We start from the raw sequence: 57,671 nt of genomic DNA on the forward strand, positions 1-57,671 counted from the left end.
TCCTGTCTCGACCCCATGTCCGACCCTGCTCCTGCAAGCTCCGAAAACTTCACCGATGCCTTGTTTGCGCAGGCATTGGAAGCTGATGACGCGAAAACCATCATCGACCATCATTCACCGGGCAGGATCTACGAGCAGCCCGGTCAGGTGATCGGCCGCTACACGTTGGTCGAAGTGCTCGGTGAAGGCGGCTTCGGTTCGGTGTGGCGCGCGGAGCAGTCGAAACCGGTGGCACGGCAGGTGGCGCTGAAAATCATCAAGCTCGGCATGGACACGCGCGAAGTCATCGCCCGCTTCGAGCAGGAGCGCCAGGCGCTGGCGATCATGGACCACCCGAACATCGCCCGCGTGTTCGATGCCGGGGTCACGGACGCCGGACGGCCCTACTTCGTCATGGAACTGGTGAAGGGTGAACCGCTGACCACCTACTGCGACCGCAACCGCCTGACCATCCGCCAGCGGCTGGAGCTGTTCATTCAAGTCTGTCAGGCCATTCAGCACGCGCACCAGAAAGGCGTGATTCATCGTGATCTGAAGCCCTCCAACATTCTTGTGAGCGAGCATGATGACGCGCCGGTGGTGCGCGTCATTGACTTCGGCGTGGCAAAGGCCACCGAGCGCAGTCTTACCGCTGAAACACTGCAAACCCTCGCCGGACAGGTCATCGGCACGCCCGGCTACATGAGTCCCGAGCAGGCGGACCCACTGCACCAGGACATCGACACCCGTTCGGATGTGTACAGCCTCGGTGCGGTGCTCTACGAACTGCTCACCGGCACCCTGCCACTGGATGATGCAGGATTTGTTCACGTCGCGCTGGAGGCCATCCTGCGCCGCATCAGGGAACAAGATCCGCCGCGTCCCTCGAACCGCATCACGTCACTGGCAGCGGACCAGCAAGCCACTGCTGCGCAACGGCGGGGAATGGAATCGACTCGTCTTCCCCATGCCGTGCGCGGTGATCTGGACTGGATCGTGATGAAGTGCCTGGAGAAGGACCGCCAGCGTCGCTACGAGACCGTGTCGGGCCTCGCGGCAGATGTGCAGCGGCACTTGAATGACGAACCCATTACCGCACGACCACCGAGCGCGGCCTATCGCATCCGCAAGACGGTGCGGCGCAACCGACTGGCCTTTGGAGCTGCTGCGGTGATCACGGTCTCGCTGATTGCAGGACTGGTGGGGACCAGCATGGGACTGGTTCGAGCCAGACGGGCGCAGGCGGCCGAAGCCGAGCGGGCGGATGGCGAGCGACGTGCCAAGGAACAACTGGCCTCTGAGAAAGCGCGGCAAGACGAGCTTCTGTGGAAAGCGAGCCGCAGTGATCACGAAGCTGCCGTGCGTGCTTTTTATGAGCACCGCAATGGCGAGGGGCTGGCTTACATTGACCGTGCTCTAGAGTATCGCCCAATGAATACCACCGCCTTGGCGGCAAGTGCGGCCAATGCCTTTGGGACCAGCGCCCCCATCTGGCGCACACGATCGGTCTCGGCTTTTGCGGGGGTGGTAAACTGCATCGCCTTCAGCCCCGATGGCCGCTACTTGGCAGCGGGAAGCGAGGACAATACCGTGCGTGTGATTGAGGCGGCTACCGGCAAGGAAATGAGCAAAGCGAAGTTTGGCGATCAAGTGTGGTCGGTGAGTTTCAGTCCCGAGGGCCGCTCCTTCGCGGCGGGCAGCGCGGACAAGACCGCGCGGGTGATTGAGGTGGCCACTGGCAAGGAAATGAGCAAAGCGGAATTTGGCGCTGCCGTGACCTCGGTGAGTTTCAGCCCCGACGGCCGCCACCTCGCGACGGGCAACTCTGACAAAACCGTGCGTGTGGTCGAGGTGGCCAGCGGCAAGGAGATCAGTAGAATGGTATTTCGCGGTTCAGTGAGTATCAGCAGGGCGGAGTTTGGTGGTTCCGTTACCTCGGTGAGTTTCAGCCCCGACGGCCGCCACCTCGCAGCGGGCTGTTCAGACAAGACCGCGCGGGTGATCGAGGCGGCCAGCGGCAAGGAGATCAGCAGGGCGGAGTTTGGCGGTTCCGTGACTTCGGTGAATTTCAGCCCCGACGGCCGCCACCTCGCAGCGGGCAGCGCGGACAAGACCGTGCGGGTGATCGAGGCGGCCAGCGGCAAGGAGATCAGCAGGGCGGAGTTTGGCGGTTCCGTGACTTCGGTGAATTTCAGCCCCGACGGTCGCCACCTCGCAGCGGGCAGCGCGGACAAGACCGCGCGGGTGATCGAGGCGGCCAGCGGCAAAGAGATCAGCAGGGCGGAGTTTGGCGGTTCCGTGACCTCGGTGAGTTTCAGCCCCGACGGCCGCTATCTCGCAGCGGGCTGTTCAGACAAGACCGCACGCGTGATCGAGGCGACGACCACCAAGGAGATTAGCAAGGCGGACTTTGGCGGTCTCGTGACCTCGGTGAGTTTCAGCCCCGACGGCCGCTACCTCGCGGCAGGCAGCTCGGACAAGACCGCACGCGTGATCGAGGTGGCCAGCGGCAAGGAGATATGCACGGTGGAGTTTGATGGCCCAGTGAAGTCGCTAAGTCTCAGTCCCAATGGCCGCTACCTCGCGGCGGGGTGCAGGGGCAATTCCGTGCTGGTGATCGAGGCGGTCAGCGGCAAGGAGATCAGCAGGGCGGAGTTTGGCGGTTCCGTGACCTCGGTGAGTTTCAGCCCCGCCGGCCGCCACCTCGCAGTGGGCTGCTCTGACTTTACCGCGCGGGTGACCGAGGTGGCCAGCGGCAAGGAGATCAGCAGGGCGGAGTTTGGCGGTTCCGTGACCTCGGTGAGTTTCAGCCCCGACGGCCGCTACCTCGCAGCGGGCAGCGCGGACAAGACCGTGCGGGTGATTGAGGCGGCCAGCGGCAAAGAGATCAGCAGGACGGAGTTTGGCGGTTCCGTGACTTCGGTGAATTTCAGCCCCGACGGCCGCCACTTCGCAGTGGGCTGCTCTGACTTTACCGCGCGGGTGATAGACTGCACGTGTCTCGGCGAGGTAGATGCAGCGATCTCGCAGGAATGGTCTGCTGCGCTAAGCCTAGCCTCTGGACTGCGATTCCAATCCAACGAGCAACTACACCCCGTTCCCGCAAATGAACTTGCTCATGCCCAAGACGTGGTTCATGCCTTCGTTGCCCGTCCGCCAAATGACGGTGAATACTGGCAGCACGCCATCCTTAAGTGGTCCCAAATGCTGCCGGAAGATCGTACTACATCACCTTGGACCGATGACCCCATTCGCACCGCCATTGGCCGCTGGCTGATACAGGCACGCATTTATACACCCACCATCACCGACTGCGCTGACCAAGCGCCATGGCATCCCTTGGTACCGGTGTCGTTGGCTCGCAAAGAGACGTTGGACATCCAGGACGCCGCACAGAGGAAGGTACGGACCACGTTTCTCGCTCGCCTCACCCTCAAGCGGCTGCGGGATGCGGACGTGAATATCTACAGTGCCGACGTGCTGACGGCTTATGCGGCCAAGGCTGCCGACTGGATGCTGGAGCTGGCTCTCCCCCAGGAAGCGGCGGAGGCACGGGCGCTGAAGTGGTAGTTCCTGCTTGAAGTTCCACACTCGACAGATCCTCATGGGTTCGCGTTTGGAGCACTGGTGCTGCTTTGCTGTTTGATCGCCGTCTCCGCTGCCTCACGCAAAGGCTGCCCCGTCGCGTCCGATGCAGCCATTCCGGCCAGCAGGGTGCCAAGCTCGGGATTCCTCAGCGCGGCGATCATCTGCGCAATAATCACACGCTGACCAGCACTGGTTTCGGGTTCCTGAAACATGCCGACGAGATCACGCAACACCGGCTCATCCCCCAGACGGCCCACGGTTTCGACCACTGGTGCCAGCAGCGCCGGATCATCGGTGATCAGTGCTGCGCTGGCGAGCAGGCCGGCGGCTTCCGGTGATTCAACACCCGCAGTGAGGCCGGAGATCAGCGCGTTGCGCGTGGCGGGGTCTGTTTCCGCGATTACGGCGTCCATCGCGGCCTGGATGCCGCCGTCGCTGCCGATCCTGCCGAGGATGTTGGCGATGCTGCCGCGCACACCTGCTGGCAGCGGCTCTTTGAGGGCGGCGATGAGGCCAGGCTCGGCCGCTTTGCCCTGGGCAGCAAGCTCCCCGCTGATTTGAATGGTTTCCTCGGGCGTGGCCTTGGCAAGTCGTATGCCGAGGGCAGTCACGTCCGCCGTTTTAACGGATGACGCCGAAGGCTGAACCTGCTCCGACAGCGGTGCGGCGGCGCTCGGCGGAGAGGTGCGGGACGTGCGCATCTGCGGCTGCAGGGGCTGCGCGAGCGGCGGCTTGGGTTCCTTGAACATAAAAAAGCCCGCCACGCTGGCAAGCCCCACCAAGGCAGCGCAGGCGGCGATCATCAGAGGGAAGGGAAAAGACGTTTTCATGAGCGGTGTTGCAGGGAAAGGCCCCGGTGAAGCAGAAGTTCTTCACCGGGGCGGGCTTGTCAGCAAGTGTCGTGGGTTCGGTCGCAGAGCGCGGTTTACTGGCTGCCTACAGAGTACCACGTCCCGCTCCACAGATACCACACATTGTTGGTGCCGGTCTGGTTCGCCAGCCAGACGCCGCTGCTGTAATAGCGGTAGGAGAAGGTGCTGTCCTGATGGGTGGTTCCTGTGAAGGTGCCCAGCCAGCTCGTGTTTTTCGCGGCATAGCGCTCCATGGCACTGGTGGTCGTGATGGTGGTGCTGCCGCCCTGGGCGGTGCCGGAGATGGTGAACGAGTAGGGGTTTTCGTTGGAGTCGTTGTTCGTCAGGTTCAACGTGCAGTTCTTGGTGCCGGCACTGGTGGGGCGGAACTTGATGGAAAACGAGGTCGTCTGGCCGGGGGCCACACTGGAGGCAGGGTAGGCATAGATGCTGAAGTCCGTCGTGTTGCTCAGATTCAGCGCTCCCACCGTCAGCGTGCCGGTGCCGGTGTTCGCAATGGTGTAGCGATTGTACTGCTCGGAGCCGACCGTGGTGCTGGTGAAGTTCGCCGCCGAGTTCTGGCTGCTATTGCAGGCAATCTGCGTGCCGGAGATGCTGATGCCAATCTCCGGGGCGGAGGTTACGGCGGGCTGGTTGTAGGGGAAGGAATTGCTAAACCGGTCGCCGCTGCTCAGCCACGCACTGTCAAAGGCCCGGACTCCTGCCGTGTAATATGAACCATTGAACAATCTGCCGCGCAGGTTTGCCGCCGGGATGACCACCCGGTGAGCTCCCAGGTTTGAATTGTTGGTGGTCGCAACATAAGTTCCAGTGATGGCAGTAGTGCCCAACCGCACCCAAACATCCGTCTGAGCAACACGATCGCCGGTGGTGTCGTTGACGTTGAAACTCACGATGACATTACCCAGGTAATCTGAGGAGGCTGAGAGGTTGGCAATGACCGGGGCGGTGTTGGGGGGGGTGCGAGAAATGAACCCGTTTACCCGCCATGAGGTGCTTCCGTATTTGATCGTGCCATTGACCACATTCCCATATTGAACTTTAACACTCGTCCAATTCCCGCCGGACAAGTCTTTCACATAGATGCCTGTGTAAACTTTTCCGTCCACAGCACCAAGCGGAGACCAATTTGCATGGTCGATTTTGATGACGTCTGATGAGACGATCTGGGACACATAAGCGACATGTCCGTAAGTGGCCATTCCTGTCTGGCGGGGCCAGACAAGCACCGAGCCAACACGAGGGGTGTTGCTGACGTGATAGTTGCCTCTGATGGCGGAGTCCCACCATGTCCAGGCATCTCCATAAATCGGGATGCCTGACCGTTCGCGTGCGTACTCAACACACTGCTTTGCCTGCACTTGCAGAGGAGCAAGCATCATTGCGGCAATGGTGAACAGAAGGATTTTGACCGTATTGTTTGTTTTTGTTTTCATAGGAGTGAAGTGATCTTCAAGTGCCTTTGCCGGACCGCCCGCCGCCTTGTGACAAACAAAGTGAATTTCTTTTCAGCCTGCCTGTGGCAGGATCGGGGCCGCCATGCCTGACGCCTCGCTGAACCCTGGAAACTCGCCCTTCTCCCCCACCCGCTGGAGCATGGTCGCCCAGGCCCGCGGATCGCGGGAGCGGCAGACGGCCATGCGGGCGCTGGGAGACTTTTACACGGCCTACTGGTATCCCCTGTATGCCTTTGCCCGGCGCAAGGGCTGGCGGGAGGAGGATGCCCGGGACCAGACGCAGATTTTTTTCCAGCGGCTGATGGAGAACGACCTTCTCGACAATGCCGATCCGGCACGCGGTCGGCTGCGGACGTTTCTACTGCTGTCGTTTCAAAGCCAGCTCTCCCATGCAGCGGAGGCCGCCGCTGCCCAAAAACGCGGCGGTGGGCGGGAAATCCTCTCGCTGGAGCTAGAGACGGCAGAGGGCCGCTACCAGGTGGATGCCATCGATTCCGCCGCGACGCCCGAGATGGTCTTCGATCAGGCGTGGGCCAGGATGATGATTCAAGCGGCGGTGGATCGTGTGGGTGAAGGTGCTGCCGCCACTGAGTTCAGCGTGCTGCGTCCGTTCCTCACCGGGGGTTCCCCAAAAGACCTGTCCTATGCCGATGCGGCTCAGGCGCTGAACATTACGGAGGACAATACACGCCAAAAGATTTCGCGGCTGGCCAGACGTCTACCACAAGCCCTGCGCGATGTGGTTCGGGAATCGCTGACAGATCCCGCCGACGAGCTGGTAAATCAAGAAATCACCAGCCTGCGAGCGGCCCTGCGCAACCAAGCCTGATTCACTCATGCCACGTCCGGGCGATGCGCTCGATGCTCAGCGCCTTGCCGGTGGCGGGATCGATGGTGATCAGGGCGCCATTGACGCGCACCGCGCCGCGACCAACGCCGAAGCGCGTGGGCATCATCGTGTGAAAACGTTCGAGCACAGGCTCGATCTGGCTGCCGATGACGGAATCCATCGGGCCGCACATGCCGGCATCGCTTTGAAACGCGGTGCCCTTTGGCAGCACACGTTCATCAGCGGTGGGCACATGCGTGTGCGTGCCGACGACAGCGGAGACCTTGCCGTCGAGATGCCAGCCCATGGCGACTTTTTCGCTCGTGGCCTCAGCGTGGAAATCGACGAAGATCACCGGCGTCTCCTCACGGAGTTTTTCGACACAGGCGGCGATGGCGGGAAAGGGATTGTCGAGCTGCTGGTTCATGAACGTGCGCCCCTGCAGGTTCACCACGGCCACTTTGCACTTTTTTGACTCCAGCACGATGAAGCCGCTGCCCGGCGTGCCTGCGGGATAGTTCATCGGCCGCAGCATGCGCGGCTCCTCGCCGAGATAGGACACGATCTCCTTCTGATCCCAGATGTGATCCCCGCTCGTCACCACCGCCGCACCGGCGCGCATCAGGCTGATGGCGATCTTCGGCGTGATGCCGCGGCCTCCGGCGGAGTTCTCGCCGTTCACGACGACGAAGTCGATTTTGAGCTCCTCTTTGAGCAAGGGCAGCAGCACGGCGACCGCCTTGCGCCCCGGTTCGCCCACCACATCGCCCAAAAAAAGCAGGCGGAACAGTCCGTCCGCAGGGTCAGCCGTGTTGTCGTTCATCGTGCCGCTACTTAGTAGATGATGAAGCCGGGGATCAAGTCTAGGATGCACTTTATGATGAAACGAATGATGCGCGCTTGTTCGCCGGCGGCGGTCATGTTCGCGTGCTTGATGGCGACGCCGGGCATGACCCAGACGATCGCGCCCGCTCCACCACCTGCTGTTCCCTCAGCTCCGGCACCCGCGCTCACGCCTTCACAAATCACACCAGGCGCGGCTCCTGTGACGACGCCTCTGGTCGCTTCGCCCATCACTCCGCCCGTTGCACGGCTGGATCGCCTGAGTGCTCTCGGCACCAAGCCGGACTGGGCCAAATTGCAGGCGTTTCATCAAACGCTGACGCGCGCCGAGTTTGAAGCCGTGATGCGGGATATTTATTCCGATCTTTCACCCCTGCCGCCGCCGTGGAAGCTGGAATCCGACGGTGTGGTGGTGAAAACCGGCGACCCTTCGAAGCCCGAAGCACGCATCGGCTTCGCCACCCGTGCGGAATCCCCCCTGCCCGGCACGCGCACCTGGCGGCGTGCCGCCGAAATGCCGCCGCTCAAGGGCCGCCCGCCGTTGAGCGATGTCCACATCGCCATCGACCCCGGCCACATCGGCGGCGGTTATGCGCAGATGGAGGAGCGCTATTTGAGCTTCGCACCCGGCGAGGCCATCCAGGAAGGCCAGCTCACCCTCATCACCGCCCAGATCCTCGCCGAACGGCTCAAGGCCCTCGGGGCCTACGTCTCCCTCGTGCGCGACCGTACGGAGCCTGTCACCGACCGGCGTCCTGCCGACTTGGCCGATCCCGCGCGTCAAATCCTCACCGAGGCGGGCTTTCCGCAGCCGCAGGAGAACTACAACAATCTCACTGGCGATGCGAAGATCCTCACCGTGCAATGGCAGAGCGAGAAGCTCTTCTACCGCGTCAGCGAGATCCAGGCGCGGGCCAAAAAGGTCAACGAGACCATCAAGCCCGACGTCGTGCTCTGCCTGCACTTCAACGCCGAGGCCTGGGGCGATGCCACCGCGCCGCAGTTCTCACCGATGAATCACATGCATATCCTCGTGAACGGCTGCTACTCACCAGTGGAACTGGAGCAGCAGGACGTGCGCTTTGAGATGTTCCATCGCCTGTTCTCACGCATTCACGAGGAGGAACTGCCGCTCGCAGAAGCCGTGGCCAATGGCATGCGGTCTGCGACGGAGCTGCCCGCCTATGTTTATACCACGCCCAACGCACGCCACGTCGGCTCGAACGCCTATATCTATGCGCGCAACCTCCTCGCCAACCGCCTGTATCAGTGCCCGGTCGTTTACCTCGAACCTTTCGTCATGAATCACGAGGAAACCTACCGCCGCCTGCTCAACGGCCACTACCTCGGCCGCACGCTCACCGCCGGACGGCTGCAGACCAGCGCCGTCGAGGACTACGTGCGCGGGATCGTGAGCGGCATCCTCGCTTATTATCAGAAACACCGTCCCTCATGAAGGTGCTCATCGCTGGTTGTGGTTTTGTTGGCGAACGTGCCGCCGATCTCCTTCACGCCGCCGGGCATGAGGTGATCGGTCTCACCCATTCGCCCGAATCCGCCGCACGTCTCGCCGCCAAACCCTGGCGCACCGAAGCCTGCGACATCTCGGATCGCGATTCCGTTGCCAAACTCAATGTCACCGGCATCGACGCCGTCATTCATTGCGCCAGTTCCAGCCGTGGCGGCGCCGAAATGTATCAAGCCGTCTATGTCGATGGCATGCGCCATCTGGTGACGGCGTTTCCGCAGGCTTTCGCGCTCTACAGCAGCAGCAGCAGCGTCTATCCGCAGGTGAGCGGCGAAATCGTCGATGAAAGCAGCCCCGCTGAGCCGGAGCGCGACACAGGACGCTTGCTGCGTGAAGCTGAGAACATCGCATTAAACGCGGGTGGAGCCGTCGCCCGCCTCGCGGGTATTTACGGGCCGGAACGGTCCTTCGTTTTGAAAAACCTGCTCGAGGGCAAGGCGGCCATCGAAGGCAACAACGGCCAGGGTCGCCTGCTGAATCAAATTCATGCCGACGATGCCGCTGCCGCGCTCGCCCATATCGTCACACAACGTCTGGGCGGCATCTTCAACGTTGTCGATGACGCCCAGATGACGCAGAAGCAATGCTCCGAACGCTTGTGTGCTATCTTTGGCCTCAAACTGCCTCCCGTGCGCGAGCCCGATCCCAATCGCAAACGCGGCTGGAGCCACAAGCGCGTCTCCAACACCAAACTTCACGCATCAGGATGGAAGCCGCGATATCCAAGTTACTTTGATGCCCTGCGAGACGACCCCGATCTCGTCCCGTCCATCTTCAGCCTCGTTCAGGGTGCCAGCGAAGTTCCCCTGCCCCGCCAGCCGAACATCCTGCTCATCGGCCTCATGGGATCGGGAAAAACCACCGTCGGTCGCATCGTCGCCCAGATGATCGGCTTCCAGCTCGTCGATACCGATCATCTCATCGTCGAAACCGCCGGAAAGAGCATCCCCGACATCTTTGCCAGTGAAGGAGAGGCCGGATTCCGCCTGCGTGAATCCACGGCGCTGCGCTCATTGCTCGGCAGACGTGGCTGCGTCATCGCCACCGGCGGCGGCATCGTCACACAGCCGCGCAATCTGCCGCTCTTGCGTCATCTCGGTTACACCGTCTGGCTGGATGCCGATCCCGAGCGCCTCGCACGCCGCACCGCGATGAACTCCAACCGTCCGCTGCTCAACGGCGAGGAAAATCCCAAGGCCAAGCTCGAACGGCTCCTCGCCGAGCGCAAACCACTCTACAAATCCCTCGCCGACCTGCGCATCCAGACCGCCGAACTCACGCCGCAGGAGACCGCTTATGGCGTCATGGAAAGCGCCCGCGTGTTCTTCGCCCGTCGGCAGAAACTCGAATCAGTGGGCTGAAAAACTCAACTCCAACTGATCCTCCGCGCCCAGCGCCCGCGCATCATGCCCGCGTGCGCGCAATTCCGCCGCAAACTCCCGCGTCGAGCCATGCACCAGGTAAATCCGGCGCGGCTGCACCCGTTCGACCGTCTCGTGCAGCTCGGGATGATCCGCGTGATCGCTCAGCGCAAACACCGCATCGACGCCATAGCGATACTTCGCGCTCGATTGCAACGCCCAGCCCGACAGCATCGCCGTGCGGATCTTGGGCAGCTCGATTTTCGCACCCGGCGGAAACACCAGCACATGCCATGCGGCCTCCTCCGCGTTGAAAAGCCGCCACTTCGGCAAAGCGCCCAGATGCGGAGCCAGCACCTCCGTGATCTGCGCCACACTCGGATGCACCATCACCGGCAGCTCCACAGCTCGCAACGCACACAGAATCTCCTGCGCCTTACCGAGTGAATAACCCAGCAGCACCGGAATGCCTCCGTCACTCAACGTTTCACGCACAAACGCCAGCATTTGCGCGATCACCTCCTCCGCAGGCGGAAAACGATACTTTGGCAGGCCAAACGTCGTCTCCATGATCAGCGTGTCCGCCTGCATCAGCTCACAACGTTCCGCGCTCAAGCCCTGCCGCAGCTTGTAGTCGCCCGTGTAGAGCAGCGTGGCTCCATCCGACTTCCGCGTCAGATGCAGCATCGCCGATCCTGTGATGTGCCCCGCCGGCAGCAGCCGCAGCTCCCAGCCTTCCCATTCAAGCACCCCACGCATCGGCAGCGCCTGCACCACGCCGGATTTCTTCACCACCTTCCTCACCGCCATGATTTGATGCGTGATTTCCGAACAAAACGTCAGATCATGCCGCGCCACATGATCGCTGTGCGCATGCGAAACAAACGCCCGCCTCACCCCAAAGTGTGGATCAAGCCACAAATCCGCCTCTGGGAGGTAAATCCCCTTCGGATGGGTGACTGTGATCAGCGGAGGCATGGGGAATCGCATTCTACGCGTTGCGCGAACGCTACGCTTCGCCAGTCTCCTCGGATGGCCTCTCTCGCCGATCAACTCGTTTCCCTCCTCGGTCCCGACCGCGTTTCCGTCACGCAGGCGGACCTCGCCACGCACAGCACGGACAAATGGTTCGCCTCCAACGCGCCCGACGTCGTCGTACATGCCCAAAGCACTGAAGATGTCTCCAAAACGCTGCGCTTCGCGAATGAGCACAAGATTCCTGTGACGCCGCAAGGTGCTCGCGTCGGCTATGTCGGCGGTGCGGTGCCGTTGAAGGGAGGCATCGCGCTTTCGGTGACCCGCATGAACAAGATCAAGGAGATCGCGCTGGAGGACGGCGTGGCTGTCGTCGAGCCGGGTGTGATCACGGGAGATTTGCAGGCTGCGGTACGCAAACTCGGTTGGTTTTATCCACCCGACCCGGCTTCGCTCAAAGAATGCAGCCTGGGCGGTAACATCGCCACCAACGCCGGTGGGCCCCGCTGCCTGAAATATGGCGTCACCCGGCACTATGTGCTCGGTTTGGAGGCGGTGCTCGCAGACGGTTCGATTGTGAAAGCGGGCGGGCGTTGTCACAAAAACAAGACCGGTTTCGATCTCGTCGGCCTCATGGTCGGCAGCGAGGGCATGCTCGGTGTCGTCACCGAGGCCACGCTGCGGCTGATTCCACATCCGCCGATGCGCGCAATGCTTTCCGCTGGTTTCAATTCGTTCGCCGAGGCCGCGAATGCCGTGCAGCGCATCCTCGGCAGCGGTTTCCTGCCCAGCGCCCTCGAAATCGCCGACAAGTTCACGCTGCGTGCCGCCCGCGAGTATCTCGGTGCTTCCGTCACGCCTGATGGCGATGCGCATCTACTCGTCGAGATCGACGGCCAGGCCGATTCGGTCAAAGGCGAGCTGCAACAGCTCGCGAAGCTCGTGCGCGAGCTCGGCTGCATCTGTTTGCAGGAAGCGATGGGCGAGGAAGCCTGCGAGGCGTTCTGGAAATTGCGCCGCGAGTTCAGTTATAGCCTGCGGAACACCGGTTTGATCAAACTGAACGAGGATATCGTTGTGCCACGCGGCAAACTCGTTGAACTCGTCGATTTCGCCGAGCAGTTGCAGGCCGAGTTCGGTTTCCCCGTCGCCAGCTTTGGACACGCGGGCGATGGAAACATTCACGTGAACATCATGGTGCCCACCATGGACGATGCCGCGATCCGCGAACGCGCCGAGGCCGCGCTCGACCGCCTGTTCCATCAAATCATCGCCTGGAACGGCGCGATCACTGGTGAACACGGCATCGGCATCGCCAAAAAACGCTGGTGGCGTGAGGCCGTCTCTCCTGCCGCGCATGAAACGCACCTGCGGCTGAAAGCGGCCCTCGATCCGAACGGGATTCTGAACCCTGGGAAGTTTCTCGATTGAATGAAGTTCGATCCCGGAGGGATCAAAGAAGGTAGCCGGTGGTCGAAGCCGCGAAGCGGCTGAACACCACCGGACAAGGCGAAAACACCTCGTCGCCCTCAAGGGCGCATCCCGGAGGGATGCAAGAAGCCGTCAAAGGCTCCTCGTTCACGTCAAATTCGCAACGCTTCTCGCATGCCTCCGGCATGCGTCCTTGGGAGTGTTCGCTGTCGCGACTTGATCCAGGGGTCTTTGACCCCTGGCTACCCTCTTTGATCCCCTGCGGGATCGTGAATGATTTTGCAAACAGTCGCTGCCTGCAAGATCATCCGCCTCCACGTTGTTCCCTGCCAACCACCATGACCAAACTGCTTATCTCCACCCTGTTGCTCGCGCTACCGCTGTGCGCCGCCGACCTGAAGTTCAAAAAGCTCACGCTCTCCAACGAGTTCTGGTGCGAAGGCGCGCACTTCGCGGATTTTGACCAAGACGGGAACAACGACATCTGCGCGGGGCCGTTTGTGTGGTGGGGGCCGGAATTCAAGGAGCGTTCCGCTTACAGCGCGCCGAAGGCTGAGCGCAACAAGCCGCTGACGGACGAGCAGTACGTTCCGAATCACGCGAAGTTCATCGAGTCCGCGCCTGAGTACAAAGGCAAGGCCGTCGATCCGCTCGGCTATTCCGATTACTTCCTCAGCTACACGCACGACTTCAACGCGGACGGCAAGATGGACATCCTCGTGTTCTCCTGGCCGGGCGACATCACGGCCTGGTATGAGAATCCCGGCAAGCGCACCACCGAAGCGTGGAAGCGTCACATCATTTTCGACGTGACGGACAATGAATCCCCGCAACTCGGCGACATGGACGGCGATGGCAAACCCGAGCTGATCTGCCACACGGGTGGCCGCCTTGGCTATGCATCCCTAGACTGGGCGAATCCCACGCAACGGGGAACCTATCACGCCATCGCCAAGCCGGACATCAAGCGCTACTTCCGCTACACGCATGGCTACGGCTTCGGCGACATCAATGGCGACAAGCGTCCTGACATCCTCGACAAGGACGGCTGGCGCGAGCAGCCGGGCACGGCTTCGGAAGAGTGGGCATTCCATGAAGTGCCTTTTGCCCCTGCCGGTGCCCGCGGTGGTTCGCAGATGCAGGTCTATGATGTGAATGGCGATGGCCGCAACGACGTGCTCACGAGCTGGGACGCGCATGGCTACGGCTTCGCTTGGTATGAGCAGAAGGCTGATGGAAGCTTCGCCACGCATCAGATTCTCGGTGAGAAGCCGGAGGACAGCCCGCACGGCGTGAAGTTCACCCAAACCCACGCCACCACGCTGGCGGATGTCGATGGCGACGGCGTGCTCGATCTCATCACCGGCAAGCGCTACTGGGCGCACGGCCCAAACAAGGACGCCGAACCCGCTGCGCCCGCCGTTTTGTATTGGTTCCAGATCAAACGCGATGGCAAAGGCAGCGCTGATTTGATTCCGCATCAAATCGACAACGACAGCGGTGTCGGCACCCAGGTTTCCGCCGGTGACGTGAACAAGGACGGCAAGACCGATGTGATCGTCGGCAACAAGAAGGGCGTGTTTGTCTTCTTGCAGGAATAATCCGGCCTACAACAACACATCGCCCGCTTGCAGCGGGTGCCCGCGCAAGAAGTCGGCGGCAGACAAACGTCTGCTGCCTTCGATTTGGACTTCGAGCAGGTTCAGCAGGCCGCTGCCGCAGCTCACGACGATGCCGTTGGCATCAGCACTGACAATCGTGCCGGGTGATGGGCAGACTTCGGCATCGGGGATGACTTGAGCACGATGGATCTTCATCTGTGCATCCTTGAGCACGCAGGAAGTGCCTGGCCACGGCGTGAACGCGCGAATGAGACGGTCGAGTTCGATGGCGGGACGATTCCAGTCGATGCGGCCGTCCTGGCGGGTGAGTTTGCGAACATGCGTGGCCTCGGCGTCGTTTTGCTTCTCACGCGGTGGGTTGCCCGAGGCGAGGAGATCGAGCGCTTCTTCGAGCGCGGCGGGGGCTTGAAGCGCAAGCTTGTCATGCAGGCTGCCGCCAGTGTCGTCAGCGGCGATGGGCAGGCGCTTCATCAGCAGGATGTCGCCGGTATCGAGGCCTTCATCCATGAACATGATGGTGACGCCGGTTTCTGTGTCGCCATCGCGAATCGCGGCCTGAATGGGAGCGGCACCGCGGTGACGGGGCAACAGCGAGGCATGGATGTTCAGGCAGCCGAATCTCGGCACGTCGAGCACAGCGCGGGACAAAATCTGGCCGTATGCCACGACGACGGCGACATCGGCGTTGAAAGCCTTCAACTCCTCGACGGCATGACGAATTTTAGGCGGTTGGATGACGTGAATGCCTGCGGCGAGCGCACACACTTTGATCTGTGGCGGGGTGAGCACCTGTTTGCGGCCCACGGGCTTGTCCGGCTGCGTGACGACGCCGACGACTTCGTGTTTGGTCGTGTTGAGCAGCCATTCCAACGAGGGAAGGCCGATGTCGCCGGTGCCGATGAAGAGGACGCGCATCGCAGCACTAGATCCGCAGCTTTTCCTGCTCGCGCCAGACTTCCAGGGTCATGACGCTGCCGAGGATGTCGTAGAGCACCTTGGCGGGTGACTGGCTGGCGTCGATATCGACGATGCGTTCGCCTGCGTAGTGATCGAGGATCGGCTTGGTTTCGGCTTCGTAGGTGGCAAAGCGGTTTTGAATCACGCTTTCGTTCGCATCATCGAAGCGGTTGTCCTTGAGCGCGCGTTTGCGCAGGCGGCGGGCCAGTTCGGTACGGTCGGGACAAGAGAGGTGGAAAACTTTGAGCACCTCGATGTCCTCTTCCATGTATTTGGCCTGCTCGACATTGCGCGGGATGCCGTCGAGCACGAGGAAGTCGATCTCGGGCTTGAACTGATGGGAATCCACTCGCTGAATGATGTTCGCGCGCCAGAGCTGCACGGTCACATCGTCAGGCACGAGCTCGCCACGGCTGGAGTATTCGACAAACTTCTGGCCGAGCGTCGTGCGGGTGTCGAGGGAGCGAAAAACGTCTCCACAAGCGAGGTGGTGAAAACGGGGGATGGAACCAAGCACCTTGCCCTGCGTGCCCTTGCCGCTGCCAGGAGCGCCGAGGATGAGGAAGGTGCGGAAACGTGCGGTTTTTTTGTCGTCGGACATGAGAGAGATGCTAACACGCTACGATTTTGACACAACTTGCGCAGCGGCCAATTTCACGCGCTCAAAGGGCAGCGAGGACAAATCATGGCTCTCCTCGCGCAAAATTTGCACCCATGGCTGGGGTGGTGCCCAGACGGCCGGATCGGTGGGGCCGAACATCAGTAACGAAGGCACGCCGCACGCGGCGGCGAGATGCGAGATGCCGCTGTCGTGACCGAGAAAGGCCGTGCAGGTGCTGAGGCGGGCGGAGAGTTCGGAGAGCGGCAGGGAATGCCAGTTCGTGTGCTGCGGGATCTTCACACCACGGGCTTCTTCGGCTTCACCGGTGATGAAAATGACCTCGTGATCGGAAAATTCGTCCGCAAGCCGCAGCCAGTGCTCCAGCGGCCAGTTTTTCTTCTCCGAACCGCTGCCGGGATGGATGGCGATGCGCGTTTTGTCATCAAGGCGGCGCTCGAAATGCGCTCGGTGCAGGTGATCGTCCTCCAGGAACATCGCGAGCTTTTCCAGGCCCTTCGCGAGCTGCTTCGATGCGTGTTCACCTTCGCTTTGCACGCGTGGTGAACATTCGATGAGCGTTTTGACGCCGACGCGTTCCATGCTGGCGCGGAAGAGGCCGTCGGGGTCGTAAAGGAAGCTGACGACGAGATTGAAGCTGCGCAGGTGCTCCGCAAGCGCTTCGTCGATGGGCGCGGTTTTGGCGAACAGCGGGGCCATCGTGCGGTGTTCGAGACTACGCACGGAATCCGCGAGACCGGCGGTGCGGGCGAGTTCGGCGATGGCGGGGTAGCCGATGACTTCAAGGTGACATCCAGCAATGGTTTCGCGCAGCAGCCGGATCGCGGGCAGCGTGAGGATGAAGTCGCCAATCGCGCCGCCACGAATGACGAGGACGCGGGGCTGTGGCTTCATCAGTAGAACAGAATCGCCGTCACAAGCAGCACCACGCCGTAGGCGATGCCGGAATACGTCGCGAGTTTCCAGCGCTGCGGTTTGGCGACGACCCAGTTGATCCAGTCACGCATGAGGAAGGGCATGCCGATGAAATACATGCCGACGATGATCCAGACGTAGGCCAGGATGGGCAGCAGCAGGCGGCTGGTCTGCGGCTGTAGAAAGGCGGCGGTGAGCACGGGGCCGGCGACCAGCAGCATGAGCGCGCCAAGAGCACGCACGGCGAGGAATTCCTTCACATAGATCAGCACCGCCACGAAACCGCCGGCGACGATCATGATGAAGGTGCGGCGCATGTGGAAGAACTCGCCCATGTCCATGTTTGCGAGGGCGAAAACGCTCCAGAGAAAATCAATCGTGAGAAGAATCACGCCCCACTTGAAAGTGCGGGGGAAGGTTTTGAGGAAAGCCTGGGTCTTGGCGGTGTTTTTCAGCGCCCAGCCATGCGTCGCGATGAGTGCGAGCGCCACGACGATGCCGGTTCCTTTCAGCGGAATGCCGCCGGCGGGAGCTTGGTGGTAGAGATAGTCGTAGAGGTCGGCAAACATGCGCTGCGGGCGGAGAAAAACGGGCGCATAGGTGGCGCAGACCGCCCAAATGCGCAAACGCGATGTTCCTGCGGGAGGATTGAGGTTGCCGTGGCAGTGTGAAGCGACAGTTTGAGGCCGTTCCCCCCTGCATGAAAGAAAAGAAAGAAAACACCCTGGCATGGTATGTCGTCCACACGCGCCCGAAGTGTGAACACATCGCCGCCTCGATGATGGCGGGGCTGGAAGGCGTGGAGACCTACTGCCCGCGCATCCGTTTTCAAAAGAGCACACGGCGGGGCAAGGTCTGGTTCGTCGAGGCGCTGTTTCCGAGCTATTTTTTCGCCCGGTTCATTCCCAGCGAGTCGATGCGGGCGGTGAAATACTCCCAGAGCGTGATCCGGGTGGTCGATTTCGGCGGAAGCCTCACTTCGGTGCCTGACAGGGCCATTGCGGAGCTGAAGAAGGAAATGCACGACGTGGAAATTTGCGAGGTGCTGGTGGACGTGAAGGTCGGAGATACTGTGGAACTGACCGAGGGGCCGATGCGCGGCCTGAAGGGCATCGTGAACGCGATGCTCAGCGGCGCGGACCGGGTGCGCGTCCTTTTGGAGTTCCTAGGCCGGGAAAATGCGGTGGAGGTGCCGCTGTCAAAAATCCTCACGGAGCACAAACCACGTGCAGTGGTGGCGCCACGGTGATACGCAGAGGCAATGCTAACGATCCGCGACGTCACCAAGACCTTCAATGCACGCACGCTTTTCAGCGCCGCGTCGATGACCATCAACTATGGCGAGCGCGTGGCGCTGGTGGGGCCGAACGGCGCGGGCAAATCGACCTTGTTCTCGCTGATCCTCAAAACGGACACGCCGGACGCCGGGGAAATCATCCGCGATGAGTGGACGACCGTCGGCTATCTGCCGCAGGAGAGCGAACCCGTCGGCGAGGAGACCGTGCTGGAGGTGGCGACGGGGAAGGCGGGCGAGATTGAGGCGCTGGAGAAGATTCTGCGTGAGTTTGAAGCCGCTGGCGATGTGGCCGGCCCGGAATACTTCGAGGCGCATGCCAAGCATGATGCTCTGGAGAACCCGCAGGCCGAGGCGAAGGCGAAACGCATCCTCAAGGGCCTGGGCTACAAGGAAGATGACTTCAACCGCAAGGCGCGCGAGTTCAGCGGCGGCTGGGTGATGCGTGCGCACATGGCGCGACTGCTGGTGATGGAGCCGGACCTGCTGCTGCTCGATGAACCGACGAACCACCTCGACCTGATCGCGCTCATGTGGTTCCGCAATTATTTGAAGAACTACCCCGGTGCGATCCTCATGATTTCGCATGACCGTGATTTCATGGATGAGCTGGTGCAGCAGGTCTATGAGATCGACGAAGGCCGCTTCATCGCCTACCAAGGCAACTACAGCGAGCATCTGGAACAGCGTGAGGCGAACTGGGAGCGCGCGAATCAGTCGTACAAGAACCAGCAGAAGGAGATCGAGCAGATCCAGGAGTTCATCGACCGCTTCCGCTCCGTGGCATCCAAGGCGTCGCAGGCGCAGAGCCGTGAGAAGCAGCTCGCGAAGATGGACAAGCTCGACAAGCCGCGGCCCCTGCGGAAACCCTTCCGCTTCAATTTCCCGCAGCCGCAGCGCAGCGGACAGCGCCTGATCGCGCTGACGGACATCCATCAGGCCTACGGCACGAAGCAGGTCTATCGCGGCCTTGACCTCGAAATCGAGCGTGGCGAGCGCACGGTGCTGGTGGGGCCGAATGGCTCGGGCAAATCGACACTGATCAAGATTCTGGCCGGCGAAGTGCCGTTTCAGAAGGGCGAGCGCAAACTGGGCACCAATGTGAAGCTCGGCTACTTCTCGCAGCATCGCGCGGACACGCTGGATCCCGATTGCAGCGTGCTGGAGGAGCTGAAACGCGTCGCGCCGGAAATCCGCGAGGATGAAGCGCGCAGCATTCTCGGCTCCTTCCTCTTCAAGCGTGAGGACGTGCATAAAAAATGCCGCGTGCTCAGCGGTGGCGAGAAGAGCCGCGTGAACCTGGTCAAATTCCTCGTCGATCCGCCGAACCTGCTGCTGATGGACGAACCGACGACGCATCTCGACATCTGGGCCATCGAAGGCCTGATCCTCGCGCTGCAAAAGTTCGAGGGCACACTCGTCTTCATCTCCCATGACGTGCATTTCATCCGCTCATTGGCGACGAAGGTCCTGCACATCACCGAAGGCAAGGTGACCACCTACTCAGGCGATTACGACTACTACCTGCAAAAAACCGGCGCGGAGGAGAATGCGCGCGCGGCGGTGATTGCGGGGTGACTCCCGAGTCTTGGAGGAAGGCGGAGACATTGATCTCTTGGCGGCGACGGTGCCGTATGGCCGACTGCGGAGTTTGAGCCGGTTTGGAAATTCCGCTTTTGGCGGTTTCTACTTGTTCAATCGTCGCTGAATCTCGCTCAGGATTTCCTTGGCTGAGGATGCAACCTCCTGCTGCGGGTCATTGCTCAATGCTCCCAGCAGTTCTTGAGTTTCCGCAGAGGGATGATTCAATAAAGCCCCGATGGCAGCCACTCGGGTGCGCACATTGGTGGCAAACTTGCTGTTGCCTCTTGCCGCTGTGTGCAGGCTTGGCTCAGCAACGGGATTTCGAATGCCCGCTATCTGCTCGGCGATGATGCCGCCAGCGGCATCGCTCTGCTCGGAGTTCAGCCGTTCGATCAGGGCATCCACAGCCGGTGCGGTGCCCATCTGCCGCAATGCCTGGGCGCTTGCGCGGATCATGCCGTCTGTTGTCGGCATCGTGGTGTCCATCACCACAAATTTGAGAGCCGGCAGCGCTTCCTCGTTGGAGATGGTGGCGACCGTTCTTTCCAGGCGGTCACGCAAGGCGGGGTCAGTCGAGTTATCATGCATGTCCAGGATGGACTGCATGGTTTCGGTAGTCGCTAGTTTGGAAAAAATCTCCTGGCACATGCGGATCACACCCGCGTCTGCGGAAGATTGGAGCAGTTTCAAGGCAGCAGGCACGGCGGCGGGGTTGCTGATGGCAGAGGCGAGACGAACAACTTGTTCACGAATGGCTCCTGGAGGGAGGCCCGCGATTAAAGCGGCGAGTTCGTGTAGCGCCTCTGGCGTGCCTTGGGCAGCCAGCCTTTGTGCAGCTTCCAGCGTGGTTGTTTCCTGGCCTGAACGCAATTGGAACCGCGCAGATGTAAACTCATCGCCAGTCTGTGCCATGGGCATGATGGGGTGCCGTCTTTCTTTGGTTGCCGGGCTGGCTTTTGAAGTCGAATTCACCCTGTCCAGGTGCGTTGTTAATTCGTGGTCGTTGGATGAGAATCCGAAAAGGTAGATGGCATAGACGCCCCCGAGGCTAAGCAAAGACGCAACCGTTGCGGTTGACCTAGCGGAAAATTTCTTTTCGCGATCCGTTGGCATCGACATAAACAAGAGATTGCAAACTGGAAAATCTACCTTTGGTGCTTCTCAACTTCTTTGAGCGCTCTCGCTCTCATTGGTCAACCAGGGGCCTGAGATTCTCGCTTCGCTGGGCGAGCCAAGTAGCGAGAGTGTTTGAAAGGGCGGCTCTGTTTTGAGGGTTCGCAAAACTATCTGTCTTGAGCAGCGCATCCACCAACTTTACTGATTGTTCGTCGCGCATTTGTGAAAACCATGTTTCAACGTGTGGAGTCAGATCATTTGCATTTGCTTGGACGTATTTCAATAAGACTGCGGTAGCTTGGGGATCTCCCATCTTCGCTAGACTATAACCGGCAGCAGAACTCGTGATGGAGTCTATGGCGCCAGCCCACAGCTCGCCCTCCATGTATGACGATGCGTCAGGGTTAGACACATGCTCCAAACTCGAGAAGGCCACCCATGCTCTTTCCCCCGCATTTTTCTCAAACTCGCTGACCGTCAATCCACCCTGTTCGATTTCGGCAAAAAGTAAGTCGAACGCCTTGTCTGATCCGACTGAGGCCAGGGCGAACCCCAAGGTGGGCAGGACGTCAGGCTGCGAGGTTTCCTGCCACGCTTTGGTGAGCAAATCCGTGAATTCCTCGTGAAAATGTCCTGACCAGTTGTTTTGCGATGCCTGCGCAATCTGATCCAAAAGCCAGCCCCTAGGTTCAGGTTGATTTGTGGACGCAAGCAAAGACAGAAGTGTCCCAACTGTTTCTCGGGTTGCTGCCTGTCCTAAAATCTGTGCAGCCTGCCAGCGAGCAAAAGGGATGTTGCTTGCGTCCATGAAGACCTCCCGAACCTGCTGGAGTACCGCGGTTAAATTGCCGGTGGGATCACGCAGCTTCATCGCAAGGGCGTTGGCGATGAAATCCAGTTTCAGCGGATCATCTGCGGCTTTGAAAGCCTCGCGCCACAAGGCCAGCAAATCATTCGCTGACTTAGCGTGCATATTAGCGGCGTATTCCATGCGGATTGCGACCGGTTGTTGCGCCAGAGCCCCGCTGTTCGGTGCAAAGGTGGCTGGAGGCGGCGGCGCAGAAGTATATTTGGGGATCTGCCGGTTAGGAGATGGTGCCGACTTTGACCGGGTATTTCGGGCGGCAATTTCAACTCCATTTAGTTTCTTCGTGGAAGCATCAACTGCCAGATGAACCCAAAGGCCCACGCCGAGAATGGCAGTTAATAAACAACTTCCAACGAGAACCCGATGTGTCCTAGCGCTCATTAATTCCACCAGTTGACCAAGCCTTTCATGGCAGTGCGGATGTCGATCTTCTGCTCCGGCTCTTTGGTGTGCAAGATCCCTTGGGTGTTGGCGAAAGGGGTGACAGAAATGCCACTGCCTGAAAACGTCTGGCTAGCGAAGGGAACGATACCATCTCCACGGTTGGCAGCGATTGACGTGCCGCTGACGATGTAATTTCGTGCTGCGTCTGTCAATGCGCTAAAGGTATAGGGCCCAGCGCCGCCTCCGAAGAACACAGAAACAAATCCCGACTGAACGCCGGTGGGTTCATTATGAACCACTCCAAAGGCCTGCCCATCGAATTGGACAGTCCCGTATTTGATTCCCACTGGCAGGTTGCCGGTGCCTTGGGCGAGAAGATCGATTGGAGACGGCGGATTAGGAAGTCCTGGACCTGACGCGAGGTCGCCAATTGTTGGTCTGCGCACATCCAAACTATTCTTATAGGCACCATAACCAGCAGCGCCACGGAGTTCATCCACGAGTCTCCAGTCATTCGAAGTTGTACGCGGGTTGTCTTTGAGGAATTGGTAGATGCGCCCGAGGGGGCTGCCCAAGTGCGGGGTGCCTACAGTCAGGAGACCCGCTACCGCATTACGTTCAGCAGAGGAAGCGGCACCTTGGAGGAATGATCTTCCCGCGATGCCTCCGCGGCTATGACCCACCAGGAGAATTTTGGCATTGGCAAAGCTGGTTCGAATATTAGCAATCGCATCTCTGACTTCGTCGGCGTGGTTAGTGAAAGAACTGAAATCTCCACTTTCTCCTTGGGAGGAGGTTGAGACAACATTTTCCAAACCCGTCCGGCCGGGATTGCGATCATACTGGCCGAACTTGACCCGGTAATAACGAACTCCTTTGTTGTCTGGAGTCGCCGGTTGGGGAGGGAAACCTTGACCTTGTATCACACCCGCATAGATCGTGGGCACACTGGGGACGATATAAGGAGCATAATTGAAGTAAGCCGGGTCACTGATGAAGCTATTCCAAGTGAATGGGTCGCTGTTCATTCCATGAAGCAGCAGCACCACAGGGGTTTCTGTCGTGACCGTCAGCGAAATGCTGCCGCTGCTGCCACTGAATCCATCCACTGCAATCTGGTAAGCCACGCCTGCCGTCACGGCAATATTGATCTGACTGGTATTCGAGCTGCCAAAATCGTCATTGCTGCCCAACGGCACCGGCGTCAGCGCGGAGACTGCACTGCCCGTGTAAACCGCTAGCAGCGTGTCGAAGGAACTGCCTGCCGTGCTAATGGTTGCCCTACCACTGGCTGATGGCGTCCAGGTCCACCACACCGACCTGCCACCCGCATTGCTTGCGTGGCTCGGTTCCCCGCTCTCCTTGGTGGCGTTGGCGTTGCTCCCGCTCACTACGCCTCCGGCACTGGTGATCGTCATGCGGCTGCCAAAGTTGTTGTTGGCGGGACCGGATGGAATGCTGATGGTGTACGAGGTGGTGGCAACCCCGCTGTCGGTCATCCCGCTCTTGAACGCCCGCGCCTTGACCGTGGCTGAAGTGCTCAAGGGAAATGCGCCGACGTAAGCCGTTGAACCGGAGGTCGGGTCGCTGCCGTTGGTGGTGTAGCGGATGGTCGCGCCGCTGGTGGCGCTGCTCATCGACACGGTCACCGCGCTCATCGTGCTTTGACTGCCGGGATTGATCACCGGCGTGGCCACTGCTGCCGCCGCAACGGGGCCGGTGTAGGCGGCCACCAGCGTCAGATTGGAGTAGGCCGCGTAGGCACGGACCAAAATGAACCAGTCGCCTGGGGAGGGGTTGTACATCGTCACGGTTTCCGTGTTGCTGCCGCTTTGGCCGGAGAGATCGTAGCTGGAGGTCGTTGGCAGCGCTCCACGCTTGACATAGAGATCCGCGTCACCGCTGCCGCCATAAGTTTTGACCTCCAGCTTGGTCTGGCCCGTGGGCACCGTGATGCGGTAAGTGCGCTGGCTGCTTGTGCTGCCACTCAGGCCGATGACCATTTGACCATTGTTGAGGGTTGTCTGCGAGAACCCGGACGCTGTGAAGACAAGTGAAGCGATAGTCAGAATGACGGCAATAAACGTGTGTCTCATTTTGTGATTCCTTTCATTCAAAATCAATATGTTCGATTAGAGGGCATAGGTGAAATAACGCAATTCTTTTTTCTGCACAGCACGGAAGGCAAGTGTGACCGCCTACTCGGGCGATTACGACTACTACCTGCAAAAAACCGGCGCGGAGGAGAATGCACGCGCGGCGGTGATCGCGGGGTGAGCCTCCTGTAAAGAGAGAGAGTTTGGCCGCCCGCCGCGCGCAAACTCCGCCAGCAGAGCGGCCCGCCGTTCCGGCGGCGTGCGCACCCGCCCACGACTGTCAGTCTTCAATACGAGAGTCGGCGTGTCCATATGCGTCGTATAGCTAATCAGCTACGACGCTTACGATGCCAGTGCTCTCAGACGGTGCTTGGCGTGACGCTAACGGCGCTGTGGGTTCACTTTCGTTTATTTTTTAACCGGCTCCTCTATCTGAATCAGATAATCTTCAAACCCAGTGCCCATGTGCACTGAGATAAGATATGTGGTTCTTCGCCAATTCGACCCATTGCGTTTAATTACACCCTCTCGTTTCCATCCATGATCCACGTCCGATGCCTTGATCTTCTGCCATTCAGGTGAGTGCTGGAAAAAACTACCAATCAATCGCACATCTGTAGATGTGTCCTCAACGGTATTAAAAGTCACATTGACGCCCATCGCTTCTACTAACGCTTGATGAGTAGGCGCATCTATTTGCAGAACACAAGCATACGCACCCACCATTATTCCCTCGTAGGACTCCCAGTTGACGTTCTTCTGAAATTTGCTCCACCCAGCGCCAATAATCACAGATGAAGGAGGCGGCCCTTTGTCGTCAACGCACGCACTCAAGAGAGTAAAAAGCAGAAGCAGAAAGCTGCGGATCCAGCGGCAAAAAAGCCCTTTTGTTATCAATGTCATTAGATGTCTGTGGTTAGGGCTTGGGCCAACCTTGCTGCCATTGAAGCTGGCCTGCTTTTGGACCAATGTAAAATCGGGCTAGCCAAGGTCCAGATTCGGAGGAAACGGTTCAAGCTGCAACTGCCTGACAAAAGGTCTGCATTCATTATTTCGGCGCATCAGCTTCCTCCTGAAAGTGCTTCAACTCCTCGGGGGCCTTCTTCATCGCCTGCTTCCGGTCAAGACGCCTGAGTTGCTGGCTTACATTCGCCTCACTCTGCATGTGGAGCTTTTCCGCCAGCCACTGCTGCGACACCACCGTCCGCCGCCACAGCAGAGCCGCCAGCAGCAGCTTTTGCGGGTCCGATTCTTTCATGGCTTCCAAGAGTGTCCTTCGTGCTTCTTTCTTACTTCGGCGGCGTGGGGACGAGTTTGGCGGAGCGCTCGGCGGCTTCTTTGTCCTTGGGACGATAGCGCAGGTATTCGCGGGCGGCGGCGGGGGAACCCTGTTCCTTGAGTGCGCGGAGGTATTCCTCAAAGGGTTTGTCCTCCTGCGGTGAGAGCGGGCGTGTGGCGGCGGCGGCGAGCAGCCAGTTGGCCCAGCGCGCGGCGGCTTCTTCGTCCTTGGCGGGTGTTTTGGGAATGGCGGCGACGGCGGCCTCGTAATCCGCCAACGTCAGCTCCTCGGTTCTGCCATCGGGTGTCAGGCGGCGGCGGGCGAGGCTCTCCGCGAGTTTGAGGAACCATTCGGGAAGCGGCGCGCCTTTCGGCGGCATGGGCGCGCTGAAAAAGCCGTGGCCGGAGACACGGAACAGAACGCTCTGCCCGTCCTCGGACACACGGGCGACCACGATGCCTTCCTCCTCGCTGCTGCTGCGTGGCGTGTCGCGAATGGCCGGCGTGAGACAATCGCCGGTGCGCAGGTTCCACACGCGCAGCTCGCCTTCGTCGGTGACGGTGACGAGGCGTTCGTCATCGGGACTGAGCGCCAGCACCGGCACGTAGGAGTCGTGACTCATGGTGACGATGTTTTGACGTGTGGCGATGTCCCACACACGCACCTCACGGTCACGACCGGAAGTGATGAGCAGCTTTTCGTCCTGGGTCAGAGTCACCGCACCGACCGCCGGCGGATGCTGGAAGGGCGCGCCGATGGGCTTGAGCGTTTTGGCATCGTAGATGAACACCGTGCCGTCAGGATCGGCGGCGGCGTACATGGTCTTCTTGCGATTGGCGCCACCGGCCTCGGAATCGCGCAACTGCCGCGGCGAATTGTCCGGCCCTTTGATGCGGGTGATCAGATCCTTGTCGAGCACATCGACGAATTTGCGGCCCGACATGCGCTCGTGGATGTTCCAGACCTGCACGAAGGGGATGCCGCCGGGAGCGAGGGCGAGCATGGAGCCATCGCGCGTGATTCTGGCGTCGTTGACGGTCTGCTGGAGGCGTGTGGAGAGCACCGCGCCGGTCTGGACGTCAAACACGCTGACCTCACCATGCCGCGACACGCTGGCCACGAGACTGGTATCCGCAGCAGGCATGGCCCGGATGACTTCACCGTCATGCTGGCGGGTGGGGAAACGCAGCTTGCCATCACTCAGATTCCAGATGTGAACGTAACCGCCGCCGTCGCCGACGATGATGGATTTAGCATCCGCGCTGAAGGCCAGCGAGGTGACCGAGGACGGATGAGTGATCGGCGGAATGTGTTCACCACCATTGCGGAAGCTGCCGACAAAAACGGTGCCGTTGTTCATGCCCAACGCGATGAGTTCTTGCTTGGGTTCGATGGCCACATGCAACAAACCTTTGTCCACCTCAATGGGATCACCAATGGCCTGCCCGAGACGGAGATCCCAGGTGGTGGCAGCGCCGTCGTCTCCTTCGGGATTGATGGGATCACCGCTGTAAATGGAGGCGGCGAAGATGCCGTCATCATCCACCGCGATCTCACTCACCACGCCTTTCTGCTTCATCACGAGGGCGGGTTCCTGCGGCTTGCGCAAATCCCAGAGGTGGATGTGGCCCATGCCGTCCGTGTCGATCTCACTGCCCGCGAGGAGTTTGGTGCCGTTGCCAGAGAAGGCGATGCAGGTGACGATATTCGGCAAACGCGGCTGGAGATTGCGGCGCTTGCCGTCCTTGAGCGACCAGAGCTCCACATTGCCATCATCACGCGCGATCACGGCCTGCTGGCCGTCGGGTGTGACATCCAGGCAGGTGATCTCGACACCGGGAGGGACCGGATGATCGGTACGCTCACCGGTTTTCATGTTCCAGGTGGAGAGGATTTCACGCATCGACACGGTCTGCCCCGGCGCGGGCATGACTTTGGGCGCGATGCGGCAGACGGCCAGCGCCACACCCGTCTCGCGGCTGATGGCCACTTTGGACGCCTCATTGGCGCCTTCGGGCAGCGCCAGAGGCGCGGTGTCAGGACGGATGAGATGCACGTTCGCCAGCAACGAGAGCAGATTCGTGGAGGCAAGATCGTTGGCTGGATTGGTGCGCAGAGAGCGGACCAGATAGGCAACAGCATCATTGTACTGGCCGCGCTCCGTGAACTGGCGGGCCATCTGCTCGTCGGAGCGGCTGTAGGATTTGATCAGGTTCGTCCGCCCAAGCTCGGCTTCGATGCGGTTGCGTTCCGCCTTGAAATACATCGCGGTGCTGGTGATGCCGCCGATCAGGACAGCGAGCGAGATGGCGATGGCAGCTGCGACACCGACACGATGACGGCGCACGAACTTCGTGATCAGGTAACGCCTGCTCGGCGGACGTGCGGTGATCGGTTCGAAGCTCAGGTAGCGCGTGATGTCGTCGGCGAGATCGTCCGCGCTGCCGTAGCGACGGTTGGGGTCACGCTCGAGCGCCTTGAGCGCGATCCAGTCGAGATCACCCTGAACGGAAGGCTCGATGGTGGAAGGCTTGGGCGGGTCTTTCTCCGCCAGATCACGCAGCAGGACGTGGATCGGCTTCTGCGCGATGTCCGAAGGCGTGATGAGCGCCCTGCCACAGAGCAGTTCAAAAAAGACGCCGCCCAGCGCATAGACGTCGGAGCGTGTGTCCACATGCGAGCTGCCGTTCTCGATTTGCTCCGGGCTGATGTATCCCGGCGTGCCGACGAGTTGATCGACGCCCGTGGCGATGGTATGGCCGGAGCCTTCGCCTTCGAGAACCTTCGCGATGCCGAAGTCGATGACCTTGGGCACCGCCTTGCCGGCCTCGTCCATCACCATGATGTTGCCGGGCTTGATGTCGCGGTGGATGATGCCCTTCTGATGCGCGTGATTCACCGCACGGCAGACGGGAATGAACAGCGCCAGGCGCTGGCGCAGATCGAGATCGTTTTGTTTGCAGTAGCTGGTGATGGAGCGCCCCTTCACCATCTCCATCACGAAATAGGGCGCGCCGATGTCCGTTTCACCCGCATCGAGAATGCGCGCAATGTTCGGATGCTCCATGATGGCGAGCGTCCGCTGCTCGATGGCGAAACGGCCCAGGATGTCCGCCGAAGCCACGCCCGCCTTCACAATCTTGATCGCCACGATGCGGTGAATCGGTTTCACCTGCTCCGCGCGATAAACGACACCGAAGCCGCCCTCGCCCAGTTTATCGAGCAGACGGTAGCGGTCGCCGATCCAGCCGTCATTGCCGGTGAGCGACTCCATGTGCGATCTGGGCTTCGAAGTGCTGCCCATGGAAGCCATCGAGCTTCCAGTGGCGGCCGGCAGACCACCGTGACTCGGCATCGTCGCCGCGCCAGGCATCGTCGGCTGCTTGTTCGTCGGAATGGCGATCGTCATGTCCTCCGGGCCGAGGGTGATGTTCCCCGTGTCCGCAAGCGAGCGCGGCTGGCTCGAACCCATCGTCGCCGCAGGCAGCGAGCGGCTGGGATTTGGAATGGCAATGGTCTGGTCTTCCGGCCCCAGCGTGACATTCCCCGTGCTCAACTCCGTGTCAGGCACCGGTGCTGCCGGTGATTTGGCCGGTGGCACGCTGCTCTTCAGGCTCGGCACCGCGATCGTCATATCTTCCGGCCCAAGCGTGACATTTCCCGTGTCGAACGACTGCGGTTCCTTGGGATCAGCGGGTGAGGGGGAATCCGGATTGGGTTTCACAGGCAAAAAAATGGAAATACCGCCGCACTGTTTCAGAGAACGGCGCGGCGGGCAAGTCTTGTGAACGAGTGCGCAAGAAAAGATACCGCCGCCACTGCCTCAACCTCGGTTGCTACGTTCAGCCACCCGGCGGAATGCCCGCCAGTCGTTTTTTCTTGATGGCATCAAGGTAGGGACCGCCGGTGTAACTTCGCATCTGCTGTGCGTCTGGACCGAGAATGGCCTCCCAAGTCAGCAATTGCTCCATCGAAAACTGTTCGAGTACATCCCGCAACGCCTCACCGTGCAGTTCCACCACCTGGTTGGAGCCGCCGCCGTTGGCCGCCTCGCGAATCCTCACCAAGCCACAGTCGGTCTGGAGTTTTTCGTCACGCTTTTTGATCCACGCCTCCTGCTCTTTGGACAATTGCAGAGCCACCTTGATGTCAGTGGCGATGACTTTCACGATGGACACCCCTCTCCGCGCACGATCTTTGGCAGACTCGGGCATGCTGGTGAGCGGGAATGCTTTGGCGGCGGCTGCCAGCCGACTCACTGCCGGGTCGGCCTTGGCCGAAGATGTCGAGTTTACAGGCTGAACTGTCGAAACACTGCCGCCAGCAGGGGGTGAGACGGTGCTTGTGGCAGGCTGCGCAGTGGTGGCAATTGATGACTGGCCTTCAGCCAACACGCACCTGAAACCGTAGGTTGCAATGTGGCAATCAGGCCGGTTGCTACTGCGGCTGGAGGACAGCGGCGGCTCGCGGTCGAGTGCACAGCAGCCACCACGCAAAACCCGAGCCTGCATGGATGGATGAGGGTGATCCTGGCACCACTCCCATGCGTTTCCGCCCATGTCATAGAGGCCCAGCGCGTTGGGCTTGAAACTCATCACCGGCGCAGTCCAGGAGTAGCCGTCATTCACGATGCTGGCGACGTAATTTCCATCCTGTGGCGTCGGCGGATAGTACCCTCCCCATGGATACACACCCTCGATCTTCCCAGACTTATCTTGGGGACTGCCCTTCGGGGTTTCCTGCGCTTCCCTTTCGCCAATGCCCACCGCGTAGCTCCATTCCTCATCGGTGGGAAGCCGGTAGGCGTGTCCTTCCTTCTTGCTCAACCATGCGCAGAACCCATTCGCATCCTCCCAGCTCACTCGCACTACCGGTTGCTGCTCCTGGTCGTCACCCTTCTTCCAACTGGTGTCCACATTGGCGGCGCTGGCCGCATAAGCGGCGTAGTCCGCCTTCCGTGTCTCATGAATGCAGAACAACACCTTGATTCCTGGCACCGGCACGAACTTCATGCCGAGAGTGTTCACGAAGGGCTTGTCCTTGGTGGCTGAGAGCAATGGCGACTCCGTGGATGACGACTGGCTGGTGGTTGTGACCACCGCCTGGGATGTCTTGAACACGGCCATCATCTGCTGCCGATAGGTTTCCACCGTCTTCGCGGCGTTGGCATTCGCGGCGGTTGTCAGCGAGGCATGCACACTGGCGAGAGACTGGTCCAGGCTGGTGACGAGGGTTATTTCGATCTTGGCAGTCTCGCGCACGAAGATGTCGCGCAACTCCTTGAGGCGTGGCGGTGCCGGATCTTTCAGAGCCGGGAGTGCAGGAAGAGGCACGACTGCTGTGGCGCTCAAATTTTTCTCGATCACCGCTACGAACGCCGTGGCGTGGGCGATGGCGGCATCCGCAGCAGCAGCCTCGGTCAGCACGCCGCTTTTGACCGCCGCATCCTTCGCAGTGACTAGTGCGGCACGGTATTTCGTGGTCAGATCACTGAGCTGCGCATAACGTGCCTTCTGGTAGTTGGCGACGCGGGTGCGGAAATCGGGGAGCTGCTGAAGATCGAAAGCGGGCGCGGAAACGATGGTCGCTGGAGTGGGCGCGGCAGATGTGGCGGTCGGTGGCGTGGGAGTGGTAGGAGCGACCACACAACGAAAACCGACATCGCTGAGGTGGTAAGCGGGCTGGAAGTCACGCCGCCATGATGACAACAGTCCGATGCGGCTACCTTCTTGCCACGATGCACCGCGGACCACACGAGAGGTGCTTTCGATGTCAAAAATATCTTCACACCACTCCCAGACGTTTCCACCAATGTCATACAAACCGAACCGGTTGATCGCAAAGCTGCCCACGGGCGCCGTCGCCGGAAACCCATCCCTATAGCCGGGCACCGCTGTCATATTTTTGTTCAACTCTGATTCGATAATCTCTTCGCCCCTGTAATTGCCCGCTCCATCAGGCGGCGGCCATGCGCCGTCCCATGGAAACACTTCGGGGATAACGCCTTTCCCATTCACTGTTTTCCACGTCCCTTTTTCTTTCGGCCTTCTTGCCACGTTTTCCTGCCCGCCGATGCCCACGGCACAACTCCACTCATGATCCGTCGGCAGCCGGTAACTCTCCGCTGTACCGAGCCGTCCAGCTTTGTGCTCGCGATCCGTGAGCCACACACAGAACGCTTGTGCATTGTCCCAACTCACCGCCACCATCGGATGCATTGGTCCCTGCTCAAATTTCACATTCACTCGTGCGAGCTTGGTCTCCTGCATGAACACCTCGTAGTCCTGCACGCGAGTCTCCCACACGCTGAAAAGCACGCGTTGCTTATCCGTCGGCCCACCAGTGATCGGCACGGGCAAGAACTTCATCCCGAGGCTGTTCAGGAAGGGCGGCTCCTTCGTGGCGGAGATAGTGCCGCTGCTTTGGGGAAGTGTGCTGGCAACCGCCGGACTGGAGCTGGCTACGGGCGCGATTTCGGGCGATGGGACGCCGCTGCCGCCTGAATCCTTGAGGAACAGCCACCCTGCAACACCGCCTATCGCAATCAGCGCCGCCCACAACAATGGGGAGCTGTTCTTTGCGGTGCGAACGACGATTTGAGGCTGCTGCGGACGATACGGCTGCCCGCCGGGATGTTGGGGGCGCGCTTGCGTGGGCAATGCGGCAGGAGCTTGCTTGGCGTTTTCCTCCACTTTCACCACTGGCTGCGTCAGGATGCTGTCGAGATTCTGCCGCATCTCCAGCACACTCTGGTAGCGCATCTCACGGTCATCCCGCAGCGCTTTGGCAATGATCCCGTCGTAGCGCGGGTCGAGGCCCGGCACCTGCAGCGAGGGCAGCTCAAACATGCCCTGCGGCAGCTTGCCAGTGAGCATTTGATACAGCATGACGCCCACCGCATAAATATCGGCGCGGTGATCCACGCCAGTGCCGAGCATGAGGGCTTCCGGAGCCATGTAGCACAACGTGCCCATTGCCATGCCGCTCTGGGTCAGGCCGCTTTCCCCGCTCTGGGTCATCTTCGCCAGACCGAAGTCCGCCACCTTCACCACGCCGTCATAGCCGACCATGATGTTCGCCGGTTTGATGTCGCGATGGATGATACCGCGTTCATGCGCGTAGGCCAGCGCGTCGCATACATGCGCGGTGATCGCCATGGCATGGTCCGTGTGCAGGCGCTTCTGCTGGGCGATCATGCGCGAGACATCCGTGCCCTCAACGAACTCCATCACGATGTAGAGCAGCCCGCTCGCCGTCTGGCCGAAATCATATACCGCGACGATGCCGGGGTGGGTGAGCTTTGCCATGGCGCGCGCCTCGTTCTTGAAGCGCTCCGCAAAGCTGGTGTCGGCCTCATCGAGCGTGTTGGAAAGAATCTTAATGGCGACAGGACGGTCCAGCGAGATCTGGCGCCCCTTGTACACCGCCCCCATGCCGCCACGACCCAGCAACATCTCGATTTCATACTGCGGCAGCATCGCCGCAAGCTCCTGTGCCGTCGGCGGCTGCCAGGAGGCGGATGACCGCGTGGCAGGAGGATTCGAGTCGTGACTCATGGCAGCAAAATGGACAGGAGACGTGCCCTGACGCAAGCCCGCATTTGCAACTCTCCGCATGCAGCCCGCTCACTTGAACCACCGCAGGCGCAGGCTGTTCAGGATCACGGAAACACTGCTCAGCGACATCGCCACGCTGGCGATCATGGGATTGAGCAGCCAGCCGGTGAGGGGATAGAGCAATCCGGCGGCCAACGGGATGCCGAGACCATTGTAAAGGAAGGCAAACCACAGGTTCTGACGGATGATCTTCATCGTGGCACGGCTGAGCGCAAAGGCTTGATGCAAGGCGCGCAGATCGCCCTTCACCAGCGTGACGGCGGCGCTTTGGATGGCGACCTCGGTGCCGGTGCCCATGGCGATGCCGACATCGGCGGCGGCGAGCGCGGGCGCGTCATTGATGCCGTCGCCAGCGAAGGCCACATACCGGTCTTTGCCCCGGGCCTGATAAACGTGCAGCAGTTTTTCCTTTGGCGAGACTTCGGCGGCGACTTCGTCGATGCCCAGATCCTTCGCCACACGCTGCGCGGTGGGCAGCGCGTCGCCAGTGATCATCTGCAGCTTCAAACCGAGCGCATGGAGCGCTTGGATCGCCTGCGGTGCGCTCTCCTTGATCTTGTCCTTGATCGCAATGAGGCCGAGCGGTTTTTCATTGAGCACGACAACGACCACCGTGCAGCCATCCGCCTGCAACTGTGCCGAACGCGCGTGGCATTCGGCATCGATAAACACACCGTTCTTTTTCAGAAACGATGCCTGACCGACGAAGACTTCGCTCTCACCAATGTTGCCCAGCACGCCACCGCCGGTGATGACCTGGAAACCGGTGACGGTGGCCAGCGGGATGTTGCGCTCCTTCGCCGCGTTCACGATGGCCGTGGCGATCGGATGCTCGCTCAAGGCCTCGACCGCGGCGGCGCAAGCGAGCAGATCACGCGCGGAAAGGCCGGGCAGAGGCACGATCTCCGTCACTGAGGGTTTGCCCTCTGTGAGCGTGCCGGTCTTGTCGAGCATCAGGATGTCGATGACCTGCAGCCGTTCGAGTGTCTCGGCGTTCTTGATCAAAACACCGAGCTGAGCGCCACGACCCAGGCCGACGGTGACGGCCATCGGCGTTGCCAAACCGAGCGCGCAGGGGCAGGCGATGATCAAAACGGCCACCGCATTCACCACGGCGAATGCGAAAGACGGCTGCGGGCCAAACTTCCACCACAGCAGGAACGTCAGCACCGCGACACCGACCACCGCTGGAACAAACCACGCCGAAACACGATCCGCGAGTCGTTGCACCGGTGCGCGACTGGCCTGCGCTTTGGCGGTCATTTCGACGATCTGGCTCAGCAGCGTATTCGCGCCCACGCGCTCGGCGCGCATGAGGAAGGTGCCATTGCCATTCACCGTGCCACCGGTCACAGCAGCCTTTGCCTCTTTCTTCTGCGGCATCGATTCGCCGGTCAGCATCGATTCATCCACAGCAGAGCTGCCTTCCGTCACGATTCCATCCACGGGAATGCGCGCACCCGGTTTGAGGCGCAGCACATCGCCGATTTGGATGTCATCCACGGGTGTTTCGATTTCCTGGCCATCGCGGACGAGCAGCGCTGTCTTCGGCGCGAGATTCATCAGCGCACGAATCGCCGATCCCGTCGCTTTGCGTGCGCGTAGTTCGAGAAGCTGCCCCAGCAGCACGAGCACGGTGATCACCGCCGCGCTTTCAAAGTACAACGCCATGCCACCATGCGTGGCCTCATGGGGCAGCCAGTTGGGAGCCACCAGTGCCACAACGCTGTAAAGCCATGCCGCCAGCACACCGAGGCCGATGAGCGTGAACATGTTGAAGCGCAGTGTGAGGATCGACTTCCAAAATCGCGCCAGCAACGGCCAGCCGACCCAAAAGACCACCGGTGTGGCCCACACCATCTGCATCCAGCCGGAGGCGTCGTGCGAAATGTCGCGGATCACCGGCAGATTCATGCCCATCGAGAGCAGCACGACCGGCACGGTCATGGCGGCGCTCCAGCGCACGCGCCACCACAGGTCACGCACCTCGTCATCACCGCCGTCGCCGCAGCATTCGGGCTCATTGCGCATGGCGAGCGGATTTTTCTCCAAGGCCATGCCGCATTGAGGACACGCGCCGGGTTTGTCAGATCGCACTCCTTCGCACATCGGGCAGATGTAGGGTGCGGGCGGCAGTTCCGTCTTTGACACAATCACCGTCCGCTCCTCATCCGAGGGGCAGTGCGGACAGGGTGTCGGCGCGTTGGGTTGCATTGCGGTGGCAAAATAGCCGCACAAACAACGCCATCACCAGACTATTCTTGGCGAATGCTGGCTCAACCCTTCGTGATGCACTCGTCAAGATTGAGAATCGCGCTCGCCACGGCATACCAGGCAGCGAATTCGGCGGCGGGCAGATTTTTCGGGAGTTCGAGGCCGGTGACGAGTTCTTTCGTGGCCTGCGCGTCGGCTTTGGCGGATTCAAACTGGGCTTCCCAGAGAGATTTGAGCACGCCGAACTCTTTGGCTTGCGGCGTGCGTGCCAGGGCGATGCGGAAGGCATGTTGCAGCCGCGAATCGAGATCCTGGCTCGGCGATTCAGTGACGATGCGTTTGGCGAAGGCCTTGGTGGCCTCGACATAAACGGGGTCGTTGAGCAACGTGAGCGCCTGGAGCGGTGTGTTGCTGCGCGAACGGCGCACCACACAGGCCATACGTGCGCTGGCATCGAAGTTCATGAAGCTCGGATAGGGCGAACCGCGTTTGAGCACAACGTAGAGGCCACGTCGGTATTGTTCGGCTCCGGGACTGACGACGTAGTTGTAATCCTGTCCGCCCACTTTTTTCCAGAGTCCATCGGGCTGTGGCGGACGGATGGGAACACCGCCCTGCTTCAAATTGAGCAGACCAGCGATGGCGAGGGCGTTGTCGCGGATGGTTTCGGCATCGAGGCGAAAACGGGGGCCGTGCCAGAGCAAAGTGTTGGCGGGATCAAGCTGAGAGCCAAGGGCGTAGGGCATAGGGCCAGACGCTTCGCGCGATTCGGGACTGGATTGGAACTCTTCGCCCTTTGCTCTTTGCCCTGCACTTTGTCTGTAAGCCGCGCTCATGACGATCTTCTTGAGCACATGCTTCATGTTCCAGCCGCTGTCGATGAACTCGACGGCGAGCCAGTCGAGAAGTTCGGGATGACTTGGGGCCGCGCCTTTGATGCCGAAGTCTTCGAGCGTCGCGACAATGCCCTGGCCGAAGAGCTCGGCCCACCAACGATTCACGGTGACGCGTGCGACGAGCGGATTGTCGCGGCTGGTGAGCCATTTCGCCAAGGTGATGCGATTGGACGGGCCTTGGGGCTTGGAATTGAAGATGGCGGGAACCGTTGGAGTGACGGGATCAGCCGGATCGGTGTAAACACCGCGTTTGAAGATGGCAGACATGCGCGGCTGCGGGAGTTCGCGCATGATTTCGGTGGTGGGGGCATCCAGCGCGGTGATCTGCTTTTGCAGCGCGGTTTTCTGGCGTTCGAATTTGGCGAGTTCGGGATCTTTGGATTTCGGCGTGGCGGCGGCTTTGCCTTTGCCACGTTTGGTGACGACGGGCGCGGGTTCTTCGACGGCAGGGAGGCATGCAACGACATCACCCGTGATGCTGGAGATGCGCAGGCAGCCCATGACGAGGCCGTTGCCGAAATTCTGCTCCATGCGAATGCTAAGCTTCGTTCCGGTGGGGATGGAAACGGGTTTGGCGAGTTCAAAGGCGGCCCAGTGAGGTTCACCGAAGCGCTGGCCGATGGCCCAGGCTTTTTTGCCGGTCTTGTCGATGAGAGTGGTGACAGCGTAGCCGTTTTGTGAGTAGTCGGCGTGGGCAGCACTGAATTTGAGGGGCTGCGTTTTGCCGTCGGGCGTGGTGAGAGCACAGTCGAAGGTGTGGAGGACGAAGTTGGGACGATTCGCGCCGCCGCGGCCGGGTCCATCGCCCGCGATGGAGGCATGGGTGAGGGCTTCGAGCAGCAATCCGCTGAGTTCGCCCCCCTTGAGCTCGGCTTCGAAGGTGTAGGTGTCTTTGTCGGGCACAGGGCCGGTTAGAAGGACGCTGCCGTCGCTTTGCAGTTCGGACTCGGCGTCGCTTTCGGTGATGAAGGCGGTGGGCTTGAGGGCTTGGACGGGTTTGGCGGAATCGATTTGGCCAGAACGTGAGGCGGCCGGGTTTCCGCGTTGGCCTCCGGAGCCGGTGAACTGCTGCTGACGTGCGGTGATCTGAGCGTCGAGCGTTTTCAATTGAGCGGCGAGCTGCTGGCGCTGCGTTTCACGTCCAGGATCGCTAATTTTAAACGGGGTGCCGTTGAAGCGGATGGAGCCGGGTGTGCTGGGATTGGCGCGCTCGGCTTCTTTCTCGGTGTTGTTGTAGTAAGCGAGGAGGGAGTAGTAGTCGCGCTGGGTGATGGGGTCGTATTTGTGGTTGTGGCACTGGGCGCATTCGAGCGTGGTGCCGAGCCAGACAGCGCCGGTGGTGTTGACGCGGTCGATGACTTGATTGATGCGGCTTTCCTCGGGCTCGGTGCCAGCTTCGACATTCGTGGGCGTGCAGCGATGGAAACCGGTGGCGATGATTTGATCGGGCGTGGCGTTGGGGAGCAGGTCGCCAGCGATTTGTTCGAGGGTGAACTGGTCGAAGGGCATGTTGGCATTCAGCGCGTTTACCACCCAGTCGCGCCAGGCCCAGACCTCGCGCAAATCATCGCGCTGAAAGCCGTGGGAGTCGGCGTAGCGGGCGAGATCGAGCCATGGGCGTGCCCAGCGGGGACCGAATTGCGGTGAGTTTAAGAGGCGGTTGGTGAGGGATTCGTACGCGGTGAGGGGAGCGACGGTGGAAGTGCTCAGTGCCGAGTGCTCAGTGCTCAGTTTCGGAGTCTGCGGACTGAGCACTGAGGACTGAGGACTTTTTTCCTTCGCCACAGCAGCCACGAAATCGGCTACTTCTTGCGGAGTCGGAGGCAGGCCGGTCAAATCGAGCGACAGGCGGCGAATGAGAGTTTCGGGAGTGGCTTCGGGCGATGGGGCGAGTTTGTTGGCTTCGAGCTTGGCGAGGATGAAGTGGTCGAGGTCGGTTTTGGGCCAGGACTTGTTCTGGATGGCGGGAAGTGGCGGACGTGTGGGCGGGACGTAACTCCAGTGCTTGAGCGTTTCGATTTTGTCGGGCCATTGGGCACCGGAGTTGATCCAATCGCGCAGATGATTGATCTCGGCGGCCGTGAGGCGGTCGCCGCGTTTGGGCATGGCTTCCTTGTCTTCCTTGGACAAGGCGACACGGCGAAGGAGGTCGGGACCGATTTCGAGATGCTTCGCAGAGGCGGTGTCGAGGCGGAGGTCGCCTTTTTGTTTTTCGCTGCCGTGGCATTCGAAGCAGGCACGCTGGAGTACGGGGAAGACGTCTTTGGCGAAGTCCGTGGGCGCGGCGTGGACGGCCGTGGCGACGAGCAACGTGATGAATGCGAGACGGATCATGCGGTCGTTGTGAACGACGGGAAAAGGCGGGACTTGCCTGAACGAGTTGGAAAACTCGTTCTACAACAGCCGGCGTGCGTTGCGCAGGCCGTCGGCGGTGACGACGGCTTGATTGCGGGCGGCGATCATGAAGTCGAGGTGGTTCTGCCACTGCATGGGGCGCAGCGAGGCGAGACCAGTGGCGCGGCGGCTGTAGCCGTAGTCGGCGATCTCCCAGCCGTAATCGGAATGGCGGTTGCGGTAGTCAGCACGGTGAATCCACGCGCCGAACTCGTCCTTGCGCCAGACCTCGGGGTCGTTGCCGGGAATGGTCTGCGCGAGCGCCCAGACGCGGCGGATGATCTCGGCGTCGTAGCCTTCGATGGAGTCGGAGACGGTGGGGAGTTCGGGCATTGAGGGGACGTTGCGAGAGCGGCGTGCCTTATTTGAGCTCGATGTTGTCGATGAGACGGGCGGAACCGAAAAAGACGGCAACAGCGATGACAACGAGCTCTGTGGTGGAGGACACAGGCTGAAGGGTCGTGGCATCGACGGCGGAGACGTAGTCGATGCGACCCAGCGGAGCGTGCTGCTGGATGTGATTCGTGATGAGCTTTTGCAGCGCGGCGGGTTCACGCTCGCCGTTTTTCCACGAGTCACGAGCAGCAACGAGCGCGGCACGGAGCGCGGGAGCCTGGGCACGTTCTTCGGGATTCAGATAACGATTGCGGCTGCTCATGGCGAGGCCGTCGGCTTCGCGCACGGTGTCGATGGCGTGGAGGACGACATTGAAGTCGAGATCGCGCACGAGACGACGGATGATGGCGAACTGCTGGTAGTCCTTTTTACCAAACACGGCGTCATCACACTGGACGAGGTTGAAGAGCTTGGCCACCACGGTGCAGACGCCGTCGAAATGGCCGGGCCGACTGGTGCCACAAAGAGCCAATGAGAGGCTCGTCTCGTGAAGCACGATGCTGCGATCGGATGGGTAAATCTCGTCGGCTTTGGGAGCGAAGATCATGTCCGCCCCATTGTCACGGCAGAGGCCGAGATCCTCGATGAGGGTGCGCGGGTATTTGGCAAAGTCTTCGCCGGGGCCGAACTGGAGCGGGTTGACGAAAAGGCTAACGGCAACATTGCCATTCGGACCGGCGATCTCACGCGCGGCACGCACGAGCGCGGCGTGCCCCTCGTGCAAGGCGCCCATGGTGGGCACGAAGACGCAGCGCGTGCCTTTGTTGATCGTGCTCCAGGAGCGGAGCTGACGGACATTGTTGATGACATTCATGATTTTAAGTCCCGGGATTCAAACACGGCATAGCCCAGGGTGAAAAGACTGATATTAACGGCAAGAACCACCGCGTATCCACGCCAGATAAGCGGCCAGTCGATGGTTTCCGCCAGGATGCGGCCCCAACTGGCCATGTGTTTTGTGATGAGGAGGTGCTGATAGTTGTCCATGAAGCCGCTGGTACGCATGATGAAGTCCACCAAGATGTACGTCAGTGCTCCAATGGTGGCAGCGGCTGGTTTGATGCGGAAGCAGGAAAGAAAGAAGGCGATGCTGCTGATGGTGGTCATGCTGAGGCCGAGATAGAGCGAACTCAGGGCGTAGCGCTGCAAACCAGGACCCCAGTCATAAAAGGCAACGACAGACACCTCTGGCACGAGGGCAAAAAAACCGCCACCCCAGCCATACAACGCCAGGCCGAGCACAAACGCCGTCCAGGCGAGAAACTGGATCATGAACACCGCGTAGCCGGTGCAGGTGAGGTATTTGAGCAACAGCAGACGAAATCGGCTGACCGGACGTGCCAGCAGCAGCCGCATGTGGCCATCCTCCCCCTCTTTGGCGACGATGTCGCCCGCCACCAGGCTGAGGAACAGCGCACCGAGCAAAAAAACCGAAACGCCCATGACGAAACTGGCCAGGGTCAGCGCCGACAGGTAATAGCTCACGTTCTCGCCTGAGCCGGCAATCAGGCGCTGGGTGGGCAGGCCGAACTTTTTGATGAGCAGAAACACAAGGATCTGCAGCGCCACAAAAGCCCCGAAGCCGATGTAGGTGCGACGGCGGGCGAAGAGCTTCAACAGCTCGCCAGACCACTGCTGGAAGAAGAGGGTCATGATTTCGAGGACAGGCCCATGTAGAGTTCCTCCAGCGTGCGGCGGTGCGACTGCCAGGCGCTGACCTGGACCTTGCCATTCACAAGCGCGGTGACGAGTTCGTGCGGCTCCATGTTGAGCGGAACCTCGACGACGCCGTGTTTGTCCATCGTGGCACCAGAGCGGACGAGCACTTCGCGGGCGAGGCCGATGTCGCTGGTTTCGAGCTGGAACATGCGGCGGGTTTTTTCCTGCGAGGGCACGGGGCCTTCAAACACCTTTTTGCCGTCCTTCAAAATGACGCAGCGGTCACACATCTGCTCGATTTCGGCGAGGAGGTGCGAGTTGAGCATGATGGTCATGCCCTGGTGCTTGCGCAGGTGCAGGATGAGTTCGCGGAATTCACGGATGCCCTCGGGGTCGAGACCGTCAGTCGGTTCGTCGAGCAGCAGAATCTTCGGCTGCGGCAGCAGTGCCTGGGCGAGGGCGAGTCGTTGCCGCATGCCGTGACTGTAGGTGGCGGTTTTTTGTGTGATGGCGCGGTTGAGATTGACCATCTGCACGACACGTTTGACCTCCGACTCGTCCCACCAGCCGGAAAGGGAGCAGAGCACGCGGAGATTCTGCCAGCCGCTGAGGTAATCGTAAAACACGGCCGCTTCATAAATCGCGCCGATCTGCTGAAGGGCGCCACCACGATCTTTTTGCACGCTGCGGCCACCGATGCGCACCTCGCCCTGATCCGGCCGCACCATGCCGAGTGTAATGCCCATGATGGTGCTCTTGCCAGCGCCGTTGTGGCCGAGCAGGCCAAGAATTTCGCCTTCCTTCACCTCGAAGCTCACATCATCGAGCGCCAGCCGCCCGGTGGGCCAGCGCTTGGTGAGATGTCTGACTTCGAGGAGTGCCATGGAGTGCGACAGTGGCGAGATGCCGGCGCGGATGCCAGTTTTTAGTCACGGAGCGTCAAACAAGTCGGCAAATTCGCGTTTGCCACCGTCGTCGCCCGACTGCATTACTCCGGCCTGTCCAAGCCCCCATGCCATGCAGTTTTATTTCCCCACAACCCTGAATCTCGGCCACGAACACAGCGAAGGCTTCCATCAGGAACTGCTGCGCGGACTGACCCACAAGCTGAACAACCTGCTGGCGGTGATCCAGGGCTTCAGCAGCCTGATTTTGATGCAGGAGGATCTCGATCCGGGCGTGAGCGAGAACATGCAGCACATCCGTGAGGCCTCCGTGGGCGTGACGAATCTGAGCGAGCGCATCCGCTCTGCCGGTGGTTGCGCGAAGATCAGCCCGCAGTCGCTGGGCCTGAATGAATATCTTCCCGTCATTGAAGGCGCGGTGATGGAGCCGTTTCAAAAGGAAGGCGTGCAGCTTGAGGCGGATGTGCAGCCTGGCCTGCCGCCGATCTTGGTGGACCCGACGAAGTTCAAGGACATCCTCACCGAGTTGCTGCGCAATGCCGCTGAAGCAGCCGCGAAGGGTGGCGGCCGTTGCGCGCTGAAAATTTGCGGTCCCGGCACGATCACCCCGGCCGATCAGCGCCGCGTGGACATCCTGGTGAGCAACACCGGCTCCCAGATCCCGCCGGAGAAAATCCAAGAAGTGTTCCGTCCGTTCCATGGCACGAAGAACAGCAATCACCTCGGCCTCGGGCTGACGATTGCGGCCATGCTCAGCCATCAGATGAACATCCAGCTCGGCGTGGCCTCGGAGAACAACACGACGACGTTCTGGCTTAGCTGCCCGATGGCCTGAGAACGGCCTCGGGGGTGGAATTTTCAGTTTTTTGTGCCAGTCCGAAGCAACGTCAGCGTTGCTGAAGTTGTCATAGAACCTGTTCACCTATTGGAGGTCTCCCATGAAACGATCCGCTCTGTTCCTCGCCCTGCTGCTGGCCGTGGCGCCGGCTGTGGCAGCCCCGAAAAACTACGGCACCATCACCACGCGCGATGGCAAGTCGTTTTACGAATGCAAAGTGCTGCGTGTGTATCCGGACGGTGTCGGCTTCACGCACCGGAATGGCGCGGCGAAAATCGCCTTCAAGGATCTGCCGGAAAATTTACGGCGCGAATTCCGCTATGATCCGCAGGCGGAGGCAAAGTACCAGCGTGAGCAGGCCGCGTTGCGTCAGGAGGAGCAGAAGCGCGAGAGACTGCGCGAGATCGCGATGCAGGAAAAACTGATGGAGGCACAGATGGCCGAGGCCAGCTACCTTGCGGCAGCACAGTCGGCGTATTATCGTGCACCAGCCAGCCCTTCGATGTCGCTGGCGCTGCCGGGAGAAACACTGCCGACGCTGACTTACCAAACGCCCTCATGGGTTGGCACACCGATCACAGGCCAGGCCCTTGGGGGCAGCGATTATCGCCGCAGCGGCTATTCGTATTGGGGCGGGCAACCGTTCGGCTACGGCGGTGGCTATTACCCATGGGGAGGCTACAGCGGCTATCCTTATGGCGGATACGGCCATGGTTACGGTGCCTATGTGAGTCCCACGATTTATCGTTCTTGGAACGTGGGCAGCGGGTTCCGCATCGGTGTGGGCATCTCCCCTTTCGGCGGCGGAATCCGCTTGTTCCCCTGACGTGTTGCTTCGGATTTGCGAAGCATAAAAAACTGGCAATCCGGCCGTTCTCGCGGTCAACTGAAGACCAGCCCGATGAAAACGATTCTTTCCGCCCTCATCACGCTTCCTCTTGGTTTTGCCTTCGCCGCACCGGCGCTCGAACTGGCCACGATCCACACCGTTCACGGCAAGACCTACCAGCAGTGCAAGATCGTGCAGCGCGATCCTGATGGCGTGGCCTTCACCCATCTCAAAGGCACTGCCCGCGTACTGTTCAACGACCTGCCCGAAACCACGCGGATCGAACTCGGCTACAACGCACAAGCGGCCGCAGAACTCGAAAGGAGCCGTGAACAGGACCGCCAGACAAAAATCAAAGAACGTCTCCAGCAGCAGGAGAGGATGGCAGAATTGAGACACGCGGCACGGCTGGCGGAGATCAAACGGCTCTCCCAGCAGCCGATAATCCTTTTTCAGCAGCCTTCGCCCTTTGCCGGGCCGGTTCCTGCAGTTGGTTTCGCCACCTCGGGTTGGGGAGGTGGTTTCTCATGGCACGGCAGGCATCGTCATGCCGCCGCACAGCCTCGCGGCTGGGACAATGTGGGCATTGCCACGATCGGTTCCGGGAGCGGTGGCATTTACGTGCCGCAGAGCGGCGGCTTCTTCTTCACTGGTTTGCCGCAGGTGCATCAAAGCCCGACACTGGGCTGGTACAATCCCGGCTTCTACGGCAGTCCTGCCATGCCACGCTTGGGAACATTCGGTGTCGTACCCGGGCTGGCGGCACCCAACCCGCCTGCCGTCGTGCCCGGTGTGAGGATTCCGGGCCGGGCCTCGTTTCCCGTTCGGCGATAAAAAGACAGGCGGACCCGTTTCCAGGTCCGCCCGTCGGTAAAGATGTGGGACTGCGGTTAGATCAGGCCGGCTTTTTTCAGCGTGGCGTAGGCACCGTTCTTGTCGAGCGTCTTGAGTGCACGCGCGGTGAGTTTCACCTCGATGTACTTGTTGAGTTCAGGAACGAAAATGCGCTTGCTGCGCAGGTTCGGAAAAATGACACGCTTCACACGCTTCGTGATGTGACGACCGATACCGCCTTCTTTCTTGGCTTTACCGCTGCGATGAATGTGGTGGCCGCGGGTGACGCCGACGCCGGTGATTTGACAGATAGTAGCCATAAGAGTTTCGGGGGAAAGGGGCCGCGATACTAGCCGAGGACTTCGGGGCGTCAACCAAAAGTCCGGCTTTCAGCATCAACGGCGCGGACGCCCCACCATCAAACTGGTCGTCTGCGGATTCATCAGGTAGCCAATGCCGAAATTCAACGGCTTCACGGCGTGCCGCCCGGAAGAGTAGGCTGAGACCAAATCCGGCTGCTGGCAGCCCGAAAAAATGTCCAAGGTGCTGCGATAGTTGCCGTAGAGCCACACATCCCATCCATGGCGGACGAATTCCCGGTAGGGCACGCCAGAAGGATCCTGGACGATGGCACTGCTGTGCCGCAGCAGAAAATCGCGGATGCTGGAGAAGCCGCCCTCATGCATGAGGTAGGACGCGCTCTTGGTGAAGGCCGGAACCCGGCCCAGACGTGACACAAAAGTCAGGAACGGTCCTCCGGAACTCACGCCGCCGTTGGAGAGGTCTTGTTTGAAGTAGAACACCCGTTTCAAGCCGCCCAAACCGCTCCGACAACGGATCATGAGGCCCGTGTTCCCCGAAGAACCGGAAAGCGTGACATTTCCCGCACCATCCAGCCGCACCGTATCGACCGATTCGACCGTGTATCCAGTGCGTGCCATGAAGGCCATGATGACTGGCAGCACGCCGCGGAAACGTGTGGCCTGCAGATCGTTGCGCATGTCCGTCGTGATGAAATAGCTGTTCTGCATGATGGTCGAAACCGAGTTATGCAGGCCGTAGAGGCCACGATCGATCTCCCCCTGCGACAGATCGCCCAGGCGCGGCAGCGGCTCCGCCGGCTCCAAGCCACACATCACATAGGTCTCTGCGGAAGGGCAGATCACGCTCGCGAACAGGAAATCCGGCCCGCTGAACGGGTAAAACAAGGCGTTCGCGCCCTGTACGTCGCCAATCTCCCCATTCGCCCAGGCACGCAACGGTTCGCGGTGCAGGGACAGATGCGTGGCCCACAGGTTGTCCATGCGCTGCTTGTGGGCGGTCCAGGCGGAGGAGTTGCGCACGCTCGACGCCACATTCTGGCCAAACGAGGCGTCCATTCCGGCGAACAACCGTGCGATGTCGTTGATGGACTCCGACTGCGTCGGCACATTCATGGACGCCGCACCGTTGTAGAGAGGACGGTTGTCAGAACTCTGCGCACGGCGGACGCTGCTGCCACCGAGGGCTTCCAGAACGCTGTTCCACTGGCTGGCTTTATTTGCCGCAGTGTAGTTTTGGAAGGCGGCATCGGGCAGGGCACAGCCAGCGATCAATAGCAGCGTCAGCAATCCACCCACTGCTCGGCAATGAGTTGAGAGGTCACGATTTCGTAGAGCCATCATAGAAGCACGAGCGTATCAGACACAAAACAAGCTCCAAGAAACTCTTTATAGCTTCTGGCAGGTTTATTTCCGCTTCGATTTACTCGCTATAAAAATTCAGCACTACTATTGCAGGGCGCTGAATATTTAAGCTTCACCCCCTCCTTCAGCCTCACTTCGGCTGGTGCATCGCAATGCAATGGAAGGCACCACCTTCGGTGACAAGATCCTTCGCCATCATGGAGATGATTTCACGACCGGGGAAGCACTCGGAAATCTTGTCCTCGGCCATGGCGTCCTTCTTTTTGTGACCGAACAGCGGCATGAGCACGGCGTTGTTCAGGATCAGGAAGTTCGCGTAGCTCGCAGGCAGGCGGCTGAGACGCCAGTCCTTCATCTCGATGGCCTGGGGCATCTCGATTTCAATGATTTCGAGCTTGCCGCCATCGGGAGCTTTCACGTCGTTGAGTCGCTCGCGAATGTCTTTGAGAACCTTGTGATTGGGGTCGGTTTCACGCGGCTCGACCATGCAGATGACGGCGTCGTCGCGGATGAAGCGCACCACGTCGTCGATGTGGCCGTCGGTGTCATCGCCTTCGATGCCTTTCTTGAACCACACGATGTCCTTCACGCCGAGCATGGCTTTCAATTCCTTCTCGACCTCGGCCTTGTTGCCCGGCTTGCCACCGTGGCGGTTGGGATTGAGCAACACAGCCTCGGTGGTGAGCAGTGTACCTTTGCCATTCGTCTCGATGGCGCCGCCTTCGAGGATCATCTTTGAGGTGAAGCGCTCCATCTTCAGTGCGGCCGCAGCCTTCTCAGGAATGGCGTTGTCGAGATCCCACGGCGGAAACTTGCCGCCCCAGCCGTTGAATTCCCAGTCGGTGATCGCGACCTTGCCGGTCTCGTTGTGCTTGATGAAGATCGGCCCGTGGTCACGGCACCACACGTCGTTCGTGTTGTTTTCATAGATGTCCACCTGGCTCAGATCGCCTTCGTTGTCGGCGATGCTCAGGCGGATGTTCATGTGGCTGAGCATCGGCGCATTGATGCGCACGCGCTCGTAGCGGGAAATGGTGCTGGCGATCTCACCAAACTTGTCCTGCAGCTTGTGGTAGGTCTTCGGGCAGCTTTCTTTGTTGGAGGGCCAGGAAAGCCAGATTGCCTCCTGCGGTTCAAATTCGGCAGGCAGGCGGTAGTTCTGAGGGTAGGAAGCTTTACTCATCAAGGTAGCGTTTGGTCAGGGGAGCGTAGGTGTCAATGCGGCGATCACGGAAAAACGGCCAGATGCGGCGGAAATCCTCCACCGCTGAAAGGTCACACGGCACGATCAAAATCTCTTCATCGCTCACGGAGGCCTTTGCAACGACTTCTCCATAAGGATTTGCCACGAAACTCTGGCCCCAGAATTCGCTCTGCTGCTCGGTGCCCACGCGGTTGACCGCCGCCACGAAACAGCCGTTGGCCACTGCATGGCCACGTTGCACGGTCTCCCAGGCGCAGTGCTGGGCGGCTCCGAGGGCGGCTTTTTCGCTCGGCAGCCAGCCGATGGCCGTGGGGTAGAACAAAATCTCCGCGCCAGCCAGTGCCGTAAGCCGTGCGGCCTCCGGATACCACTGGTCCCAGCAGATCAGCACACCAATGCGACCAAACTTGGTGTCCCACACGCGATAGCCAAGGTCTCCCGGCGTGAAATAAAACTTCTCCTCGAACCCCGGGTCCTGCGGGATGTGCATCTTGCGGTACTTGCCCAACACCGTGCCATCCGCGTCGATCACCGCTGCTGTGTTGTGATACAAACCCGGTCCACGCTTTTCAAACAACGGCACGATGATCACCACGCCCAGTTCCTTCGCCAGCGGGGCCAAAGCCTCCGTCGTGGGGCCCGGAACGGCCTCGGCGAGGTTAAACAGCTCCGTGTCCTGCGTGATGCAGAAGTACGGCGTGTTGAACAGCTCCTGCAGGCACACGATCTGCGCACCGCGAGACGCCGCCTCACGGATGAGGCGCACATGCTCGCGCAGGCTTTCGTCTTTGCTGGAAAAGGCCCGGCTTTGCACCAGACCGAGGATGACCTTCGACATAGGGCGCGAAGTGTTGAGCGCGTGGCGGGGTAATGCAAGGAAAGCTATGCACACAAACCAAGGCATGGCAGCACCGGCTTGCACGCGTGCGGACTGCTGCTACCCTCGACTCATGAGCACCGCCGTCGATGCGATCTATGAAAAGGGGCTGTTGCAGCTCCTGGCTCCTCTGCCATTACCGGAACACAGTCGAGTTCGTGTCGCTGTAGAACTCATCAGTGACGACCCGGAGCGTTCCGAGTGGCTCTCCCAGTCGCAACGTCAGCTCGAAACGGTGTGGGACAACGATGCCGACGACGTTTTCAATGAATTGCTCGCGTCATGATGTCGTCCTGCTGCCGATCCCGTTCACGGATTTGAGCAGCCAGAAAGTCCGCCCAGCGGTGGTCCTCGGTCACGGCTCGTTTCCTGGCGACCTCTTTGTGGTTCCGATCACTTCACAGCTCGCGAACACGGATTTCCCGCTGAACGCATGGCAGGCCGCCAGACTCAATGTGCCTTGCGGCATCAAATCGCAGATCTGCACCATTGAAGACCGGCTGGTGCGCAAAGTCGTTGGTCGATTGCACCCGACCGATGTGGCAACGCTTCAAACACATTTGCGCAACTGGCTGGGGCTTTGAAAGCCCACACGCCGCAAAAAAAGCCCGGTAGCTCTCGCCACCGGGCTTGGAGGATTCAAAAGCGGCTTACTCGCGGTCCACCGAGAACTTGCCCGCGCCGGTGAACAGCAGCGTCACATAGGCGATGAGGTACACCATCGCCAGCTCGCCAGAATTCGCGCCGACCAAGGCGGACTTATGGACAAAGAAGAAGGCGGTTCCCATGGTCGCCGCCAGCATCAGGGCCGCGAAACGAGTGAACAGGCCGGCGATCAGCAGCGCGGAGCAGGCGACCTCGGCGAACACGGCCAGACCCGCGTTCACATTGGCCGGCAGGCCGAACAAGCTGGGGAACTTCTCCACCGTGGCGGAGAAGTTCAGCAGTTTGCCGCGGCCGTGGAGCAGCAGCATGGAAAAACCGAGGGCAACGCGCAGGATGAGCAGACCGTAGTCGGGAGACTTCGGCAGGAACGACAGTTTCAGGAGCTTGAGCATGAGTGTGTTGGGTTCGGGTTGAGCGGGGATTAATCCAAGCATGATCCACCCCCGGCTCCGCCGACAAGCCTAAAATCCAAGGAGTGGGAGCTTCCAGCTCCCACAGTGGGGCCAGGATGGCCCCACTCCTCATCCCAGTGCTTCCAGCATCGTCTTCAGCTTCGCAAGCTGCGCGGACCAGTCGGCCTCGCGTTGCGTGTGATCGTCGAGCACCTTCTGCGGCACTTTGGCGGTGAAATTCGTGTCTGCGAGCTTCGCGCGGACCTTTTCCAGCTCCGATTCGACTTTGGCGATCTCCTTGCCCACGCGGGCCGTTTCGGCCTCCACGTCGATCAGGCCGTCGAGAGGCAGGAAAAGCTCGCCGAGAGGCGTCAGGGCCGCTGGCGTGCCTTTTTTCGGCTGGTAGCTCGCATCGACATCGAGCGGCTCGGCGTTCAGGAGGATGCGCAGGACCTCGATCTCGTGGTCGGGTAGTTCCTGGCTTGGCTTGAGGACGAAACGGACGCGCTTGTTGATGTTGAAGGTGCTCTTCAGGCCACGGCCCAGATTGACGGCTTCGTATTTGTCGTTCGCGGTCTTTTCGTCCTCGGGGAGGATGCCGAAGTGGGCGAGTTCGTCCGCATCGAGCGGTTTCGGCCACGGCGCGAACATGATGCTCTTGCCGCCTTGGTTCTCCGGTAGGTCGGTGTTGAAGCCCATGCCGTGCCACAGCTCTTCGGTGATGAAGGGCATGAAGGGATGGAAGAGACGCAGCGTGTGGCCGAGCACGAAGTCGATGACGGCGAGCGTGTTGGCTTTGCGCTTCTCATCGCTGCCTTGGAGCACGGCTTTGCTGGCCTCGATGTACCAGTCGCAGTACTCGCTCCAGAAGAAGCGGTAGAGCGTGGTGGTGGCGTCGCTGAAACGGTAGTCTTCCAGCGCGGTGCTGACTTCGGCGATGGCGGTGTTGAGGCGCAGGAGGATCCATTTGTCGTCGCTGCTGAGCAGGGCGGCGCTGATTTCGGTCTCGACCTCGCCACCTTGCATCTGGCGGAAGCGGGCGGCGTTCCAAAGCTTGGTGCAGAAGTTGCGGCCGAGTTCGACGTTCTTTTCGTCGAAGCAGATGTCCTGGCCCAGCGGGGCGCTACGCATGATGCCGAAGCGCAACGCGTCCGCGCTGTAGCTGGCGATCAGCTCCAGCGGATCGGGCGAATTGCCGAGCGATTTGGACATCTTGCGGCCCTGCTTGTCGCGGATGATGCCGGTGAAATAGACGTTCTTGAACGGCAGCTCGCCCATCCACTCGAAGCCGGCCATGATCATGCGGGCGACCCAGAAGAAGATGATGTCCGGCCCCGTGACGAGATCGGTCGTCGGGTAGAAAGCCTTCAACGTGGAGGTCTTCTCCGGCCATCCCATCGTCGCAAACGGCCACAGCCAGGAGCTGAACCAGGTGTCGAGGACATCGGGGTCTTGGGTGAAGCCGAGCATTTCGACTTTGTTGGACGCCATGGCTGAATCAGTCGTGATTTCGACTCGGTAAAGGTCATCGCCGATTTGCACGATACGCCCATGAACCTCTTCAAAATCGCGCCCATCTAGTTCAGCGCAGAATGAGGTCGATTTGGCAGTGGTGTCTGATGAGGGTGAAGCAACGCGTGCTTTTTCCCGCACGACTTCCATGACTGAAGCCAGCGCTGGGAACAGCACGACGATCTGGTTGCCTTCAAGATTGCGGCTCCACACCGGAATCCGATGCCCCCACCAGACCTGGCGGCTGATGCACCAGTCCTGCAGGCCGGTCATCCAGTGATCATAGACCTTCGCCCAGCGGTCGGGGTGGAATTTCATCTCGCCATTGGCCACGACGGCCTGGCTTTCCTTCACGCTCGGGTATTTGAGGAACCACTGCTCGCTCAAACGACTCTCGATGGGCACGTCGGCACGCTCGGAGTAGCCGAGGTTGTTCTGATACGGCTCCTCTTTGACGAGGCTGCCGATCTCCGCGAGCAGCTCGGCGGCGCGTTTGCGGGCGGCAAAGCGCTCCATGCCGGCGAGGTCTTTGCCAGCGAGTTCGTTGAGCACGCCGTTCGGATGCATTACATCGACGGCGGCCAGGTTGTGACGCTGCGCGATCTCAAAGTCGGCCTTGTCATGCGCGGGCGTCACTTTCAGCACACCAGTGCCGAAGGTGAAATCGACATGCTCATCGGCGATGATCGGCAGCAGCGCCTGGTCTTCGACCGGCAGCGGACGGCGGACGTGTTTGCCGATGAGATGAGCATAGCGCTCGTCCTTCGGATTCACGGCGATGGCCTGGTCGCCTGGGATCACTTCGGGACGCGTGGTGGCGATGGTGAGCCAGGTGCCGGGTTCCTCGACGACCTCGACTTTGAAGTGATACATGATGGCGTTCTGCGCCTTCATGACGACCTCCTCATCGCTGAGCGCGGTGAGGGAGGACGGGCACCAGTTCACCATGCGCTTGCCACGGTAGATGAGGCCCTTTTTGTAGAGATCCACGAACACGCGCATGACGCAGGCGTTGTAGTCGTCGTCAAAGGTGAAGCGCTCGCGGCTCCAGTCGCAGGAGGCACCGAGCTTCTTGAGCTGCTCGATGATGATGCCGCCGTGCTTCTCCTTCCACTCCCAGATCTTCGCCACGAGGCCCTCGCGGCCGAGATCGTCGCGGTGTTTGATGACGCCCTGCTTTTTCAGGGTCTTCTCGACGACGTTCTGCGTGGCGATGCCGGCGTGGTCGGTGCCGGGCAGCCAGAGCACTTCCTTCCCGAGCATGCGGGCGCGGCGGGCGAGGATGTCCTGGATGGTGTTGTTCAGCACATGGCCGAGCGTGAGGATGCCCGTGACGTTCGGCGGCGGGATGACGATGGAGTAAGCCGGGCGCTTCTCGCTCACACGGGCGGGATCGGCTTCAAAGCATTTGTCATCCAGCCAGCGCTGATACCAGCGGGCTTCGACGTCGGTTGGCGTGTAGGTCTTGTCGAGTTCGGGCATAAAGGGCGGCCAAGATGGGGGAAAGCCGCCGCTTTGCAAACGCCGAGGCGCATGTAAGCATGCGCCGCATGAGCACCACGACCTCTCCCGGTCCCACCCCCAGCGGCGGCGGCCTTCGCCATGGCTTGATGCTCGTCGTCGCGCTCGCCTTTCTCACCGCCATCGGCCTCGTGCTGCCGCATGGTGACAGCGGCGAAACATTCCGCGACGCGCTGCTGGCGCATGCGCTGTTTCGTCAGATCGTCATCGCCTTGTGGGCCATCGTGATCGTCGAAGGCCTGCTCGGTCTCTTTGTCTCCAAGGATGACTGGCCTGCACGCCTCAAACGTCTCCTGGTCACGTCGCTGCTGCCACCGCTGCGCATGGTCATCGCCACCAGCAAGCCCCATGGCTGGCTCTGGCTGCCCGGCGCAGGCTGGAAGCCCGCAGGCGAGGAAACCTCCGAAAAACTCGAGCAAAAACTCGCCCTGCCGATGGTCATCCTCACGCTGCTCGTGCTGCCCGTGCTAGGGGCCGAACTCACCGGTGGCGAGACTTTGGAAAATCATCCGCGCATGGCGCTGGCCACGCACCTGACCACCTGCGTGATCTGGGTGGGCTTCACGGTCGAGTTTCTGTGGATGGTGGCCGCCGCACCCAGCAAGCTGACGTATTGCCTCAAGAACTGGATCAATCTCGTCATCATCCTGCTGCCGCTCGTGGCCTTCCTGCGGATCCTGAGCGCCTTCCGCTTCGCACGCATGTTCCGTGCCGGCAAACTACTGCGCGCCTACCGCCTCCGCGGTCTGTGGACGCGCCTCTGGCGGCTCGCGCTTCTCTTCAATCTCCTCGAACGCCTGCAAAAACGCGATCCCGCGAAGTACTGCGCTGTACTGGAAAAGAAGATCGCCGATCTGGAGGAAGATCTCGCCGAACTGCGCACCAAGCTGGCGGAACAGCGCGGCAAGACCTTGGCCGATGTTTCAACTGATCCCGAAGGGATCAAAGAAGGTAGCCAGGGGCAAGGCTGAGGCACGAAGCCGCCGCCCCTGGAATGGAACCACGTCTTCTTTCTCCGAAGGGCGCATGCCGGAGGTATGCGAGAAGCTTTCAATGGCTGTATGTCATCACTGGGCTGGCGAGGGTTTCTCGCATACCTCCGGCATGCGCTCTTGATAGACGATGTTTGTTTCGATGTTCCAGGGGTGGCGCTCGCTGCGCGAGCTTACCCCGGGCTAATTTCTTTGATCCCTTCGGGATCGCCGGAGTGAGCCATACATTCACTGCCCCAGGCTCAGATACTCACGCACCGTGTGATTCATCGCACGTCGTGCCGGAGGAAAGCAGTGCGCCACTTTCTCAAAGGTTTCCTCCATCGCGAACTCCTCCGCCAGGATGTGCTTCCGTGCCGCATCGAGATGGCTGACGACAACCTGCTCGTAGTAGTCCACATCCGGCGCTCCGCGACGCTCCGCCCGGCGGTGCAAAAAGTCGGGATACAGGCAGGTCAGCACGAGGAACTGGTTCGCGCACTGCACATGAAGGAAGAATTTGTGATGCCGGCTCGCGCTCTCGATCGCCTCCAGATAATCCACGCTGTACAGGCTGTCGATGCTGTGATTGATGTCCTCCGGCCCCTTCGTCGGCGTGCAGCCGAAGTCCGCGCACACCACCGCCATGTAGTCCGCCACTGCGATCTCCGTGATGCCGAACTCCTTCAACGAATGCCGTACCACGATGAAGAAGAACAGTTCTGGAGACAGCATCGCCGCCTTCCGTGAGATCAGCGCCGCCTCGAACAGCTTGTCGTTGTCCAGGATGATCGGCACGGCATCCGGGTCATCCATCATCGCCTTGAATCCCTCCTTGCCGCGCTCGGTCAGGGCGAGTGTGTCGCGGATGAAATTCCAATCCGTCGGGGTAAAACGGAACCAGCAGCCAGGGCGAGGGAAGCGCGTCATGGAGATTAAGTGTGAACTGTCATCTACCTTTAGCATAACGAATGCCAGTTGAGTTTTTCAATTGGAAATGACTGCCATGCCGAATGTTCAATCACATTCGCCGGACCTTTGTAAGACCTCTTCACAAATCTCTTGGGCGCATCCATGCACCGTGCTAAGCAAGCTCATGCCCAGAACCGACGGACGCGCCCCAGACCAGCTTCGCAAAATTGAATACGTCCTCGACGTCGCCCCGCACGCTGCGGGCTCGGTGCTCATCGCCTTTGGCAATACCCGCGTCATCTGCACCGCCTGCATCAATGAGGAAGTGCCGCGCTGGATGAAAGTGCAGAACGTCAAAGGCGGCTGGCTCACCGCTGAGTACTCCATGCTGCCGTATTCCACCCTGGAGCGCAAAGACCGCGAAAGCTCACGCGGCAGGCCCGACGGCCGCAGCACTGAAATTCAGCGCCTCATCGGCCGCAGCCTCCGTGCCGTCGTTGATCTCGAAAAACTCGGTGCCCGCACCCTCTGCGTCGATTGCGACGTGCTCCAGGCCGACGGCGGCACCCGCACCGCCGCCATCACCGGCGCCTGCATCGCCGTCTCCATCGCCTTCAACCGCCTGCTCGAAAAAGGCAAGATCACCCGTCAACCGCTCAAGAAAAAGATCGCCGCCGTCAGCGTCGGCATCCTCAAGGGCGAGACGCTGCTCGATCTCTGCTACGTCGAAGACGCCGCCGCTGATGTCGATAGCAACATCGTCCTCACCGAAGACGGCGAATTCGTCGAAATCCAGGGCAGCGGCGAAGAAGCCACCTTCACCGAAGCGCAGCTTCATTCCATGCTCGAATACGGCCGCAAAGGCATCAAAGAACTCGTCACCATCCAGGACGAGGCCATTAACAGCGCCATGAAGCCCGCCGAGGGCAAGGACCTGCAAAAGCTGGCGGAGTTTTTCGGCAAACGCTGAGGAAGAGTTGACGGTAGTTTACAGTTGTTGACCGTGGTTGACGATGGTTTGGCCAAACCACCGTCAACAATCGTAAACAACAGCCAACCACCGTAAACTCATGCCAACGGCTCTGCTCCTCGATCCCATCTACCAACAGCATGACCCAGGCCCGGGGCATCCTGAGAGTGTTCAGCGTCATGTTGCGATCACGAAAGCGCTTACCGAGTCTGGAATCGTCGCCAAAACGCAGTCCATCGCTCCTCGCGTCGCCACCATCGACGAAATCGCGCTCTGCCATGATCGCGGATACATCGCCACCGCGAAGAAAGACGTCGAATCGGGCTTGGAAGACCTCAGCACCGGCGACACCTCGATTTGTCCGCGATCCTATGACGTCGCGATTCAAGCCGTCGGTGGTGTGTTGAACGCCGTCGATGCCGTGTTCGCTGGTAAAGCGCAGAACGCCTTCTGCGCCGTGCGTCCGCCGGGACATCATGCACGTCCGGCGCAAGGCATGGGCTTCTGCCTGTTCAACAACATCGCCATCGCCGCACGTCATGCGCAGAAGCAGCATGGCGCTCAGAAGATCGCTATCGTGGATTGGGACGTGCATCACGGCAACGGCACGCAGGACATCTTCTATGAGGACGGCAGCGTCTTCTTCGCCAGCACGCATCAAAGTCCGCTCTATCCCTTCACCGGCCATGCGGATGAATCTGGCAGTGGAAAAGGCAAAGGCAGCACCTTGAACCTCCCCTTCCCCGCCCGCACCGGCATGTCAGACATCGGCGGCGCCTTCACGAACCGCCTCCTGCCCGCCATCGACAAGTTCAAACCCGATCTGATCCTCATCTCCGCCGGTTTCGACTCCCGCATCGACGATCCCCTCGGCCAGTTCCGTCTCACCGACGACGATTTCATCGCGTTGACCAAACTTCTGCTCGAATCCGCCGCCATACATTGCCAGAACCGCCTCATCTCCGTTTTGGAAGGCGGCTACAACCTCCGCGGCCTCGCCAGCGCCGTCACCGCGCACGTTCAGACGCTCATTGGATAAGAAATCCCAATTTTCAGCGGCGTTGACAGTTAATTTACACAGCATGCCCTTGTCAGAGCGCCGGTTTTCTGATGGCATGCGTGTGCATTCTAAAAAAACACCATGTCCAACTCCCCGCTTCCGAAAGACGACGTCGCCGCCATTGATGAACTGCGTCGGGTTTACCTCCGACTCAGCACCGAGCTGAAAAAAATCATCGTCGGCCAGGACAAAGTCGTCGAGCAGCTCGCCATCTGCCTCTTCGCTCGCGGCCACGCGCTGCTGATGGGCGTTCCCGGCCTAGCCAAGACATTGCTCATCTCCCGGCTCGCCGAAACGATGTCGCTCAGCTTCAGCCGCATTCAGTTCACGCCCGATCTGATGCCCATGGACATCACCGGCACGGACATCCTGCAAGAGCTCCCCGGCGGCAAACGCGCCTTCGAGTTCGCCAAAGGCCCCGTCTTTGCGAACATCGTCCTCGCCGACGAAATCAACCGCGCACCCGCCAAAACGCAGGCTGCCATGCTCGAAGCGATGCAGGAGCACAAAGTCACCGTCGCCGGCCGCACCTACACGCTCGACAGCCCTTTCTTCGTCCTCGCCACGCAGAACCCCATCGAGCAGGAAGGCACGTATCCCCTGCCCGAAGCCCAGCTCGACCGCTTCATGTTCATGATCGGCGTCGATTATCCGAGCCGTGACGAAGAAATCGCCATCGCGAGAAGCACGACCGGTCAGAGTTTGCCAAAACTGGAGCACGTCTTGGATGGCCCGAAGGTTCTCGCCTTCCAAGACCTCGTCCGTCGAGTCCCCGTGCCTGATCACATCTATGAATTCGCCGTCGATCTCGCGCGGAAGACACGTCCAGCCAGCAGCGAGGCACCCGCTTGGTTGAAGCCTCTTGTCAGTTGGGGCGCTGGTCCTCGTGCCGTGCAGAATTTGATCCTCGGTGCCAAGGCACGCGCTGCCTTGAACGGCAGCTACATGGTGCGGCTGGAGGACGTCATCGAAGTCGCTGATCCTGTGCTGCGTCATCGTGTGATGACGACGTTTACTGCGGAGAGTGATGGCGTGACGAGCCGTGATGTGGCGAAGAGGTTGGTGGATGAACTCGCGAAGGCCTAACCGCGCTCATCGCAAAATCCTCCTCCGCCTCCTACTCTTACTCCTCCTCCCTTTCCGCACATCCAAACCCACGCCGACTGCACGCCATGTCCACCGCACGCAAGTTCGACCACGAAAAGCTAGAGGTTTACCAACTCGAACTGCAGTTCATCGCCTGGCTCACCAATCTCTTTGCAGAAATCCAGTCCTCCAAAACACCCCGCCTCTCCGAAGTCATCGATCAACTCGACCGCGCCAGCCTCTCTGCCCTCCTGAACACGGCTGAAGGTAACGGCCGCCGGGCCACTCAACAGCGCGTCCGCTTCTTCGACGACGCTCGCGGCTCAGCCACCGAATGCGCCGCATGCCTTGATGCGATCGTCGCCAAAATGGCGTGCAAGCAAGAGCGTGTTCTCGATGGCAAGGACATGCTGCTCAGTGTTGTCTCGATCTTGAGTGCGCTGATCGCTCGTTTTGAAGGAGCTTCAACCAAGGTGCCTGTGCAAGCTGGCTCTTCGGTGCGAAGGCCGGGTATCCGCCGCTCGTTCAGGGAGGAGGAGACGGAGTAGGAGGAAGAGGCGGGCTTTCATTTGACGAACATGGCTGAATCATCTCGATCATTCCTCGACCCAGCGGTCCTTTCGCGCCTCATCGCGCT

47 protein-coding genes (1 of these 47 cut by a window edge) are annotated in these 57,671 nt (G+C 60.4%); 19 read left to right on the forward strand and 28 right to left on the reverse strand.

The window, feature by feature from the left end; translation table 11 throughout:
- The first annotated feature begins 15 nt into the window (after nucleotides 1-15).
- Nucleotides 16-3,549, forward strand: coding sequence for a serine/threonine-protein kinase (locus tag U1A53_RS04565; RefSeq protein WP_322279279.1), 3,534 nt, complete (start codon nucleotides 16-18; stop codon nucleotides 3,547-3,549).
- A gap of 32 nt (nucleotides 3,550-3,581) precedes the next feature.
- Here U1A53_RS04565 and U1A53_RS04570 read toward each other — a convergent pair whose 3' ends face one another.
- A complete protein-coding gene (locus U1A53_RS04570; RefSeq protein WP_322279281.1) occupies nucleotides 3,582-4,397 on the reverse strand; it encodes a hypothetical protein in 816 nt (271 codons plus the stop codon).
- Between the two features lie 95 nt (nucleotides 4,398-4,492).
- Nucleotides 4,493-5,332: a choice-of-anchor D domain-containing protein gene (locus tag U1A53_RS04575; protein ID WP_322279282.1), complete on the reverse strand. Its 840-nt coding sequence runs from the start codon at nucleotides 5,330-5,332 to the stop codon at nucleotides 4,493-4,495.
- 703 nt (nucleotides 5,333-6,035) lie between these two features.
- Here U1A53_RS04575 and U1A53_RS04580 point away from each other — a divergent pair.
- The gene (locus U1A53_RS04580; protein ID WP_322279283.1) at nucleotides 6,036-6,725 is read left to right on the forward strand and encodes a hypothetical protein; all 690 of its coding nucleotides are present in this window, start codon (nucleotides 6,036-6,038) and stop codon (nucleotides 6,723-6,725) included.
- A gap of 1 nt (nucleotide 6,726) precedes the next feature.
- Here the strand turns inward: U1A53_RS04580 and U1A53_RS04585 are convergent, their stop codons facing one another.
- Nucleotides 6,727-7,548 (reverse strand): TIGR00282 family metallophosphoesterase, encoded by an 822-nt coding sequence (locus tag U1A53_RS04585; protein WP_322279284.1) that lies wholly within the window; start codon nucleotides 7,546-7,548, stop codon nucleotides 6,727-6,729.
- 126 nt (nucleotides 7,549-7,674) lie between these two features.
- On the opposite strand from U1A53_RS04585, the gene U1A53_RS04590 reads away from it, so the two are divergent.
- Both U1A53_RS04590 and U1A53_RS04595 read left to right on the forward strand, forming a co-directional pair.
- Entirely contained in the window at nucleotides 7,675-9,024 is a 1,350-nt protein-coding gene (locus U1A53_RS04590) for a hypothetical protein (protein WP_322279285.1), read from the forward strand.
- The gene (locus U1A53_RS04595; protein ID WP_322279287.1) at nucleotides 9,021-10,457 is read left to right on the forward strand and encodes a shikimate kinase; all 1,437 of its coding nucleotides are present in this window, start codon (nucleotides 9,021-9,023) and stop codon (nucleotides 10,455-10,457) included. The genes U1A53_RS04590 and U1A53_RS04595 overlap by 4 nt, the downstream gene beginning before the upstream one ends.
- On the opposite strand, the gene U1A53_RS04600 is transcribed toward U1A53_RS04595, so the two are convergent.
- Entirely contained in the window at nucleotides 10,446-11,435 is a 990-nt protein-coding gene (locus tag U1A53_RS04600) for an MBL fold metallo-hydrolase RNA specificity domain-containing protein (RefSeq protein ID WP_322279288.1), read from the reverse strand. The two genes, U1A53_RS04595 and U1A53_RS04600, sit on opposite strands and share 12 nt — an antisense overlap.
- 54 nt (nucleotides 11,436-11,489) lie before the next feature.
- On the opposite strand from U1A53_RS04600, the gene U1A53_RS04605 reads away from it, so the two are divergent.
- Together U1A53_RS04605 and U1A53_RS04610 are read left to right on the forward strand one after the other, a co-directional pair.
- Nucleotides 11,490-12,863, forward strand: coding sequence for an FAD-linked oxidase C-terminal domain-containing protein (locus U1A53_RS04605; RefSeq protein WP_322279289.1), 1,374 nt, complete (start codon nucleotides 11,490-11,492; stop codon nucleotides 12,861-12,863).
- A gap of 338 nt (nucleotides 12,864-13,201) precedes the next feature.
- On the forward strand, nucleotides 13,202-14,464 hold the full coding sequence (locus U1A53_RS04610; protein ID WP_322279290.1) for a VCBS repeat-containing protein: 1,263 nt from the start codon (nucleotides 13,202-13,204) through the stop codon (nucleotides 14,462-14,464).
- Between the two features lie 6 nt (nucleotides 14,465-14,470).
- On the opposite strand, the gene fmt is transcribed toward U1A53_RS04610, so the two are convergent.
- The 4 genes from fmt to U1A53_RS04630 are packed head-to-tail and all read right to left on the reverse strand — an operon-like array spanning nucleotide 14,471 to nucleotide 17,545.
- Nucleotides 14,471-15,400, reverse strand: coding sequence for a methionyl-tRNA formyltransferase (gene fmt / locus U1A53_RS04615; RefSeq protein WP_322279291.1), 930 nt, complete (start codon nucleotides 15,398-15,400; stop codon nucleotides 14,471-14,473).
- Between the two features lie 7 nt (nucleotides 15,401-15,407).
- On the reverse strand, nucleotides 15,408-16,043 hold the full coding sequence (locus tag U1A53_RS04620) for a nucleoside monophosphate kinase (RefSeq protein ID WP_322279292.1): 636 nt from the start codon (nucleotides 16,041-16,043) through the stop codon (nucleotides 15,408-15,410).
- 18 nt (nucleotides 16,044-16,061) lie between these two features.
- Nucleotides 16,062-16,955, reverse strand: coding sequence for a glycosyltransferase family 9 protein (locus U1A53_RS04625; RefSeq protein WP_322279293.1), 894 nt, complete (start codon nucleotides 16,953-16,955; stop codon nucleotides 16,062-16,064).
- On the reverse strand, nucleotides 16,955-17,545 hold the full coding sequence (locus U1A53_RS04630; RefSeq protein WP_322279294.1) for a hypothetical protein: 591 nt from the start codon (nucleotides 17,543-17,545) through the stop codon (nucleotides 16,955-16,957). The genes U1A53_RS04625 and U1A53_RS04630 overlap by 1 nt, the downstream gene beginning before the upstream one ends.
- A 131-nt stretch (nucleotides 17,546-17,676) precedes the next feature.
- On the opposite strand from U1A53_RS04630, the gene U1A53_RS04635 reads away from it, so the two are divergent.
- Entirely contained in the window at nucleotides 17,677-18,225 is a 549-nt protein-coding gene (locus tag U1A53_RS04635) for a transcription termination/antitermination NusG family protein (RefSeq protein WP_322279295.1), read from the forward strand.
- Between the two features lie 12 nt (nucleotides 18,226-18,237).
- On the forward strand, nucleotides 18,238-19,848 hold the full coding sequence (locus U1A53_RS04640) for an ABC-F family ATP-binding cassette domain-containing protein (RefSeq protein WP_322279297.1): 1,611 nt from the start codon (nucleotides 18,238-18,240) through the stop codon (nucleotides 19,846-19,848).
- Between the two features lie 108 nt (nucleotides 19,849-19,956).
- Here the strand turns inward: U1A53_RS04640 and U1A53_RS04645 are convergent, their stop codons facing one another.
- The 13 genes from U1A53_RS04645 to U1A53_RS04705 all read right to left on the reverse strand — a co-directional run bounded on the left by U1A53_RS04645 (nucleotide 19,957) and on the right by U1A53_RS04705 (nucleotide 41,656).
- Nucleotides 19,957-20,967: a hypothetical protein gene (locus U1A53_RS04645; RefSeq protein ID WP_322279299.1), complete on the reverse strand. Its 1,011-nt coding sequence runs from the start codon at nucleotides 20,965-20,967 to the stop codon at nucleotides 19,957-19,959.
- A gap of 73 nt (nucleotides 20,968-21,040) precedes the next feature.
- On the reverse strand, nucleotides 21,041-21,961 hold the full coding sequence (locus U1A53_RS04650) for a hypothetical protein (RefSeq protein ID WP_322279300.1): 921 nt from the start codon (nucleotides 21,959-21,961) through the stop codon (nucleotides 21,041-21,043).
- Between the two features lie 257 nt (nucleotides 21,962-22,218).
- Nucleotides 22,219-24,318, reverse strand: coding sequence for a pre-peptidase C-terminal domain-containing protein (locus tag U1A53_RS04655; protein ID WP_322279302.1), 2,100 nt, complete (start codon nucleotides 24,316-24,318; stop codon nucleotides 22,219-22,221).
- A gap of 408 nt (nucleotides 24,319-24,726) precedes the next feature.
- Entirely contained in the window at nucleotides 24,727-25,221 is a 495-nt protein-coding gene (locus tag U1A53_RS04660; protein WP_322279303.1) for a hypothetical protein, read from the reverse strand.
- 145 nt (nucleotides 25,222-25,366) lie between these two features.
- Nucleotides 25,367-25,576, reverse strand: a complete 210-nt coding sequence (locus tag U1A53_RS04665; RefSeq protein ID WP_322279304.1) for a hypothetical protein — start codon at nucleotides 25,574-25,576, stop codon at nucleotides 25,367-25,369.
- Between the two features lie 31 nt (nucleotides 25,577-25,607).
- The gene (locus U1A53_RS04670) at nucleotides 25,608-29,321 is read right to left on the reverse strand and encodes a protein kinase (protein ID WP_322279305.1); all 3,714 of its coding nucleotides are present in this window, start codon (nucleotides 29,319-29,321) and stop codon (nucleotides 25,608-25,610) included.
- 118 nt (nucleotides 29,322-29,439) lie between these two features.
- On the reverse strand, nucleotides 29,440-33,153 hold the full coding sequence (locus U1A53_RS04675) for an SUMF1/EgtB/PvdO family nonheme iron enzyme (protein ID WP_322279307.1): 3,714 nt from the start codon (nucleotides 33,151-33,153) through the stop codon (nucleotides 29,440-29,442).
- Between the two features lie 69 nt (nucleotides 33,154-33,222).
- Complete coding sequence (locus U1A53_RS04680) at nucleotides 33,223-35,427, reverse strand: copper-translocating P-type ATPase (protein WP_322279308.1); 2,205 nt, start codon at nucleotides 35,425-35,427, stop codon at nucleotides 33,223-33,225.
- Between the two features lie 62 nt (nucleotides 35,428-35,489).
- Nucleotides 35,490-38,657, reverse strand: a complete 3,168-nt coding sequence (locus U1A53_RS04685; RefSeq protein ID WP_322279309.1) for a PSD1 and planctomycete cytochrome C domain-containing protein — start codon at nucleotides 38,655-38,657, stop codon at nucleotides 35,490-35,492.
- Nucleotides 38,658-38,717: 60 nt separating this feature from the next.
- A complete protein-coding gene (locus U1A53_RS04690) occupies nucleotides 38,718-39,050 on the reverse strand; it encodes a hypothetical protein (protein ID WP_322279310.1) in 333 nt (110 codons plus the stop codon).
- Nucleotides 39,051-39,078: 28 nt separating this feature from the next.
- The gene (panC, locus tag U1A53_RS04695) at nucleotides 39,079-39,927 is read right to left on the reverse strand and encodes a pantoate--beta-alanine ligase (protein ID WP_322279311.1); all 849 of its coding nucleotides are present in this window, start codon (nucleotides 39,925-39,927) and stop codon (nucleotides 39,079-39,081) included.
- A complete protein-coding gene (locus U1A53_RS04700; protein WP_322279312.1) occupies nucleotides 39,924-40,766 on the reverse strand; it encodes an ABC transporter permease in 843 nt (280 codons plus the stop codon). Before U1A53_RS04700 ends, panC begins: the two co-directional genes overlap by 4 nt.
- Nucleotides 40,763-41,656: an ABC transporter ATP-binding protein gene (locus U1A53_RS04705; protein ID WP_322279313.1), complete on the reverse strand. Its 894-nt coding sequence runs from the start codon at nucleotides 41,654-41,656 to the stop codon at nucleotides 40,763-40,765. The genes U1A53_RS04700 and U1A53_RS04705 overlap by 4 nt, the downstream gene beginning before the upstream one ends.
- A gap of 133 nt (nucleotides 41,657-41,789) precedes the next feature.
- On the opposite strand from U1A53_RS04705, the gene U1A53_RS04710 reads away from it, so the two are divergent.
- From U1A53_RS04710 to U1A53_RS04720, 3 genes are all read left to right on the forward strand, one after another.
- The gene (locus U1A53_RS04710) at nucleotides 41,790-42,512 is read left to right on the forward strand and encodes a HAMP domain-containing sensor histidine kinase (RefSeq protein ID WP_322279314.1); all 723 of its coding nucleotides are present in this window, start codon (nucleotides 41,790-41,792) and stop codon (nucleotides 42,510-42,512) included.
- 103 nt (nucleotides 42,513-42,615) lie between these two features.
- Nucleotides 42,616-43,341, forward strand: coding sequence for a hypothetical protein (locus U1A53_RS04715; RefSeq protein WP_322279315.1), 726 nt, complete (start codon nucleotides 42,616-42,618; stop codon nucleotides 43,339-43,341).
- A 75-nt stretch (nucleotides 43,342-43,416) separates the two neighbouring features.
- On the forward strand, nucleotides 43,417-44,178 hold the full coding sequence (locus U1A53_RS04720; RefSeq protein ID WP_322279316.1) for a hypothetical protein: 762 nt from the start codon (nucleotides 43,417-43,419) through the stop codon (nucleotides 44,176-44,178).
- Between the two features lie 56 nt (nucleotides 44,179-44,234).
- On the opposite strand, the gene rpmB is transcribed toward U1A53_RS04720, so the two are convergent.
- The 4 genes from rpmB to U1A53_RS04740 form a co-directional block, all read right to left on the reverse strand.
- Entirely contained in the window at nucleotides 44,235-44,498 is a 264-nt protein-coding gene (gene rpmB / locus U1A53_RS04725) for a 50S ribosomal protein L28 (protein ID WP_322279317.1), read from the reverse strand.
- A 75-nt stretch (nucleotides 44,499-44,573) separates the two neighbouring features.
- The gene (locus U1A53_RS04730; RefSeq protein WP_322279318.1) at nucleotides 44,574-45,788 is read right to left on the reverse strand and encodes a hypothetical protein; all 1,215 of its coding nucleotides are present in this window, start codon (nucleotides 45,786-45,788) and stop codon (nucleotides 44,574-44,576) included.
- Nucleotides 45,789-45,993: 205 nt separating this feature from the next.
- Nucleotides 45,994-47,046 carry an agmatine deiminase family protein gene (locus U1A53_RS04735; protein WP_322279319.1) on the reverse strand — a complete coding sequence of 351 codons (1,053 nt, stop codon included), beginning with the start codon at nucleotides 47,044-47,046 and terminating at the stop codon, nucleotides 45,994-45,996.
- Complete coding sequence (locus U1A53_RS04740; RefSeq protein WP_322279320.1) at nucleotides 47,039-47,905, reverse strand: carbon-nitrogen hydrolase; 867 nt, start codon at nucleotides 47,903-47,905, stop codon at nucleotides 47,039-47,041. The genes U1A53_RS04735 and U1A53_RS04740 overlap by 8 nt, the downstream gene beginning before the upstream one ends.
- Nucleotides 47,906-48,017: 112 nt before the next feature.
- Here U1A53_RS04740 and U1A53_RS04745 point away from each other — a divergent pair, with 112 nt between their 5' ends.
- Nucleotides 48,018-48,230 carry an antitoxin AF2212-like protein gene (locus U1A53_RS04745; protein ID WP_322279322.1) on the forward strand — a complete coding sequence of 71 codons (213 nt, stop codon included), beginning with the start codon at nucleotides 48,018-48,020 and terminating at the stop codon, nucleotides 48,228-48,230.
- Nucleotides 48,211-48,528, forward strand: coding sequence for a type II toxin-antitoxin system PemK/MazF family toxin (locus U1A53_RS04750; RefSeq protein WP_322279323.1), 318 nt, complete (start codon nucleotides 48,211-48,213; stop codon nucleotides 48,526-48,528). Before U1A53_RS04745 ends, U1A53_RS04750 begins: the two co-directional genes overlap by 20 nt.
- A 66-nt stretch (nucleotides 48,529-48,594) precedes the next feature.
- Here U1A53_RS04750 and U1A53_RS04755 read toward each other — a convergent pair whose 3' ends face one another.
- Together U1A53_RS04755 and U1A53_RS04760 are read right to left on the reverse strand one after the other, a co-directional pair.
- Nucleotides 48,595-49,002, reverse strand: a complete 408-nt coding sequence (locus tag U1A53_RS04755; RefSeq protein WP_322279324.1) for a DoxX family protein — start codon at nucleotides 49,000-49,002, stop codon at nucleotides 48,595-48,597.
- A gap of 129 nt (nucleotides 49,003-49,131) precedes the next feature.
- Entirely contained in the window at nucleotides 49,132-51,996 is a 2,865-nt protein-coding gene (locus U1A53_RS04760; protein ID WP_322279325.1) for a valine--tRNA ligase, read from the reverse strand.
- A gap of 68 nt (nucleotides 51,997-52,064) precedes the next feature.
- Here U1A53_RS04760 and U1A53_RS04765 point away from each other — a divergent pair, with 68 nt between their 5' ends.
- Complete coding sequence (locus U1A53_RS04765) at nucleotides 52,065-53,006, forward strand: hypothetical protein (RefSeq protein WP_322279326.1); 942 nt, start codon at nucleotides 52,065-52,067, stop codon at nucleotides 53,004-53,006.
- Nucleotides 53,007-53,255: 249 nt separating this feature from the next.
- Here the strand turns inward: U1A53_RS04765 and U1A53_RS04770 are convergent, their stop codons facing one another.
- Nucleotides 53,256-53,936, reverse strand: a complete 681-nt coding sequence (locus U1A53_RS04770; protein WP_322279327.1) for a hypothetical protein — start codon at nucleotides 53,934-53,936, stop codon at nucleotides 53,256-53,258.
- 166 nt (nucleotides 53,937-54,102) lie between these two features.
- Here U1A53_RS04770 and rph point away from each other — a divergent pair, with 166 nt between their 5' ends.
- From rph to U1A53_RS04795, 5 genes are all read left to right on the forward strand, one after another.
- The gene (gene rph, locus U1A53_RS04775) at nucleotides 54,103-54,888 is read left to right on the forward strand and encodes a ribonuclease PH (protein ID WP_322279328.1); all 786 of its coding nucleotides are present in this window, start codon (nucleotides 54,103-54,105) and stop codon (nucleotides 54,886-54,888) included.
- A gap of 100 nt (nucleotides 54,889-54,988) precedes the next feature.
- Nucleotides 54,989-55,927 carry a histone deacetylase gene (locus U1A53_RS04780; RefSeq protein WP_322279329.1) on the forward strand — a complete coding sequence of 313 codons (939 nt, stop codon included), beginning with the start codon at nucleotides 54,989-54,991 and terminating at the stop codon, nucleotides 55,925-55,927.
- 102 nt (nucleotides 55,928-56,029) lie between these two features.
- The gene (locus tag U1A53_RS04785) at nucleotides 56,030-57,034 is read left to right on the forward strand and encodes an AAA family ATPase (protein WP_322279330.1); all 1,005 of its coding nucleotides are present in this window, start codon (nucleotides 56,030-56,032) and stop codon (nucleotides 57,032-57,034) included.
- A gap of 86 nt (nucleotides 57,035-57,120) precedes the next feature.
- Nucleotides 57,121-57,582, forward strand: coding sequence for a four helix bundle protein (locus U1A53_RS04790; RefSeq protein WP_322279331.1), 462 nt, complete (start codon nucleotides 57,121-57,123; stop codon nucleotides 57,580-57,582).
- A gap of 30 nt (nucleotides 57,583-57,612) precedes the next feature.
- On the forward strand, nucleotides 57,613-57,671 hold the beginning of the coding sequence (locus U1A53_RS04795) for a DUF58 domain-containing protein (protein WP_322279332.1). It continues 844 nt past the right edge of the window; only the first 59 of its 903 coding nucleotides appear in the window; the start codon lies at nucleotides 57,613-57,615; the stop codon falls past the right edge of the window.

This window comes from Prosthecobacter sp., assembly GCF_034366625.1.
GTDB lineage: Bacteria > Verrucomicrobiota > Verrucomicrobiia > Verrucomicrobiales > Verrucomicrobiaceae > Prosthecobacter.

What these genes read in the sequence shown, in the direction of transcription:
- U1A53_RS04565 (WP_322279279.1), top strand. Translation starts at nt 16, where the DNA reads ATGTCCGACCCTGCTCCTGCAAGCTCCGAAAACTTCACCGATGCCTTG.
- U1A53_RS04570 (WP_322279281.1), bottom strand. Translation starts at nt 4,397, where the DNA reads ATGAAAACGTCTTTTCCCTTCCCTCTGATGATCGCCGCCTGCGCTGCC.
- U1A53_RS04580 (WP_322279283.1), top strand. Translation starts at nt 6,036, where the DNA reads ATGGTCGCCCAGGCCCGCGGATCGCGGGAGCGGCAGACGGCCATGCGG.
- U1A53_RS04585 (WP_322279284.1), bottom strand. Translation starts at nt 7,548, where the DNA reads ATGAACGACAACACGGCTGACCCTGCGGACGGACTGTTCCGCCTGCTT.
- U1A53_RS04590 (WP_322279285.1), top strand. Translation starts at nt 7,675, where the DNA reads ATGACCCAGACGATCGCGCCCGCTCCACCACCTGCTGTTCCCTCAGCT.
- U1A53_RS04595 (WP_322279287.1), top strand. Translation starts at nt 9,021, where the DNA reads ATGAAGGTGCTCATCGCTGGTTGTGGTTTTGTTGGCGAACGTGCCGCC.
- U1A53_RS04600 (WP_322279288.1), bottom strand. Translation starts at nt 11,435, where the DNA reads ATGCCTCCGCTGATCACAGTCACCCATCCGAAGGGGATTTACCTCCCA.
- U1A53_RS04605 (WP_322279289.1), top strand. Translation starts at nt 11,490, where the DNA reads ATGGCCTCTCTCGCCGATCAACTCGTTTCCCTCCTCGGTCCCGACCGC.
- U1A53_RS04610 (WP_322279290.1), top strand. Translation starts at nt 13,202, where the DNA reads ATGACCAAACTGCTTATCTCCACCCTGTTGCTCGCGCTACCGCTGTGC.
- fmt (WP_322279291.1), bottom strand. Translation starts at nt 15,400, where the DNA reads ATGCGCGTCCTCTTCATCGGCACCGGCGACATCGGCCTTCCCTCGTTG.
- U1A53_RS04620 (WP_322279292.1), bottom strand. Translation starts at nt 16,043, where the DNA reads ATGTCCGACGACAAAAAAACCGCACGTTTCCGCACCTTCCTCATCCTC.
- U1A53_RS04625 (WP_322279293.1), bottom strand. Translation starts at nt 16,955, where the DNA reads ATGAAGCCACAGCCCCGCGTCCTCGTCATTCGTGGCGGCGCGATTGGC.
- U1A53_RS04630 (WP_322279294.1), bottom strand. Translation starts at nt 17,545, where the DNA reads ATGTTTGCCGACCTCTACGACTATCTCTACCACCAAGCTCCCGCCGGC.
- U1A53_RS04635 (WP_322279295.1), top strand. Translation starts at nt 17,677, where the DNA reads ATGAAAGAAAAGAAAGAAAACACCCTGGCATGGTATGTCGTCCACACG.
- U1A53_RS04640 (WP_322279297.1), top strand. Translation starts at nt 18,238, where the DNA reads ATGCTAACGATCCGCGACGTCACCAAGACCTTCAATGCACGCACGCTT.
- U1A53_RS04645 (WP_322279299.1), bottom strand. Translation starts at nt 20,967, where the DNA reads ATGCCAACGGATCGCGAAAAGAAATTTTCCGCTAGGTCAACCGCAACG.
- U1A53_RS04650 (WP_322279300.1), bottom strand. Translation starts at nt 21,961, where the DNA reads ATGGAATACGCCGCTAATATGCACGCTAAGTCAGCGAATGATTTGCTG.
- U1A53_RS04655 (WP_322279302.1), bottom strand. Translation starts at nt 24,318, where the DNA reads ATGAGACACACGTTTATTGCCGTCATTCTGACTATCGCTTCACTTGTC.
- U1A53_RS04660 (WP_322279303.1), bottom strand. Translation starts at nt 25,221, where the DNA reads ATGACATTGATAACAAAAGGGCTTTTTTGCCGCTGGATCCGCAGCTTT.
- U1A53_RS04665 (WP_322279304.1), bottom strand. Translation starts at nt 25,576, where the DNA reads ATGAAAGAATCGGACCCGCAAAAGCTGCTGCTGGCGGCTCTGCTGTGG.
- U1A53_RS04675 (WP_322279307.1), bottom strand. Translation starts at nt 33,153, where the DNA reads ATGAGTCACGACTCGAATCCTCCTGCCACGCGGTCATCCGCCTCCTGG.
- U1A53_RS04680 (WP_322279308.1), bottom strand. Translation starts at nt 35,427, where the DNA reads ATGCAACCCAACGCGCCGACACCCTGTCCGCACTGCCCCTCGGATGAG.
- U1A53_RS04685 (WP_322279309.1), bottom strand. Translation starts at nt 38,657, where the DNA reads ATGATCCGTCTCGCATTCATCACGTTGCTCGTCGCCACGGCCGTCCAC.
- U1A53_RS04690 (WP_322279310.1), bottom strand. Translation starts at nt 39,050, where the DNA reads ATGCCCGAACTCCCCACCGTCTCCGACTCCATCGAAGGCTACGACGCC.
- panC (WP_322279311.1), bottom strand. Translation starts at nt 39,927, where the DNA reads ATGAATGTCATCAACAATGTCCGTCAGCTCCGCTCCTGGAGCACGATC.
- U1A53_RS04700 (WP_322279312.1), bottom strand. Translation starts at nt 40,766, where the DNA reads ATGACCCTCTTCTTCCAGCAGTGGTCTGGCGAGCTGTTGAAGCTCTTC.
- U1A53_RS04705 (WP_322279313.1), bottom strand. Translation starts at nt 41,656, where the DNA reads ATGGCACTCCTCGAAGTCAGACATCTCACCAAGCGCTGGCCCACCGGG.
- U1A53_RS04710 (WP_322279314.1), top strand. Translation starts at nt 41,790, where the DNA reads ATGCAGTTTTATTTCCCCACAACCCTGAATCTCGGCCACGAACACAGC.
- U1A53_RS04715 (WP_322279315.1), top strand. Translation starts at nt 42,616, where the DNA reads ATGAAACGATCCGCTCTGTTCCTCGCCCTGCTGCTGGCCGTGGCGCCG.
- U1A53_RS04720 (WP_322279316.1), top strand. Translation starts at nt 43,417, where the DNA reads ATGAAAACGATTCTTTCCGCCCTCATCACGCTTCCTCTTGGTTTTGCC.
- rpmB (WP_322279317.1), bottom strand. Translation starts at nt 44,498, where the DNA reads ATGGCTACTATCTGTCAAATCACCGGCGTCGGCGTCACCCGCGGCCAC.
- U1A53_RS04735 (WP_322279319.1), bottom strand. Translation starts at nt 47,046, where the DNA reads ATGAGTAAAGCTTCCTACCCTCAGAACTACCGCCTGCCTGCCGAATTT.
- U1A53_RS04740 (WP_322279320.1), bottom strand. Translation starts at nt 47,905, where the DNA reads ATGTCGAAGGTCATCCTCGGTCTGGTGCAAAGCCGGGCCTTTTCCAGC.
- U1A53_RS04745 (WP_322279322.1), top strand. Translation starts at nt 48,018, where the DNA reads ATGAGCACCGCCGTCGATGCGATCTATGAAAAGGGGCTGTTGCAGCTC.
- U1A53_RS04750 (WP_322279323.1), top strand. Translation starts at nt 48,211, where the DNA reads ATGAATTGCTCGCGTCATGATGTCGTCCTGCTGCCGATCCCGTTCACG.
- U1A53_RS04755 (WP_322279324.1), bottom strand. Translation starts at nt 49,002, where the DNA reads ATGCTCAAGCTCCTGAAACTGTCGTTCCTGCCGAAGTCTCCCGACTAC.
- U1A53_RS04760 (WP_322279325.1), bottom strand. Translation starts at nt 51,996, where the DNA reads ATGCCCGAACTCGACAAGACCTACACGCCAACCGACGTCGAAGCCCGC.
- U1A53_RS04765 (WP_322279326.1), top strand. Translation starts at nt 52,065, where the DNA reads ATGAGCACCACGACCTCTCCCGGTCCCACCCCCAGCGGCGGCGGCCTT.
- U1A53_RS04770 (WP_322279327.1), bottom strand. Translation starts at nt 53,936, where the DNA reads ATGACGCGCTTCCCTCGCCCTGGCTGCTGGTTCCGTTTTACCCCGACG.
- rph (WP_322279328.1), top strand. Translation starts at nt 54,103, where the DNA reads ATGCCCAGAACCGACGGACGCGCCCCAGACCAGCTTCGCAAAATTGAA.
- U1A53_RS04780 (WP_322279329.1), top strand. Translation starts at nt 54,989, where the DNA reads ATGCCAACGGCTCTGCTCCTCGATCCCATCTACCAACAGCATGACCCA.
- U1A53_RS04785 (WP_322279330.1), top strand. Translation starts at nt 56,030, where the DNA reads ATGTCCAACTCCCCGCTTCCGAAAGACGACGTCGCCGCCATTGATGAA.
- U1A53_RS04790 (WP_322279331.1), top strand. Translation starts at nt 57,121, where the DNA reads ATGTCCACCGCACGCAAGTTCGACCACGAAAAGCTAGAGGTTTACCAA.